53 protein-coding genes and 2 tRNA genes (2 of these 55 cut by a window edge) are annotated in these 56083 nt (G+C 68.6%); 25 read left to right on the forward strand and 30 right to left on the reverse strand.

What is annotated here, in order from left to right; all coding sequences use genetic code 11:
* Window positions 1-853, reverse strand: partial view of a Bug family tripartite tricarboxylate transporter substrate binding protein gene (locus tag BLS34_RS18555; RefSeq protein WP_215906157.1) — the 5' portion only. 143 nt of this gene lie to the left of the window's left edge; 853 of the gene's 996 nt are visible here — the first part of the coding sequence; its start codon is at window positions 851-853; the stop codon falls past the left edge of the window.
* 276 nt (window positions 854-1129) lie between these two features.
* Window positions 1130-1205: transfer RNA gene (locus BLS34_RS18560), tRNA-Ala, on the reverse strand.
* Between the two features lie 232 nt (window positions 1206-1437).
* Here BLS34_RS18560 and BLS34_RS18565 point away from each other — a divergent pair.
* The gene (locus tag BLS34_RS18565) at window positions 1438-1722 is read left to right on the forward strand and encodes a YggT family protein (RefSeq protein WP_028795734.1); all 285 of its coding nucleotides are present in this window, start codon (window positions 1438-1440) and stop codon (window positions 1720-1722) included.
* Between the two features lie 38 nt (window positions 1723-1760).
* Window positions 1761-2102 (forward strand): DUF167 domain-containing protein, encoded by a 342-nt coding sequence (locus BLS34_RS18570; protein ID WP_093152707.1) that lies wholly within the window; start codon window positions 1761-1763, stop codon window positions 2100-2102.
* Window positions 2103-2109: 7 nt separating this feature from the next.
* Here BLS34_RS18570 and cobB read toward each other — a convergent pair whose 3' ends face one another.
* The 3 genes from cobB to BLS34_RS18585 are packed head-to-tail and all read right to left on the reverse strand — an operon-like array spanning window position 2110 to window position 4565.
* Window positions 2110-2847 (reverse strand): Sir2 family NAD+-dependent deacetylase, encoded by a 738-nt coding sequence (gene cobB, locus BLS34_RS18575; RefSeq protein ID WP_093152709.1) that lies wholly within the window; start codon window positions 2845-2847, stop codon window positions 2110-2112.
* Between the two features lie 33 nt (window positions 2848-2880).
* Window positions 2881-3504, reverse strand: a complete 624-nt coding sequence (thpR, locus tag BLS34_RS18580) for an RNA 2',3'-cyclic phosphodiesterase (RefSeq protein WP_051245048.1) — start codon at window positions 3502-3504, stop codon at window positions 2881-2883.
* 17 nt (window positions 3505-3521) lie between these two features.
* A complete protein-coding gene (locus BLS34_RS18585; protein ID WP_093152712.1) occupies window positions 3522-4565 on the reverse strand; it encodes an NADP(H)-dependent aldo-keto reductase in 1044 nt (347 codons plus the stop codon).
* Between the two features lie 320 nt (window positions 4566-4885).
* Here BLS34_RS18585 and BLS34_RS18590 point away from each other — a divergent pair, with 320 nt between their 5' ends.
* Entirely contained in the window at window positions 4886-6028 is a 1143-nt protein-coding gene (locus tag BLS34_RS18590; protein WP_281241217.1) for a 3-deoxy-7-phosphoheptulonate synthase, read from the forward strand.
* A 169-nt stretch (window positions 6029-6197) separates the two neighbouring features.
* Here BLS34_RS18590 and BLS34_RS18595 read toward each other — a convergent pair whose 3' ends face one another.
* Complete coding sequence (locus tag BLS34_RS18595) at window positions 6198-6776, reverse strand: arylesterase (RefSeq protein ID WP_342740318.1); 579 nt, start codon at window positions 6774-6776, stop codon at window positions 6198-6200.
* Window positions 6777-6915: 139 nt separating this feature from the next.
* Between BLS34_RS18595 and BLS34_RS18600 the strand changes: the two genes are divergently transcribed.
* From BLS34_RS18600 to BLS34_RS18625, 6 genes are all read left to right on the forward strand, one after another.
* Window positions 6916-7635, forward strand: coding sequence for an ABC transporter ATP-binding protein (locus BLS34_RS18600; RefSeq protein ID WP_028795728.1), 720 nt, complete (start codon window positions 6916-6918; stop codon window positions 7633-7635).
* 4 nt (window positions 7636-7639) lie between these two features.
* Complete coding sequence (locus tag BLS34_RS18605; RefSeq protein ID WP_093152715.1) at window positions 7640-10165, forward strand: ABC transporter permease; 2526 nt, start codon at window positions 7640-7642, stop codon at window positions 10163-10165.
* Window positions 10166-10338: 173 nt separating this feature from the next.
* A complete protein-coding gene (locus BLS34_RS18610) occupies window positions 10339-12342 on the forward strand; it encodes a PAS domain-containing sensor histidine kinase (RefSeq protein ID WP_093152717.1) in 2004 nt (667 codons plus the stop codon).
* 77 nt (window positions 12343-12419) lie between these two features.
* On the forward strand, window positions 12420-14369 hold the full coding sequence (locus BLS34_RS18615; protein WP_175474299.1) for a sensor histidine kinase: 1950 nt from the start codon (window positions 12420-12422) through the stop codon (window positions 14367-14369).
* Between the two features lie 135 nt (window positions 14370-14504).
* Window positions 14505-15725, forward strand: coding sequence for an argininosuccinate synthase (locus BLS34_RS18620; protein ID WP_028795726.1), 1221 nt, complete (start codon window positions 14505-14507; stop codon window positions 15723-15725).
* Between the two features lie 21 nt (window positions 15726-15746).
* Window positions 15747-16508, forward strand: coding sequence for an SDR family oxidoreductase (locus BLS34_RS18625; RefSeq protein WP_093152723.1), 762 nt, complete (start codon window positions 15747-15749; stop codon window positions 16506-16508).
* Between the two features lie 157 nt (window positions 16509-16665).
* On the opposite strand, the gene BLS34_RS18630 is transcribed toward BLS34_RS18625, so the two are convergent.
* The 3 genes from BLS34_RS18630 to BLS34_RS18640 all read right to left on the reverse strand — a co-directional run bounded on the left by BLS34_RS18630 (window position 16666) and on the right by BLS34_RS18640 (window position 19719).
* Window positions 16666-17835, reverse strand: coding sequence for an NADH:flavin oxidoreductase/NADH oxidase (locus tag BLS34_RS18630; RefSeq protein ID WP_093152725.1), 1170 nt, complete (start codon window positions 17833-17835; stop codon window positions 16666-16668).
* A 37-nt stretch (window positions 17836-17872) separates the two neighbouring features.
* A complete protein-coding gene (locus BLS34_RS18635) occupies window positions 17873-18946 on the reverse strand; it encodes a dipeptidase (RefSeq protein WP_093152727.1) in 1074 nt (357 codons plus the stop codon).
* A 77-nt stretch (window positions 18947-19023) separates the two neighbouring features.
* Window positions 19024-19719, reverse strand: coding sequence for an NnrU family protein (locus BLS34_RS18640; RefSeq protein ID WP_028795722.1), 696 nt, complete (start codon window positions 19717-19719; stop codon window positions 19024-19026).
* Window positions 19720-19758: 39 nt separating this feature from the next.
* Here BLS34_RS18640 and BLS34_RS18645 point away from each other — a divergent pair, with 39 nt between their 5' ends.
* From BLS34_RS18645 to BLS34_RS18660, 4 genes are all read left to right on the forward strand, one after another.
* Window positions 19759-20046: a DUF3253 domain-containing protein gene (locus tag BLS34_RS18645; RefSeq protein ID WP_038015203.1), complete on the forward strand. Its 288-nt coding sequence runs from the start codon at window positions 19759-19761 to the stop codon at window positions 20044-20046.
* 160 nt (window positions 20047-20206) lie between these two features.
* A complete protein-coding gene (locus BLS34_RS18650; RefSeq protein ID WP_215906159.1) occupies window positions 20207-21433 on the forward strand; it encodes an APC family permease in 1227 nt (408 codons plus the stop codon).
* Between the two features lie 66 nt (window positions 21434-21499).
* The gene (locus BLS34_RS25565) at window positions 21500-22192 is read left to right on the forward strand and encodes an ArsR/SmtB family transcription factor (protein ID WP_139189394.1); all 693 of its coding nucleotides are present in this window, start codon (window positions 21500-21502) and stop codon (window positions 22190-22192) included.
* Window positions 22176-22613 carry a YqfO family protein gene (locus BLS34_RS18660; RefSeq protein WP_093152731.1) on the forward strand — a complete coding sequence of 146 codons (438 nt, stop codon included), beginning with the start codon at window positions 22176-22178 and terminating at the stop codon, window positions 22611-22613. Before BLS34_RS25565 ends, BLS34_RS18660 begins: the two co-directional genes overlap by 17 nt.
* Window positions 22614-22626: 13 nt before the next feature.
* On the opposite strand, the gene BLS34_RS18665 is transcribed toward BLS34_RS18660, so the two are convergent.
* The 6 genes from BLS34_RS18665 to BLS34_RS18690 all read right to left on the reverse strand — a co-directional run bounded on the left by BLS34_RS18665 (window position 22627) and on the right by BLS34_RS18690 (window position 29349).
* Window positions 22627-24168 carry a sensor histidine kinase gene (locus BLS34_RS18665; protein ID WP_093152734.1) on the reverse strand — a complete coding sequence of 514 codons (1542 nt, stop codon included), beginning with the start codon at window positions 24166-24168 and terminating at the stop codon, window positions 22627-22629.
* 185 nt (window positions 24169-24353) lie between these two features.
* Entirely contained in the window at window positions 24354-25520 is a 1167-nt protein-coding gene (locus BLS34_RS18670) for an acyl-CoA dehydrogenase family protein (protein WP_093152737.1), read from the reverse strand.
* Between the two features lies 1 nt (window position 25521).
* Window positions 25522-25995, reverse strand: a complete 474-nt coding sequence (locus BLS34_RS18675) for a MaoC family dehydratase (protein ID WP_093152739.1) — start codon at window positions 25993-25995, stop codon at window positions 25522-25524.
* Window positions 25992-27416, reverse strand: a complete 1425-nt coding sequence (locus tag BLS34_RS18680; protein WP_093152742.1) for an MmgE/PrpD family protein — start codon at window positions 27414-27416, stop codon at window positions 25992-25994. The genes BLS34_RS18675 and BLS34_RS18680 overlap by 4 nt, the downstream gene beginning before the upstream one ends.
* Window positions 27417-27498: 82 nt before the next feature.
* Window positions 27499-28530, reverse strand: a complete 1032-nt coding sequence (locus BLS34_RS18685; protein WP_051245045.1) for an AbrB family transcriptional regulator — start codon at window positions 28528-28530, stop codon at window positions 27499-27501.
* Window positions 28531-28572: 42 nt separating this feature from the next.
* Window positions 28573-29349: an SDR family oxidoreductase gene (locus BLS34_RS18690; RefSeq protein ID WP_093152744.1), complete on the reverse strand. Its 777-nt coding sequence runs from the start codon at window positions 29347-29349 to the stop codon at window positions 28573-28575.
* A gap of 116 nt (window positions 29350-29465) precedes the next feature.
* Between BLS34_RS18690 and BLS34_RS18695 the strand changes: the two genes are divergently transcribed.
* From BLS34_RS18695 to BLS34_RS18745, 11 genes are all read left to right on the forward strand, one after another.
* Complete coding sequence (locus BLS34_RS18695; RefSeq protein ID WP_093152747.1) at window positions 29466-30515, forward strand: TauD/TfdA family dioxygenase; 1050 nt, start codon at window positions 29466-29468, stop codon at window positions 30513-30515.
* A 203-nt stretch (window positions 30516-30718) separates the two neighbouring features.
* Entirely contained in the window at window positions 30719-31861 is a 1143-nt protein-coding gene (locus BLS34_RS18700) for a hypothetical protein (RefSeq protein WP_093152749.1), read from the forward strand.
* Window positions 31827-32444 carry a nucleotidyltransferase family protein gene (locus tag BLS34_RS18705; protein ID WP_215906160.1) on the forward strand — a complete coding sequence of 206 codons (618 nt, stop codon included), beginning with the start codon at window positions 31827-31829 and terminating at the stop codon, window positions 32442-32444. The genes BLS34_RS18700 and BLS34_RS18705 overlap by 35 nt, the downstream gene beginning before the upstream one ends.
* Before the next feature lie 176 nt (window positions 32445-32620).
* Window positions 32621-33172, forward strand: a complete 552-nt coding sequence (locus tag BLS34_RS18710; RefSeq protein ID WP_093152752.1) for a F0F1 ATP synthase subunit delta — start codon at window positions 32621-32623, stop codon at window positions 33170-33172.
* The gene (atpA, locus tag BLS34_RS18715; protein WP_028795709.1) at window positions 33172-34707 is read left to right on the forward strand and encodes a F0F1 ATP synthase subunit alpha; all 1536 of its coding nucleotides are present in this window, start codon (window positions 33172-33174) and stop codon (window positions 34705-34707) included. The genes BLS34_RS18710 and atpA overlap by 1 nt, the downstream gene beginning before the upstream one ends.
* Before the next feature lie 47 nt (window positions 34708-34754).
* Window positions 34755-35636, forward strand: a complete 882-nt coding sequence (locus BLS34_RS18720; RefSeq protein WP_028795708.1) for a F0F1 ATP synthase subunit gamma — start codon at window positions 34755-34757, stop codon at window positions 35634-35636.
* Window positions 35637-35681: 45 nt separating this feature from the next.
* Window positions 35682-37106 (forward strand): F0F1 ATP synthase subunit beta, encoded by a 1425-nt coding sequence (gene atpD, locus BLS34_RS18725; protein WP_028795707.1) that lies wholly within the window; start codon window positions 35682-35684, stop codon window positions 37104-37106.
* A 54-nt stretch (window positions 37107-37160) separates the two neighbouring features.
* Window positions 37161-37568, forward strand: coding sequence for a F0F1 ATP synthase subunit epsilon (locus tag BLS34_RS18730; RefSeq protein WP_093152755.1), 408 nt, complete (start codon window positions 37161-37163; stop codon window positions 37566-37568).
* Window positions 37569-37677: 109 nt separating this feature from the next.
* Complete coding sequence (locus BLS34_RS18735; protein WP_139189395.1) at window positions 37678-40836, forward strand: intermembrane phospholipid transport protein YdbH family protein; 3159 nt, start codon at window positions 37678-37680, stop codon at window positions 40834-40836.
* Window positions 40769-41032, forward strand: a complete 264-nt coding sequence (locus BLS34_RS18740; protein ID WP_084619045.1) for a YnbE family lipoprotein — start codon at window positions 40769-40771, stop codon at window positions 41030-41032. The genes BLS34_RS18735 and BLS34_RS18740 overlap by 68 nt, the downstream gene beginning before the upstream one ends.
* Window positions 41029-41388: a YdbL family probable chaperone protein gene (locus tag BLS34_RS18745; protein WP_028795703.1), complete on the forward strand. Its 360-nt coding sequence runs from the start codon at window positions 41029-41031 to the stop codon at window positions 41386-41388. Before BLS34_RS18740 ends, BLS34_RS18745 begins: the two co-directional genes overlap by 4 nt.
* 26 nt (window positions 41389-41414) lie before the next feature.
* Here BLS34_RS18745 and BLS34_RS18750 read toward each other — a convergent pair whose 3' ends face one another.
* From BLS34_RS18750 to rplU, 15 genes are all read right to left on the reverse strand, one after another.
* Complete coding sequence (locus BLS34_RS18750) at window positions 41415-42635, reverse strand: hypothetical protein (RefSeq protein WP_028795702.1); 1221 nt, start codon at window positions 42633-42635, stop codon at window positions 41415-41417.
* A gap of 128 nt (window positions 42636-42763) precedes the next feature.
* On the reverse strand, window positions 42764-43255 hold the full coding sequence (locus BLS34_RS18755) for an RNA pyrophosphohydrolase (protein ID WP_038015199.1): 492 nt from the start codon (window positions 43253-43255) through the stop codon (window positions 42764-42766).
* Window positions 43256-43266: 11 nt separating this feature from the next.
* Window positions 43267-44592 (reverse strand): divergent polysaccharide deacetylase family protein, encoded by a 1326-nt coding sequence (locus BLS34_RS18760; protein ID WP_093152760.1) that lies wholly within the window; start codon window positions 44590-44592, stop codon window positions 43267-43269.
* Window positions 44589-45986, reverse strand: a complete 1398-nt coding sequence (locus tag BLS34_RS18765; RefSeq protein WP_084619044.1) for a S41 family peptidase — start codon at window positions 45984-45986, stop codon at window positions 44589-44591. Before BLS34_RS18765 ends, BLS34_RS18760 begins: the two co-directional genes overlap by 4 nt.
* Window positions 45987-45991: 5 nt before the next feature.
* A complete protein-coding gene (locus tag BLS34_RS18770; protein ID WP_093152762.1) occupies window positions 45992-47305 on the reverse strand; it encodes a murein hydrolase activator EnvC family protein in 1314 nt (437 codons plus the stop codon).
* 8 nt (window positions 47306-47313) lie between these two features.
* Entirely contained in the window at window positions 47314-48873 is a 1560-nt protein-coding gene (gene gpmI, locus BLS34_RS18775) for a 2,3-bisphosphoglycerate-independent phosphoglycerate mutase (RefSeq protein WP_093152765.1), read from the reverse strand.
* Window positions 48874-48936: 63 nt separating this feature from the next.
* On the reverse strand, window positions 48937-49533 hold the full coding sequence (locus BLS34_RS18780) for a LysE family translocator (protein WP_093152767.1): 597 nt from the start codon (window positions 49531-49533) through the stop codon (window positions 48937-48939).
* A gap of 129 nt (window positions 49534-49662) precedes the next feature.
* The gene (gene rlmH, locus BLS34_RS18785; protein WP_093152769.1) at window positions 49663-50121 is read right to left on the reverse strand and encodes a 23S rRNA (pseudouridine(1915)-N(3))-methyltransferase RlmH; all 459 of its coding nucleotides are present in this window, start codon (window positions 50119-50121) and stop codon (window positions 49663-49665) included.
* A 52-nt stretch (window positions 50122-50173) separates the two neighbouring features.
* Entirely contained in the window at window positions 50174-50650 is a 477-nt protein-coding gene (rsfS, locus tag BLS34_RS18790; protein ID WP_084619043.1) for a ribosome silencing factor, read from the reverse strand.
* A gap of 39 nt (window positions 50651-50689) precedes the next feature.
* Complete coding sequence (locus BLS34_RS18795; RefSeq protein ID WP_028795696.1) at window positions 50690-51421, reverse strand: nicotinate-nucleotide adenylyltransferase; 732 nt, start codon at window positions 51419-51421, stop codon at window positions 50690-50692.
* Window positions 51422-51448: 27 nt separating this feature from the next.
* Window positions 51449-52756 carry a glutamate-5-semialdehyde dehydrogenase gene (locus BLS34_RS18800; protein ID WP_093152772.1) on the reverse strand — a complete coding sequence of 436 codons (1308 nt, stop codon included), beginning with the start codon at window positions 52754-52756 and terminating at the stop codon, window positions 51449-51451.
* Window positions 52753-54012, reverse strand: a complete 1260-nt coding sequence (gene proB, locus BLS34_RS18805) for a glutamate 5-kinase (RefSeq protein WP_093152775.1) — start codon at window positions 54010-54012, stop codon at window positions 52753-52755. Before proB ends, BLS34_RS18800 begins: the two co-directional genes overlap by 4 nt.
* A complete protein-coding gene (gene obgE, locus BLS34_RS18810; RefSeq protein WP_093152777.1) occupies window positions 54000-55055 on the reverse strand; it encodes a GTPase ObgE in 1056 nt (351 codons plus the stop codon). The genes proB and obgE overlap by 13 nt, the downstream gene beginning before the upstream one ends.
* A 120-nt stretch (window positions 55056-55175) precedes the next feature.
* Window positions 55176-55442: a 50S ribosomal protein L27 gene (gene rpmA, locus BLS34_RS18815; protein ID WP_028795693.1), complete on the reverse strand. Its 267-nt coding sequence runs from the start codon at window positions 55440-55442 to the stop codon at window positions 55176-55178.
* Window positions 55443-55465: 23 nt separating this feature from the next.
* On the reverse strand, window positions 55466-55783 hold the full coding sequence (gene rplU, locus BLS34_RS18820) for a 50S ribosomal protein L21 (RefSeq protein WP_028795692.1): 318 nt from the start codon (window positions 55781-55783) through the stop codon (window positions 55466-55468).
* Window positions 55784-56038: 255 nt separating this feature from the next.
* Between rplU and BLS34_RS18825 the strand changes: the two genes are divergently transcribed.
* Window positions 56039-56083, forward strand: a tRNA-Ser gene (locus BLS34_RS18825); it runs 45 nt beyond the window's last position.

Consider the following 56083-nt stretch of genomic DNA (forward strand, 5'->3'; position numbering starts at 1 on the left):
TGGCCATCAGGGTCTTGAAGTTCTCGCTCTGCGCCGCGGTGTGGAAGGCGGCTTCCAGCTTGGCCTTCACGTCGTCCGGCGTGTCCTTCTTGACGAAGACGCCATAGAACGGCCCCCAGGGCAGGAACTTGGCCATGTCCGGCAGGGCGTCCGTGATCGGCGGGACATTCGGCAGGGTGTCGACCGGGCCGGTGTCGACCACCGCCAGGGCGCGCATCTTGCCGGCCTTCACCTGCTCGGCGGCGGCCGAGATACCCGACGGCATGAAGTCGACCTCGCCGCCCAGCATGGCGGTCAGGCCCGGACCCTCGCCGTCGAACGGGATCGCGGTCACGTCGAAATCGGTGGCGTTCTTGACGATCGCGCCGACCGTGCTCGGCAGGCCGCCCGGCCCGGTCGAGCCCATCTTCACCGCGCCCGGATTGGCTTTGATGTCGGCCAGCAGGTCCTGCATCGTCCGGTACTTGGACTCGGCCGGCACCACGATGACCGCAACGCCGCGGCCCAGGAGGTTGATCGGATAGAAGTGCGAGTAGTCCAGCGGCGAGACGTCCATCACCGGATGGAGCTGCGGATTCTCGGCCCCGTACAGGAAGGTATAGCCGTCGGCCGGGGCCGCGTTGACATAGGCGGTGGAGATCGCGCCGGCGCCGCCGGACTTGTTCAGCACCACGATCGGCTTGCCGAGCGCCTCTTCCGCCGCCGGATTGACGGCCCGCGCGACGGTGTCGGTCGCCCCGCCGGCGCCCCACATGACCACGCCCAGCAGCTCGCGCTCCGGAAAATTCTGGGCCGACGCGGCGGCGCTGAACATAAGCAGGGCGGCGCCCGCCCCAAGCAGACTCTTCATCATGTTTCTCTCCCTCGGCGGCCACGCCGCGCATTTTTCTTCCGATGCCGCACGGGGCACCGGCGTGCCTGCGTTCGCTTGCAGGCCGACGCGCCTATGTAGAAAGAGCGTGACGCCGCGGTCAATGGACATGAAAGGCCAAATCCCGAGAAACCATACCGTTTTGGGACGAAGGCCCCCGGTACCGTCCGCCTCTCCGCCACACGGGATCGGGGCGTATGGCGCCGCGGCGCGCGATCGATGCCGTTCGAAGAGGGGCGCTGGAATCTAAGGAGATTTTGGTGGAGCCGAGGAGGATCGAACTCCCGACCTTCGCATTGCGAACGCGACGCTCTCCCAGCTGAGCTACGGCCCCACCGATCTGGGACGGAGGGCCAAGCCCCCCGGTGCAGAGTGCGCGGAACATATAAACTTCCCTCGCACAGTTCAAGGACGAGATTGCACCCTGCCCCGGGCGCGTTTCGTCGGGTCCGTGCGCCCGGTTTCCCGGCCGTTCGCCGCAGCGGATCGCCTTCCGCCGCCAGCGGCCTTGTTCCGGGGCGGTCGCGTCGCTACCTTCGGTGCCGGAACAACAGCGGTTTGCGGCAATGAACTCGATAATCTGGCTGATCGGCGCGGTCGTCCACTATCTGACGATCGCGTTGTTCGTCTACATCGTGATCGATCTCCTGGTGAAGTTCGGCGTGCTGAACGCCTACAATCAGGTCGTCCAGGTGGTGATGAACTTCCTGTCCCGGGTCTTCGAGCCGATGCTGCGGCCGATCCGCAGCATCTTGCCCGATCTCGGCGGCATCGACATCTCGCCGGTGATCCTGGTGCTGCTGCTGCAGTTCGCCGTGCGGCTGCTGAACGAGGTTGCCCGCGGGCTCTGACCGTCCCGCCGCCATCCGTAATCGGGGCCGCCTGGGCCATGAGCAGTGATGAGCAGTGCGCCTTCCCCCTGTCGCCGTTCTCGCCGCAGGCGGACCGCCTGCATCTGCGCGTGCGGGTGACGCCGAAGGCCTCGGCCGAGCGTATCGGCGCCGTGGTGGCGGATGAGACCGGGGAGGGATGGCTGCAGGTCGCGGTGACCGCCGTGCCCGAGGGCGGCAAGGCCAACAAGGCGGTGATCGCCCTGCTGGCCAAGCGCTGGAAACTGCCGAAATCGACGCTTGAGGTGGTGCGCGGAAGCACCGACCGGCGCAAGGTGGTGGCGATCGCCGATCCCGATCCGGACGCCCTTCAGGCCCGGCTCGCGGCGCTGATCGCCTGATCCCGCCTCACCCCGCCAGCGCCAGCAGCTCCTCCACATAGGCCGGGACGATCTCGGTGGCCGGTCCGTGCCGCGCCTCGGCGAAGGCGGTGACGCCGGAGGAGGGCTCCAGGTTCAGCTCCACCGTATGGGCGCCGGCCACCATCCGCGCCTCCTGCACGAACCCGGCGGCCGGATAGACGTTGCCCGACGTGCCGATGGAGATGAACAGCGCGCAGCGCGCCAATGCGGCAAAGATCCGCTCCATCTCGTAGGGCATCTCGCCGAACCACACCACATCGGGGCGCAGGCCGCCGGCGCTGCCGCAGCGCGGGCAGATCGCCTCGTCCGACAGGTCCTCATGCCACGGGCTGCTGGCGTCGCAGATCTCGCACAGCGCCTTCAGCATCTCGCCATGCATGTGGATCAGGTTGGTGGAGCCGGCGCGCTCGTGCAGGTCGTCGATGTTCTGGGTGACCAGCAGAACCGGACCGGACCAGGCCTGCTCCAGGCGGGCGAGCGCGGCATGGGCGGCGTTGGGCTGGACGTTCGGGTTCAGCAGGCTCTGGCGCCGGGCGTTGTAGAAGCCCTGCACCGTGACCGGATCGCGGGCGAAGGCCTCGGGTGTGGCGACGTCCTCGATGCGGACCTTAGACCAGATGCCGTCGGCATCGCGGAAGGTCTCGAGCCCGGACTCCTTGGAAATCCCGGCCCCCGTCAGGATGACGATGGGCGCGTCGGGCGTGAGGGTCGCGGGAAGCGGCACGGGGATCTCCGGAAATTGTCGATTCGCCGCACCCTAACAGGCTTCGCCGTGATCGTCCGAGTCCCCGTCTTCATCCTGCGGATATCCGCTCCAGCCGGTGCTGTCCTCGTCCGGCAGCCGGTCCAGCGGAAATCTGTGCTGCGGCTCGTAGCGCGCGCCGTCCGGCTGCCGGCGGCTCCTGTACAGGGTCACCGCGTCCACGGTGAAGGGCGGTATCTGCGGCGGCGGCGCGGTCTCCAGCCAGCGGCCCACCCGCTCCGCCTCGATGCTCTTCGGGAACCGGGCCAGGGTGACATGCGGGGTGAAGCGGCGCGGGTCGGGGGCGACGCCGCAGCCGCGCACCAGGCTCTCCACCCGGCGCTGCAGGGACACCAGCTCCGGCGTCGGTTCGGCGGCGACATAGAGCACCGCCGGCTTGCCCTTGCGCTCGAAATGGCCGTAGCCGAGCGGGGTCACCGTGACCGCCGGGGCGTCGATCAGGTCCAGCGCCTCGACCAGCTCGCCCTCGGTCGCCGGATCCACCTCGCCGATGAAGCGCAGGGTGAGGTGGAAGTCGTCGATGTCGTGCCAGCGGGCCTCCGGCAGACCCACCTGCAGGTCGCCGAGCGCGTCCTTGACGGTCTCGGGAAGATCCAGGGCGACGAACAGGCGGGTCATGGCCGGGATATGGGACCTTACGGGCCCGGGTTGGAGATGCGGCGCTGAACGTCGTCGATCGCCTCCAGCACGGAAGGGGACAGGGTGACGTCGAGGCTGGCGATGTTGGCCTCCAACTGCTCCAGCCGGGTGGCGCCGATGATGTTCGACGTGGTGAAGCGGCGGGTGTTGACGAAGGCCAGGGCCATCTGCGCCGGGTCGAGGCCGTTGTCCCGGGCGATCTGGATGTATTCGGCGTTGGCGGCCTGGGCGGCGTCGTTGGTGTAGCGGCCGAAGTTGTCCGGGAACAGGGTCATGCGTGCGCCTTCCGGACGCGCGCCGCCCTGGTACTTGCCGGTCAGCCACCCGGCCGCCAGCGGGGAGTAGGCGAGCAGGCCGATATCCTCGCGGATCGCCACCTCGGCGCAGCCGACTTCGAAGGCGCGGTTCAGCAGGCTGTAGGGGTTCTGCACCGAGGCCACCCGCGGCAGGCCGTGCTCGTCGGCGAGACGGGCGAAGGTCATCATGCCCCAGGGTGTCTCGTTGGACAGGCCGATATGGCGGATCTTGCCGGCCTTCACCAGGGTGTCGAGGGTGAAGAGCTGCTCGGCGATCGGGGTCGGGGTCTCGTCGTTGTCATGGACGTAGCCAAGCGTGCCGAAGGAGTTCACGGAGCGCTCCGGCCAGTGGAGCTGGTAGAGGTCGATGTAGTCGGTTCGCAGCCGCGTCAGGCTGTCGTCCACCGCCCGGGTGAGGTTCTTGGCGTCGAATTTGGGCGACCCGTCGCGCACATGCTTGAAGCGGTCGCCCGGGCCGACGGCCTTGGTCGCCAGGATCACCTTGTCCCGGTTCCTGCGGGCGGCGAACCAGGTGCCGATGATCTCCTCGGTGCGGCCGTAGGTCTCCGGCTTCGGCGGCACCGAGTACATCTCGGCGGTGTCGAAGAAATTGATCCCGCGCTCCAGCGCCAGATCCATCTGCGCATGGCCCTCGGCCTCGGTGTTCTGTTGGCCGTAGGTCATGGTGCCGAGACAGATCAGGCTGACGTCCAGGCCGGTCCGGCCGAGTGGGCGGTACTGCATGCGGGTTCCTCTCGGGAAGGGCATCGGAAGGTTTCGGCCCGGTTGATAACCGTCCGGGGCCGGTCCGACAATATTCGGCGCGACGGCGAACCGGACGACGAAACAGGATGACAGGGCGCGCACCCGAGATTACGCTTCGCGCCATGACCCACGCGTTCGCCGGCTTCTGGTTTTACTTTTATGGCTATCCGCAGCCGGCGGAGGCAGGGGTGCGCGCGACCTAGAACACACCAAGCGCAGCAATCATCCCGCAAGCCGCCGGCCCTCTCCGGCGGCTTTTTTGATGTCGTCGGCCGGGCCTCCACCTGGAGGACGTCACCGTGAACATCGCACCCATAAAGACCCAGACCGAAACCGATCCCCGCGTCTCCGACGCGCCGGATGCCGATCCGCTCGCCCTCGACCCGTTGAGCCGGTCCGACGACCTGCGCATCGCGTCGATCACCCCGCTCAGCACCCCGGAAGCGGTGATCGCCGAGCATCCGCGCGAGCCGGAGATCATCCGCCGCGTACAGACCGCGCGCGCCGCCGTCGCCGACATCCTGCACGGCCGCGATGACCGGCTGGTGGTGGTGATCGGGCCCTGCTCCGTGCACGACCCCAAGGCGGCGCTGGACTACGCCGCCCGGCTCGCGGTGCAGCGCCGGCGCCACCGCGACACGCTGGAGATCGTGATGCGGGTCTATTTCGAGAAGCCGCGGACCACGGTCGGCTGGAAGGGGATGATCAACGACCCGCATCTGGACGGCAGCTTCGCCGTGGAAACCGGCCTACGCCGGGCGCGCGACCTGCTGCAGCGGATCAACGAGATGGGCCTGCCGGCGGGCTGCGAGTTCCTGGATACGACCACGCCGCAGTATTTCGCGGATCTCGTCTCCTGGGGCGCGATCGGCGCGCGGACGACCGAGAGCCAGATCCACCGCGAGCTGGCCTCGGGCCTGTCCTGCCCGATCGGGTTCAAGAACGGCACCGACGGCAGCGTGACGGTGGCCCTGGATGCGGTGCAGGCGGCCTCCCAGCCGCACCATTTCCTCGCCGTCACCAAGGAAGGTCGGGCGGCGATTGCCGAGACCGCCGGCAATCCGGACTGCCACATCATTCTGCGCGGCGGGCGGTCGGGCACGAACTTCGACGCCGACAGCGTCGAGGCGGTCTGCACCAAGGCCGAAGCGGCCGGCGTACGGCCGCAGGTGATGATCGACGCCAGCCACGCCAACAGCAGCAAGAAGCCGGAGAACCAGCCGAAGGTGATCGACGCCGTCGCCGCCCAGATCGCCGGCGGCGAGCATCGGATCACCGGCGTGATGGTGGAGAGCTTCCTGGAGGCGGGCCGTCAGGACCAGATCCCGGGCGAGCCGTTGGTCTATGGCCGTAGCATCACCGACGGCTGCATCGACTGGCAGACCAGCATGACCGTGCTCGACCGCCTCGCCGACGCTGTGGACGCCCGGCGGCGGGGGTGAGGGTGGGGGCTCTCCCCCATCCCCAAACGCTCACTCCCCGGCCCCGTGCCGGGGCCCACGGATCCTCCGCTCCTGAGGGTCCGAAAGGGGCGGGACCGGTGAAGCGGGTTGACGGGTTTGCCCCGGAACATGTCCGGGGAGTGCCTTTATGTGCGGGAGGGGCAGCGCCTCACTCCGCCTTCGCCCGCGCCACCAGCCTCTCCGCATAGGGCAGGATGCGCTCGACGATGATGTCCACCCCCGCCCGATTGGGGTGGATGCCGTCGGCCTGATTCAGCGAGAGATCGCCGGCCACCCCGTCCAGGAAGAACGGGTAGAAGATCACGTCATGCTCCGCCGACAGGTCCTCGAAGACCCGGGAGAAATCGGCGCCGTATTCCTTGCCCATGTTCGGCGGCGCCAGCATGCCGGCGAACAGCACCGGGATGTCTTTCTCGCCCAGCGCGGTCAGGATGGCGTCGAGGTTGCGGCGGGTATCCTGCGTCGGTATGCCGCGCAGCCCGTCATTCGCGCCGAGCTCGACGATCGCGGCGTCCGGCGCCTCGGACAGCGACCAGGCCAGACGGGACGCACCGCCCGCCGTGGTGTCGCCCGACACACCCGCGTTGATGACTGTTACGTCGTGACCCGCCTCGCGCAGGGCCGCCTCCAGCCGGGTCGGGAAGGAATCCTCGTCGGGCAGTCCGTAGCCGGCCATCAGCGAGTCGCCGAAGCCCAGGATCCGGATGGGCTCGGCCTGAACCGGCAAGGCGAAAGCGGCGATCAGCGCCAGTACGGCGAGGGTCAGGCGCGCGCCCGCATTGATCCGCCTGCCGATAGGACCATATCGGACCCTTGGGGATGGCGTCGGTGCGCCGGTCCTGTGACCAGTCTGGGATAGCGACACGATGACCTCATTGTCCGGTGACCCGATCGTCCGCCTCAAGGGCGTGACCTTGAACCTGAGAAGTGGAGCGGGCGAGGTCAATGTCCTGCGCGGAATAGACCTTAATGTGGCGGCCGGTGAAACCATCGGCATCGTCGGCCCCTCGGGGGCGGGCAAGTCGACCCTGATGATGGTCACCGCCGGGTTGGAGAACCCGAGTTCCGGCAGCGTGCAGGTCGCCGGAACCGAACTGGTCGGCCTGGACGAGGACACGCTCGCCCGGTTCCGCCGCGACAATGTCGGCATCGTCTTCCAGGCCTTCCGGCTGGTGCCGACCATGACCGCCCTGGAGAACGTGGCCGTGCCGCTGGAGCTGGCCGGACGCGGCGATGCCTTCGAGGCCGCCGCCGAGGCGCTGGCCCGGGTCGGCCTGTCGCACCGGGTCGAGCACTATCCCGAGCAGCTTTCCGGCGGCGAGCAGCAGCGCGTTGCCATCGCCCGCGCCATGGTCGCCAAGCCGCGCCTGCTGCTGGCCGACGAGCCGACCGGCAACCTGGACGGCGCCACCGGCGATCAGATCATCGACCTGCTGTTCGCCATGGCCCGCGACGACGGCACCACCCTGATGCTGATCACCCACGACATGGACCTGGCCGACCGCTGCGCCCGCACGGTGAAGGTCGCCGACGGCAAGGTGGTGGAAGACACCGCCGACGGACGTACTGATCAGGCGGCGGAGTAGGGCCATGCGCACCGGTCCGCTCGCCCTGCGCCTCGCCCGACGCGAGCTGCGCACCGGCCTGAAAGGGTTCCGCATCTTCCTGGCCTGCCTCGCCCTCGGGGTCGCGGCGATCGCCGCCGTGGGGTCCGTGTCCTCGGCCATGATGTCGGGGCTGGAGGGCGACGCGCGCCGCATCCTGGGCGGCGACGTGGCGCTGCGTATCGTGCACCGGCCGGCCGAGCCGGAGGCGCTGTCCTATCTGCGGGAGTCCGGCGAGGTCTCGACGGTGGTGTCGATGCGCGCGATGGCCCGATCCGAGGCCGGCGGCGACAACTCCCTGGTCGAACTCAAGGCGGTGGACGATCTGTATCCCCTGGTCGGAACCCTTGCCCTGGACCGGGACGTCACCCTGGAACAGGCCCTGGAACCGCGCGGCGGCGTCTATGGCGCGGTCGCCGATGCCAGCCTGGCCGAGCGCCTCAACATCGCCGTCGGCGACCGGCTGCGCCTGGGCGAGGCGACGCTGGAACTGCGCGCGCTGATTTCCGCGGAGCCGGACCGGCTGGTGAATTTCGCCAGCTTCGGCCCCCGGCTGATGATCTCCGACGCCGCCGTGGCCGAGACCGGGCTGGTGCAGGTCGGCTCCATGGTGCGCCACTACTACCGGATCGTCCTGCCGACGAGCACCGACCGCAATGCCTGGCTCGCGGACCTGGAGCAGCGTTTCCCCGATGCCGGCTGGCGGGTCAGCTCGCTGGAGAACGCCACTCCGGGCTACGACAATTTCGTCAACCGGGTGACCCTGTTCCTCACCCTGGTGGGCATGACCGCGCTGCTGGTGGGCGGCGTCGGCGTCGCCATGGCGGTGCGCAGCTATCTCGACGGCAAGACCGAGACGGTGGCGACTTTGAAGTGCCTCGGCGCGCCGAGCCGGCTGGTGTTCCGCACCTACCTGCTCGTGGTCTGCATGCTGGCGGCCGTCGGCACGGCGATCGGCCTTGTGGTCGGGGCCCTGGGACCGCTGGCGGTCGCCAAGCTGGCCGCCCCGCTGCTGCCGTTCGACGTGCCTGTCGCGATCTATCCGGTCCCGCTGGCCCTGGCGGCCCTGTTCGGGATGCTGACGGCTGTCGCCTTTTCCCTGTGGTCGCTGGGCCGGGCCTGCGACGTGAAGGCCGCCCAGCTCTTCCGCTCCGCCATCTCGCCGCTCGGCGGGCGGCCGCGCCTGCCGTATCTGATCGGGCTGGCGCTGGCGATCGGCACCCTGGTGGCCCTGGCGATCGCCACCGCCACCGATCCGTGGCTGGCCACCTGGTTCATCCTCGGCTCCATCGGGGCGATCGCCCTGTTCCTGGCGGCGTCCTGGGTGATCATGACCGTCGCGCGCAAGGCCGGCCGACCCCGCGATCCGGAACTGCGCATGGCGCTGGCCAATCTGTACCGGCCGGGCGCGCCGACCCCCGGCGTGGTGCTGGCGCTGGGCCTCGGGCTGACGGTGCTGGTCACGATCGCGCTGATCCAGGCGAATCTGTCGCGCCAGGTCGACGAGCGCATCCCGGAGGTGGCGCCGGCCTATTTCTTCATCGACATCCAGCCGCACCAGGAGGCCCGGTTCCTGGAGATCCTGCGCGGCATCAACGGGGTCGGCGAGATCCAGACCACGCCGATGGTCCGCGGCCGCATCACCAAGATCAACGGCGTGCCGGCGGACGAGGTGACGATCGACCCGGACGTGTCCTGGGTGCTGCGCGGCGATCGCGGGCTGACCTACTCGGCCACGCCGCCGGAGAATTCCGAGGTGGTGGCGGGGAGCTGGTGGTCGGCCGATTATGCCGGCCCGCCGCTGGTGTCCTTCGACGTCAACATCGCCAAGGGCATGGGGATCGGCATCGGCGACAGCATCACCCTCAATATCCTCGGCCGGCCGATCACCGTGGAGGTCGGCAATCTGCGCAAGATCGACTGGGGCTCGCTCGGCATGAACTTCACCTTCGTGTTCGCGCCGGGCACGCTGGAGGCCGCCCCCCATTCGGTGATCGCCACCGTGCATGTCGACGATCCGGCCCTGGAGGCCGAGGTGCAGCGGGCGGTGACCGACGCGCTGCCCAACGTCACCGCGATCCGGGTCAAGGACGCCCTGGACGGCGCCAGCCGGATCCTGACGGCGGTGTCGGTCGCGGTGCGGGCGACGGCGGCGGTCACCCTCGTCGCCGGTACCCTGGTCCTCGCCGGCGCCATCGCGGCCGGTCACGCGCGCCGGGTGCGCGATGCGGTGATCCTGAAGGTGCTGGGCGCGACCCGCCGGCGGATCGTGAAGACCTACCTGCTGGAATACGGCCTGCTCGGTCTGGCGACCGCGGCCATCGCCTCGCTGGTCGGGTCGCTCGCCGCGGCGGCGGTCGTGGTGGAGGTGATGCGGGGCGACTTCGTCCTGCCGCCCGGCGTGCTCGCCCTGACCGCGCTGCTGGCGATGGGGATCACGGTGTCCTTCGGCTTCGTGGGGACCTGGCGGGCGCTCGGCCAGCGGCCGGCGCCGATGCTTCGCAACGAATAAGAGAGGGTCGCGCCTGGGCCCACGGCGAAATCGGGCGTCGTAGCCGGATCTTTAACCGGTTCTTAGCTTTCCCGGCGGCACTCTTCCCTCGACCACAGGATGGGCAGATCCGTAACGGTAGGCTGTGAAACGTGAGATCACCGTCTCGACAAGGTGACGACTGGGGAATTTCCATGGTTCAAGCGGTGATCGATCCGCTTGAGCACGCCGTGATCATTCTGTCGGCTTCGCAACGGCATCTGACCTGCGTGGCCGCCAACGGCGCGGCCCGGTTGCTGCTGGCCCCCGACGGACCGGATCCTGTCGGACGCGCGATCGACGGCCTGCTGTCCGGCGACAACAGGACAGCCCTCTCCCACACCCTTGACGTCCTGAGCGACGGCACCGTCCGCTCGGCGGGAATCGCCCTCCAGGGGCCCGACCGCCAGGTCTCGATCGCCACCGTCAGGATCGTCCCCATCGGCGACTATGTCGCGTGGTACCTGTCGCCTCCCTCCGCCGAGCCGGTCGCCGCCGAGCCTCCCTCCGCCGAGCCTCCCTCCGCCGAGCCGCCCTCCGCCGCGCGGCAGACCGCCGTTGCCGAAGCACGATTCCGTACCTGGCTCGATCACGGTGACGACCTGGTGGCGGTTTACGACCCGCAGGACCGGCTCGTCGCCGCCAACGACAAGTGGCTCGATGTCCTGGGCATCGACGCGCTGAGCGATGTTGTCGGGCAGAGCGCCTGGGAGATCGTTCGGGGGCGTTCCGAGAAGGTGGACTACGCCGCCACGGGCTTTCCGAGCAAGGAGGCCTGGATCGAATACTGGTTCGCCCATCGTCAGAACGACACGCTCGACGGCGTGGTCGTCCATCTGAACAACGGACGGGTGCTGCTGTCCCGGTTCCACAGCACAGAGGCCGGCGAGCGGATCTTCGCCGCCCGCGACATCACCGAGGCCGAACGCACCCGGCGGCGGATCGGCGAGGCCTTCGAGGCGATCGGCCAGGCCTTCGCCCTGTTCGATGCCAACCAGCGGCTGACGGTCTGGAACAGCCGGCTGGCCGACCTGGCCTCGGGCCTGGCGCTCACCGCGGGCATGCCCTATGCGGCGGTGATGCGGGCCATCGCCCAGGCAAGCGTCACCATGAAATCCCGCAGCGGCAATTCGCTGAAGGCCGACGATCTGATCTCGCGGCACCCGTCGGTCGGACAGCGGTTCGAGTTCGAGCTGGTGGCGGAGACGGGCCGGACCCTGCGGGTGCACGAGGACGTGACGCACGAGTTGGGGCGGGTGCTGATCGGTCACGACATCACCGCGCTCAAAGGCCATCAGCTCGCCCTGGAATACCGGGTCGAGGATCTGGGGCGGGCCCGCAAGGAAGCGGAACATCACGCCGCGCGCGCGACCGCCATGGCCGAGCTTCTGCATACCGAGAAGGAGCGCGCGGAGTCCGCCAACCGCAGCAAGTCCCAGTTCCTCGCCAATATGAGCCACGAGCTGCGCACGCCGCTGAACGCGATCATCGGGTTCTCGGAGATCCTGAAGAACGAGACCTTCGGCCCGGTCGGCCACGAGCGGTACCGGGGCTATGCCGACGACATTCACGCCAGCGGCCACCACCTCCTCAGCCTGATCAACGACGTGCTCGACATGGCCAAGATCGAGGCCGGCAAGTTCGAGCCCGTGCTGACCACCAATGCCGTCGACGACCTGATCCACGAGGTCCGTCGCATGATCAAGGGACGGGTCGCCGAGGCCGGCCTGATCCTGGTGATCGACATGCCGCCGATCGGCATCTACTGCGACTTCGACCGGCGGGCGATCAAGCAGGTGCTGATCAACCTGCTGGCCAATGCCATCCGCTTCACCGATGCCGGCGGCGAGATCACGATCCGCGTGCGCAGCGACGACGGCGGCTTCACCATGCAGGTCCAGGACACCGGGTCGGGCATTCCGCCGGAACACGTGGACCGGTTGCTGCAACCCTTCGAACAGATGTCCGACATGACCCGGCGCGGCCAGGAGGGGACGGGACTCGGTCTGTCCCTGTCGAAGGCGCTGGTCGAGGCCCATGGCGGCACGCTGTCCATCGACAGCGAGGTCGGGCGGGGGACGGCGGTCACCCTGTGGCTGCCTCCGGCGCCACGATCCGGCGAGTGGAACAAGACTTCAGAGAATTTTAACCGCATGTGACGAGAATGCGCATCAGGCGCGTGTGCGCCGCAGGTGGATTTACAATGTCGGTTCAGTTGGCGGTTGCCGAAAATCCAATGGAAGATCTGCTCAACGCGCTGAGTCCCGCGTCGGATACACTCGACTCCGCCTTCCTCGGCGCGATGCTGCTGTCTCCCCTTCTTGGGGACGACCGGTCATTGTGCGATCTCCTTTGCGCCGACGTGACGCCGGGCGCCCTGTCGCTCCTGGCCCTGGACAAGGAGTCCCTGCTGGGCGCCAGCATGGCGCGGCGCCTGGTGGGTTGGATCGGCCGCGACCCGCTGCGTCTTGCCGATGCGGTGATGCGCGATGGCCGGCCGGTCGACTGCGCCTTCGATGCCACCGTGGCCAGAACCCGGCAGCCCATCCGCGCCCGCTTCGCGCGGCACCGGCTCGGCGTTCTGGTGACGTGGAGCGATGCGGTCTCGCAGACCGAAACCTCTTCCCGCCTGAAGGACGCGGAGCGCCGGGCGGAAGCGGCGGAGGCCCGCCTCGTCGACAGCTTCATCGTCAGCCCGGATCCGTTCGCCCTGTTCGACAGGGACGACAAGCTCATTCTCTGCAACGAGGCCTGGATCGAGGTCTTCGGGCTGCAGGAGATCGATTCCGTGATCGGCCGCGGGTTCGATGACCTGATGGACGCCGCCGGCCGGAGCGAGTCCACGCCGTTGCGCCGCGACTACGCCCGCTGGCGCCGCGAGACCCGGATCTCGGAGCAGGACGACACCTATGAGATCGAGCTCCCCGACGGGCGGAGCTTCCACATGCGCGAACGCCGCACCCGTGAAGGAGGCCAGGTCAGCATCGGCTCGGAGGTGACCGAGATCATCCGGCAGCGCGAGGTGCTCCATCGGGCCCTGGAATCGATCAACATCCGGGTCGCCATCTTCGATCCCGACGACCGGCTGGTCGTCTGGAACCAGGCTTATGCGCAGCTGATCGGCGAGGACCTGCTGCAGCAAGGCATCACCTTCGAGGCCTGCGCGCGAAGTGTTGCCACCAAGACCGACGTCGTCACGACCTTCGACGGGCGCGAGGTCGATATCGACGAGCAGCTGGAGCTGCACCGACAGAAGCGCGAGGAACTGCTGTTCGAGCGCTGGCACGACAGCGGCACCGTCACCCTGATCAGCGAGACCCGGACGCCGGACGGCTGGATCATCATCGCCGGCACCACGATCACCGAGCTGAAGGCCAAGGAGGCCGTGCTGCGCGCCCGGGTGGCCGAGCTGGACAGCGCGCGCGCCGACGCGGAGCGGCACGCCGCCGACCTGGCCGTGGTCACCGAGCAGCTCACCCTGGAGAAGGAGCGGGCCGAGGCGGCGAACCGGACCAAGTCCCGGTTCCTCGCCAACATGAGCCACGAGTTGCGGACCCCCCTGAACGCCATCCTCGGCTTCTCGGAGATCCTCAAGCTGCAGGCATTCGGCCCCTTGGGGGCGGATCGCTACCGGGAATATGCCGAGGACATCCATTCGAGCGGCGGGCACCTGCTCAGCCTGATCAACGACATCCTCGACATGTCCAAGGTCGAGGCCGGCAAGTACAGCCTCGTCATCGAGGAGGTGTCCGTCGGCGACGTGATCGACCGGGCGGTTCGCATGATGCGCGGCCGGGCGACCGAGGGCGATCTGCAGCTGAACGTCATCCCGGTCGACCCGGCCCTGACTCTGCGGATCGATCCCCGGGCGATCAAGCAGGTCCTGATCAACCTGCTGGCCAACGCCATCAAATTCACGCCGGCCGGCGGCCATGTGGAGCTCAGCACCGCCGAGGAGGCGGACGCGGTGGCCATCATCGTGCGGGACACCGGCATCGGGATCGATCCCAAGGAGATTCCCCGCCTCATGCGGCCGTTCGAGCAGGACCGGGCCACCGGCGGCCAGGGCACCGGCCTCGGCCTGCCGCTGAGCAGCGCGCTGGTCGGGCTGCATGGCGGTCGGATGACGGTGGAGAGCCTGCCCGGGGCCGGCACCAGCGTGACGATCCGCCTGCCGCGCGACTGACTGCGCGACCGACCGCACGACGTCAGGTCCCGCCGCCCTCTTGCCGAGTCCCGGCCGCCCCCTTACAACGCCGCGCAGGAATGTCGTGCGTCGCCTTGGTGGCGCCGCGCGCCGAAAGGGAGCCTTGATCAAGCGATGTCCGATACCGAGTCCGTGAAGAAAGTCGTCCTCGCCTATTCCGGTGGCCTGGACACCTCCATCATCCTGCGCTGGCTCCAGGACACCTACCGATGCGAGGTCGTGACGTTCACCGCCGATCTCGGCCAGGGCGAGGAGCTCGAGCCGGCCCGCGAGAAGGCCAAGCTCATGGGCGTGAAGGAGATCTTCATCGAGGACGTGCGCGAGGAGTTCGTGCGCGACTTCGTCTTCCCGATGTTCCGGGCCAATACCGTCTACGAGGGCACCTACCTGCTCGGTACCTCGATCGCCCGTCCGCTGATCGCCAAGCGGCAGATCGAGATCGCCCAGCAGACCGGCGCCGACGCCGTCTGCCACGGCGCCACCGGCAAGGGCAACGACCAGGTCCGCTTCGAGCTGAGCTATTACGCGCTGCAGCCCGACATCAAGATCATCGCCCCGTGGCGCGAATGGAACCTGACCTCGCGCACCGCGCTGATCGACTACGCCGAGAAGCACCAGATCCCGGTGCCGAAGGACAAGCGCGGCGAGGCGCCGTTCTCCGTCGACGCCAACATGCTGCACGTCTCCTCCGAGGGGAAGGTGCTGGAGGATCCGGCGGTCCAGGCGGCCGACTATATCTGGTCGAACACCATCGCGCCGGAAGAGGCGCCCGATAAGCCGACCTTCGTGGAGATCGGCTTCGAGAAGGGCGACCCCGTCTCCATCGACGGCCAGAAGCTGAGCCCGGCCACCATCCTGACCAAGCTGAACGAGCTCGGCCGCGCCAATGGTATCGGTCGCCTCGATCTGGTGGAGAACCGCTTCGTCGGCATGAAGAATCGCGGCCTCTACGAGACCCCGGGCGGCACCATCATGCTGGTCGCCCACCGGGCCATGGAGAGCCTGACGCTGGACCGCGAGATGGGGCATCTGAAGGACGAGCTGATGCCGCGCTACGCCAAGCTCATCTACAATGGCTTCTGGTTCGCGCCGGAGCGCGAGATGCTGCAGGCCGCCATCGACTTCAGCCAGCAGGCGGTCACCGGCACGGTCACGATGAAGCTCTACAAGGGCAACGCCATGGTCGTCGCCCGCAAGGCCGAGAAGAGCCTGTTCTCCGCCGACTGGGTGACCTTCGAGGAGAGCGCGGTCGCCGACTACGACCACAAGGACGCCCAGGGCTTCATCAAGCTGAACGCCCTGCGCCTGCGTCTGAAGAAGATGCTGCAGGGCTAAGAAGGTAGGGCTGAGGCCGTCATGGCCGACAGGGTCGCGCTCGTCACCGCCGGTGCCCAGGGCATCGGCCGGGCGATCGTGCTGGCCCTGTCCGCCGCCGGCTGGCGGGTCGCGGCGATCGACATCGACGCCGAGGCCCTGGCCGAACTGCCTGACGACGTCCTGACCGTCGCCGGCGATGTCGGCGACGAGGCGATGGTGGCCGTCGCCGTCGCCCGTACGGTCGACCGCTTCGGCCGTCTCGACGCCATCGTCAATAATGCCGGCATCAACGCCAACGGCCCGGTCGAGAGCCTCGACCTGGATGCCGTGCGCAGGGTGCTGGACGTGAGCCTGGTCAGCATTCTGGCCACTGCCAAGCATGGTGCCACCCATCTCCGGGCATCCGGAGGCGGAGCCATCGTCAACATCGCCTCCTCCCGCGCCCTGATGAGCGAGCCGGACACCGAAGCCTATTCCGCTGCCAAGGGCGGGGTCGTGGCGGTCACCCACGCGCTGGCGATGTCGCTCGGCACGCGGGAGGACCGCGACGGCCCAGCGATCCGGGTCAACGCGATCTCCCCCGGCTGGATCGAGACCCGGCCGTGGCAGAAGGCCTCGCAGCGCAGTGCGGCCGAGCACAGTGCCGAGGACCGCGAGCAGCATCCGGTCGGCCGGGTCGGACGGCCGGAGGACATCGCCGACGCGGTGCTCTACCTGCTCGACGACAAAGCGGGCTTCATCACCGGCCAGAATCTGGTGATCGACGGCGGCATGACGAAGAAGATGATCTACGCGGAGTAGGGCGGCCCTCTCGGCCATTTCCCAATCCCGTCATCCCGGCGGACTCCGGACCTGATCCGGAGACCGGCCGGGACCCCGGGGGTCGTGCGGCTGGGTCCCGACCCGTTCCCGGGATCGTCCGGGATGACGGTGGTTGGGTGAAAGGCTGCGCCGCCCCCTACCGCTTCCCGCCGCTGGCCGCGATCTCGCTGCGGCGGACCATGGCCCAGCCGTATTGCGTCTCCCACAGCGCGCAGTCCGGATCCGCGCCGAGCGCTTCGGCGGCGTGGACCGCCCAGAACGGGTTGTACATCAGCTCGCGGCCGATCCCGATCAGGTCGGCGCGGCCCTGCTGCAGGATCTCCTCGGCCTGATGCGGATCGGTGATCACGCCCACGGCCATGGTCTTCACCCCGGCCTCGGCCCGCAGGCGTTCGGCGAAGGGCACCTGGAAGCCCGGCCCGCGCGGTGCCCGATCCAGCGGCTTGCCGGCATAGTCGGCGCGGTAGGCCGGCGGTCCGGCAATGCCGCCCGACGAGCAGTCGACCACATCCACGCCCCGCGCACCGAGCTCCGTCGCCAGCGCCACGGAATCCTCGATCGACCAACCTTCCTGCGGACCGTCGATTGCCGAGATGCGGCAGAACAGCGGGAGCTCGTCCGGCCACACCGCGCGCACGGCTTCTGCCACCTCCAGCAGGAAGCGCATCCGCCCGGCCCGGTCGCCGCCATAGGAATCGTTGCGTTGATTGGTCAGCGGCGACAGAAAACTGTGCAGCAGATACCCGTGGGCGGCGTGGATTTCCGCCACCTTGAAGCCGGCCGCCAGCGACCGCCGGGCCGACGCGGCGAAGGCGTCGACCAGGTCGCCGATCTCCGAGGTGGAGAGCGGATGCGGCGTCGGCCAGTCCTCGCCCACCGGCAGGGCGGAGGGTCCGACGGTCTGCCACGGCTCGGCATCGCTCGGCGACTTGGGGCCGAGCGGCTTGCCGCCGGTCCAGGGCTCCGCCACCGAGGCCTTGCGGCCGGCATGGGCGAGCTGCACCGCCGGGATCATGCCGGTGCCGGAGATGAAAGTCGCGATCGGTGCATAGGCCTCGGCCTGGGCGTCGGTCCACAGCCCGCAGCAGCCATGGGTGATCCGCCCCTCGGGCCGCACGGCCGTCGCCTCGGTGAAGACCAGGCCGGTGCCGCCGCGCGCGAACGCGCTCAGATGCGAGAAGTGCCAGTCGTTCGCCAGCCCGTCCCGCGCCGAATACATGCACAGCGGCGACAGCACCACCCGGTTGGGCAGGGTGATGCCGCGGATCGTCAGCGGCTGGAACAGGAGCGGGGTCTCGGTCGCCATGGGGTCTCCCTTTCGGTCGGTACGGTGGCGCCCGGTCTCAGCCGCCCCAGGTCTTCTCCAGCACCCGGACCCAGTTGCCCCAGCACAGCTTCTCCATCAGCGCGTCGTCCACGCCGTGATCGCGCATCGCCTGGCGCATGACCGGCAGGCCGGCAACGTCGCCGATATCGCCCGGGATCGTCGCCCCGTCGAAATCCGATCCGAAGCCGACCCGGTCCTCGCCCACATGCTCGATCAGGTGGTCGAAATGGCGCATCATCACGTCGAGCCCGGTCTGGGCGTTCATCTGGCCGTCCTCGCGCAGGAAGCAGGTGGCGAAGTTGACGCCGACCATGCCGTCGCTCTCGCGGATCGCGGCGAGCTGCCTGTCGGTCAGGTTGCGGGTGCTGGCACTGAGCGCGTGGGCGTTGGAATGGGTGGCCACCAGCGGCGCGTCGCTGAGCTTGGCCACGTCCCAGAACCCGGCCTCGTTCAGGTGCGACAGGTCGACCATCACCCCCATCTCGTTGCAGCGCCGGATCAGCTCCTTGCCGAGATCGGTGAGGCCCGGGCCGGTATCGGGATTGCCGGGGAAGCGGAACGGCACCCCGTGGGCGAAGGCGGTCGGCCGGCTCCATACCGGGCCGATCGAGCGCAGGCCCGCCTGGTACAGCAGTTCCAGCGAGCGGAACTCCGGATCGATGGTCTCCGCCCCTTCGATATGGAGGATGGCGGCGACCGACCCGCGCTCCAGCGCGCCCCGGATGTCGGCGGCGGTGCGGCAGACGGTGAAGGCGCCCTCGCTCTCCTTCTCGATCTGGAACAGCAGTCCCATCATCTCCAGGGCGATCGGCTGGGCGTAGCCGATATCGAGCTCGGCCGGCAGCGGCAGGTCGTAGCTGTCGCCCTGCATGGAGTCGGTGAAGTTGTCGGCGGTCGGGTCCTTCGGCGAGGGCACGAACACGGCGAAGAAGCCGCCGCCGAACCCGCCCTTCTGCATGCGCGGCAGATCGAGATGGCCCCGGCTATCCCCCTGGACGAACTGGGTCGCCGCGTCGGCCGCGTCCTTGCGGTGCAGGCGGAGCAGGACGTCGTTATGGCCGTCGAAGATCGGAGGGGTGGTGGAGGGCATGACGTGCCGCCTGTACCGGTGAGAAAGGTCCCGAGACTAGCAGCAGGACAGCGCGTCTGACGAGGCGGCTTCTGGCCTTATCCCGGATGCGGCCAGACCCCGGCGTAATAGGGGTGCGCGCCGTAGAGCAGGACCCAGACCAGCACGCCCAGGCCCAGCCGCCACCAGCCGATGCCGGCCAGGTCGAGGCTGGTGCGGCCCTGGATCACCGCCAGGAACGGGATGACCGAGGTGGTCATCGCCACCGGACCCCAGGCGCTGTCCACCTTGCGCCGGAGCTTGGCGTCGAGCGCCGGCATGCCGGCGAAGGACAGCACCGCCACGGCGCCGAACAGCAGGATCGAAGCGAGATCCCCGTTGGTCGCCAGATGCCCGAGCGACCACAGGCCCGTGCCCCACAGGAACGGATGCCGGGTGATGGTGAGAATGCCCTTGAGGGTCGTCGGCTCGGCCATCATCGCCTCGCCGCCGACCGAGGTCGGGCTGCGGGTGGTGATGCCGGCGACCAGCAGGATGCAGGCGAGTGGCACCAGGATGTTGGGGATCCACTTGGTCGCCGCAGATGGCAGCCAGACCTCAACATACGGGGCGTCGCGGAACGCCAGGATCAGCCAGACCAGGGCGCCCAGCATGACCAGCGAATACAGGCCGCGGAACTTCTCCTCGCCGATCGCCTCGACCGCCCGGTCCCGGATCGGTGCCGAGGACAGGGCGAAATGCCCTCCGGCGAACGCCAGCGCGCCGATGATGACCGCGTCGATCGTGCCCAGCATTCTTCTGGTCCTTCCCGCCTGTCGGACTATGCTGGCTATATGGCAAGTGAACCGACCGAAGCAACTGTCGAGCGCCTGGAGGCGCTGATCCTGGAACGGTGCGCCGCGAGCGGACCGGGCAAATCCATCAGCCCGGACGAGGTGGCGCGCGCCGCCGGCGGCGATCCGAACGAGACTCCGACCTGGCGGCCGCTCCTGCGCTCCGTGCGGGCTGCGGCGGCGTCCCTGCAGGACCGCGGCGCGATTCAGGTGCTGCGCAAGGGCAAGCCCGTGGACATCCGATCCGCCAAGGGCGTCATCCGCCTGACCCTGCCGGATCCGGCCTGACCGGACTCTGCCTGACGCGGTCCAGCACGGGTGGCCGGACCGCGATCGTCCGCCCATGCTCGACGAACGCCCATGGATTACGAGCGCCACACCGGCGGTCCGACGCGACGGCCTTGATCTGGCGCAAGGCGCGGGCGCGGAAACCGCGTACGCTGCCGCCATGATCGCCGAGCCCGAACTCGCCCGCCGCCTGGGACCCGGACTGCTGACGCTTTACGGTGTCGGCACGACCATCGGTGCGGGCATCTATGTGCTGATCGGCGAGGTCGCGGCCCGGGCGGGGGCCTGGACCCCGTACAGCTTCCTGCTCGCGGCGCTGCTGGCGGGCGTGACCGCCCTGTCCTTCACCGAGCTGTCGGCCCGCATGCCGAAAAGCGCCGGCGAGGCGCTTTATGTGCGCGAAGCCTTCGCTTCGGAGCGGCTCTCCCTGCTGGTCGGCCTGATGGTCGCCGCCGCCGGGATGATCTCCGCTGCCAGCGTGGTGGTCGGCGGCGTCGGCTATCTGCGTACCCTGATCGCGGTGCCGGAAGCGGTGGCGATCGTCGTTCTCTGCGCGACCCTCGGCGGGCTCGCGGTCTGGGGTATCGCGGAATCGACACTGGCCGCCGCCGTTCTCACCCTGGTGGAGATCGGCGGCCTGGTGCTGGTGGTCGCCACCGGCGTGGCGGTCGGTGGGGCAGGGGGACTGCCGGTTGCCGAGATTCTGGCGCCGACGGCGCCGTTCCCGCTGGTCGGCGTCTTCGCCGGGGCGGTTCTCGCCTTCTATGCCTTCATCGGCTTCGAGGACATCGTCAACGTCGCCGAGGAGGTGAAGGCGCCGGCGCGCACCATGCCGATCGCCATCGTCGCCACCCTGGTCATCGCCGGCGGTCTGTATCTGGCGGTTTCGGTGACGGCGTTGGCGGTGCTGCCCCTGGTGGACCTGGCCGGATCCGAGGCGCCGCTGGCGCTGGTCTATGCCGCCGGAGGCGGGGACGCCCGGATCCTCGGCGCGATCGCCGTGCTGGCGACGGTGAACGGGGTGCTGGTGCAGATGGTCATGGCGTCGCGGGTCCTGTTCGGCCTGTCGCGCCAGGGTTCGCTGCCGGTCTTCCTGGGACGGGTGAATCCGATCACCCACACGCCGGTGATCGCCACGGTGCTGGTGGTCGGCGTGATCGTGACGCTTGCCCTGATCTTTCCCATCGCCACCCTGGCCGGCACGACCTCGCTGGTGACGCTGGCGGTCTTCGCGCTCTGCAACCTGGCGCTCTGGCGGCTGAAGCGGCGCGGCCCGACCCCGCCGGAGGCACCGGACCTGCCGATCTGGCTGCCCCTGGCCGGGGCGGTGGTCAGCCTCGCGGTGCTCGCCGTGGAGATCGGCCGCCGGATCTCCGTCCTGCTTTAGGAACGCTTCGGGCATTCGTGAAGCGTTCCGGATTGCCCTACCGGCCCGGCGCGTCATGATCGGGCCATGACCCTGTCCGCGAAATTCGAGCTGATCGGCGCCGCGCTGGCCAATGAGGGCCGGGCCCGGATGCTCTGCGTGCTGATGGACGGCCGCGCCTTCACCAACAAGGAACTGGCCCTGGCCGCCGGGATGGCGGAGCCGACGGCGACCGCCCATCTGCGCCGCCTGGCCGATGCCGGGTTGACCGTGTCGATGCGCTCGGGCCGCTCGATCTATCACCGTCTCGCGTCGGCCGAGGCGGCCGACCTGCTGGAGCGTCTCGGCGGGCTGACCCCGCAACCCTATCTACACCGCGCCCGGCGCAGCCCGGGCAATGCCGACCTGCTCGGCGCGCGAAGCTGCTACAGCCATATTGCCGGGCGTCTTGGTGTGCTGCTGCTGGACGCCCTGATTGTCCAGGGGGTGATCGCCCTGGATGGTGACAGCGTCGCCCTCGCGCGACCGGCGTTCTTCGAGGAGCTCGGCCTTCGGCCACTAAAGGGCTGGGACGCCGCCCGCCTGTGCCTGGACTGGACCGAGCGCCGGCCGCATCTGTCCGGCTCGCTCGGGGCCGACCTGATGGCGCACGCGCTCGAGCGGGACTGGCTCCGCCGCGGCGCGCCGCGCGTGCTGACCGTAACCGACGCAGGCCACGCCGCCTTCACCCGCCATTTCGGCATCGCGCCGCAGGAGATCGATCATGTTCCTAGTCCGTGAGACCCCGCGCTTCACGACGGAAGCCGGCCACACGCTGACCGTGGAGGTTCCCGAAGAGCGGGCCGACGCGGTGGTGGCGGCGATCCTGGAGGTGGTGCCGCTCAATTGGGGCGACTACGAGCGGGTCGCCTTTCGCAGCGCATCCGGTAGCCAGCAGTTCCGCTCCCTGGGGAGCGGCCGCAACGCCGCGACGGCCGACACCACGCGGGTCCCGTGCCAGCGGATCACCTGCTTCCTGCCCAATTCGACCGACCTGACCGCGGTGCTTGAGGCGGTCTACAGCGTCCACCCCTACGAGGAGCCGGTGGTGCTGGTCGCCCCGGCCCTGCGCAGCCTGCATGTGCGCGGTCAGGACGAGGACAATCCGAACCGGTTCTGGAACCGCCCCGTCGCGGACTGGGTGCCGGAGGCGCATCGCTGAGCGCGCGTTCCGGTCAGTCGCCGGCCGGATACGGTCTGTACGGCCGCTCGACCGAGGGCACTCGGACAAGCGCCCGGGTGCCCTTCCCGGGCGCGCTCCACAGGGTCAGGGCGCCGTCCTGCAGCTCGATCAGGCGCCGGGCCAGCGGCAGGCCGAGGCCGAACCCGTCCGGCGCCACCGTCGGATCCGACTGCGCCCGGGCGAACGGCTCCATCAGCATGGACAGGTCGCGCATGTCGAAGCCGATCCCGTCATCCTCGACGACGATCTCCACGTCGTCCTGGTCGGGTTGCGCGAAGGCGATGTGGACATGGCCGCCGTCGCGTCCGTACTTCACCGCGTTGTCGACCAGATTGATCAGCGCCTGGCGCAGCAACCGCTCGTCGATGCGGGCGGAAACCGGGAAATCGGGACGGGCGACGGTGATGTGCTGATGCCGGTCGTGGCTTTTGGTGCGCATCATCGCCGCCACGCCGCCGACGACCCGGCCGATATCGACGATGTCCCGGTTGACGCTGATCGTGTCGGTCTCGATCCGCGACAGGTCGAGTAGGTCGGTCACCAACTCGAGCAGGTGTTCGCCGGACGCCTTGATGTCGCCGGCGTATTCCTTGCGCTTGGCCGGCGTTATCCCGAGGCTGTCGGCCGAGTCCAGCAGTTGCGCGTAGCCGATGATGGCGTTCAGCGGCGTGCGCAGTTCGTGGCTCATCTGCGCCAGGAACCGGGTCTTGGCGTCGTTGGCGAGCCGCAGCTCCTCCTCCGCGCGGCTGCGTTCCGCCAGCGAGAAGGCCATGTGCTGGATCGACCGGACCGTCCGCTCGATATGGCGGACCATCGGGCGGAAGATGAAGATGACCTCCAGTACCAGCAGAATCAGGGTCGCCACCCACATCAGGGTCTTGGTCAGCACCAGCTGCTCGAGATGGGCCTCGCCCTCGCGCTGGATGATCTGGGCGACGCGGTCCAGCCGGCGGGGAAGATCGGTATGGGCGATGTCGAAGATCGCCGCCTGGGTCGCGTCGATCCTCTCGGCCGCCCCCGGCGGAAGCGCGATCAGGGTGCGCAGCAGCCCGATATAGCGGGTGAGCAGCGGATCGACCGGCTGGGGGCCGTCGAAATAGGCGGCGCCGAGGGCAGGCGACATCTCGCCCTGGGGCATCGGCTCCACCGCCCCGGGCAGGCAGTCCGCGCCTTCGGCCGCCGTTGCCTGCAGCGCCTCGGCATTCCGGCTCAGCATGATCCGGTGCGCGCGCTCCAGCAGATCCGTGCAGGCCGAAATCTCGGCGATGAGGTCGGACCGTTCGGCCGGCGTCGCGGCGGGCAGGGACGCCGTCAGGAAAGCGGTCTTCTGAGTCAGCATGCGCTGACGTCCGGCGACATTGATCTCGGCGGCAAGCTGGTCCTGGGTCGAGACCATGAAGATGGTGGTGAGCCAGATCACCGTGGCGATCAGGCCGACCAGCGTCAGGCCGATCGCATAGGCGACCGTCGGTGCGCGTTTGGACCACGCGATCGGTCCCGGATCTGCGCCCTGTGCACCTGAGGCTTCGATCATTCCGCCTCGCCCCGTTCGATCGTCACGCCGGTCGGCGGCGGCCGAGTTCGGTCATCTGACGCCGAGCATCGAATACTCTGAACCTATTGATTGCAGGCATTGCAGAAAAACTACAATGAAAATCAAATTTTCGAAAATTCGATAGCCGCCCCTCCTGCGGGACGGCGCACCTATGCGGAGGCGGTCTAAGCGGGAGAGCGCGCGACCAACTGCTTGGCGATGATGATCCGCTGCAGCTCGTTGGTCCCTTCGCCGATCGCCAGCAGGGGAGCGTCGCGGTAGTAGCGCTCGATGTTGAATTCCTTGGAATAGCCGTAGGCGCCGTGCAGGCGCATCGCCTCCAGGGAGTTGTGAACGGCGGCCTCGGTGGCGAACAGCTTGGCCATGCCGGCCTCCAGGTCGCAGCGCTCGCCCCGGTCATAGGCCTTGGCGGCCTGCTCGACCAGGAGGCGGGCGGCCTCGGCCTGGGTCGCCATGTCTGCCAGCTTGAACTGGATCGCCTGGTGGTCGGCGATCGGCTTGCCGAAGGTCTTGCGCTGTTGGGCGTAGCGCACGCTCTCTTCCAGACAGGCGCGGGCGATGCCGACGCCGCGGGCGGCGACGTTGATCCGGCCGAGCTCCAGCCCGCCGAGGATCTGCTGCAGCCCCCGGCCCTCCTCGCCGCCGATCAGGTTGTCGGCCGGCACGAAACAGTCGTCATAGACCAGCTCGCCGGAATCGATGCCCTTGTAGCCGAGCTTCTCCAGCTTGGAGACGGAGACCCCCTCGCCCTTCTCGATCAGCATCAGGGACATGCCTCTGTGCCGCGGTTCCGCCTGCGGGTCGGTCTTCACCAGCACGGCCAGCAGGTGGCCCTGCACCGAGTTGGAGATCCAGGTCTTGGTGCCGTTGACCCGGTAGCCGTTGCCGTCCTTACGGGCGGTAGTGCGGATGCCCTGAAGGTCGGTGCCGGCATCCGGTTCGGTCAGGGCGATGCCGCCGCGCAGTTCGCCGCTGGCGAACTTGGGCAGCCACTTGCGCTTCTGCTCCTCTGTGCCGGCGCGCTCGACCGCCTGGGCCATGATCAGGTGGCTGTTGAAGATGCCGGAGACCGACATCCAGACCGCCGACACCCGCTCCACGATCTTCGAGTAGGTCGCCGCCGAGAGGCCGAGGCCGCCGTATTCCTCGCCTATGGTGGCGCCGAACAGGCCCAGATCCTTCATCTTCTCCACGATCTTGGCCGGCCATTCGTCGCGGGCCTCCAGGTCGTGGGCGACCGGGCGCACGTCGCGCTCCAGGAAGCGGTCGACCGCGTCGAGAATCAGGGCTTCCTGTTCGTCCAGGGCCGCCTGGTCTTCCGCCACCGCCATCTCACCCCTCCTGCGGGCGTATCGGCACCAGGATGGTGCGTTCGTAGGTCATGACCACGGTGTCGTCCTGCTTGCGGCCGGTGGTGGCGAAGCGGACGATGCCCTGGTGCGGGCGGGATTTGGATTCCCGCTTCTCCAGGATTTCGGAGCTGGCATAGAGCGTGTCGCCGACGAAGACCGGGGCCGGCATCTTGATGTCGGTCCAGCCCAGATTGGCGATCGCCCGCTGCGAGGTGTCTCGCACCGTCATGCCGGTCACGATCGACAGGGTCAGGCAGGAATTCACCAGCAGCCGGCCGAACTCCGTCCCGGCGGCGTATTCCGCATCGAAATGCGCCGGATGGGTGTTCATGGTCAGCAGGGTGAACCAGGTGTTATCGGCCTCGTTGATGGTCCGGCCCGGCCAGTGCTCGTAGACGTCGCCGACGGCGAAGTCGTCGTAGTACCGGCCGTCGCCGTCCCTGGCTCCGCTCATTCCTCACCCGCCGCGCGCAGGGGCTGCGGCGCCGGACGCGACAGGTCGAGCACCCCGGCGATGGCGGTCTGACGGTCCAGGCTCAGGATGGCCTCGGCCAGGGCGGCCGCCCGCTCTGGCGGCAGGCAGGGGCCGACCAGCGCATCGAACTTCGCCCGATGCTCGTCCTCGCTCGGCCAGTTGTCCGGCTCGCCCTTGGGCACCTCGACGAAGGTCTCGAAGCTGCCGCGGGTGGTCTCGATGGTCGCCGATCCGGCCATGTTCGCCGGGAAGGCGGCATCGCAGCGGGCGTCGAGCTCACAGGAAACCTTGTTGGTCAGGTCCAGGGTGGTCTTGTCGGTCAGGTGGGTCTTGTAGTCGTCCCAGCCGAACCCGCCCAGGCGCAGGGCGGCGGCGGCGAGGAACGGCATGGAGAACTGGCCGTCCACCACAGTGACCGGCTTTCGCTTCATCTCGATCGGGCCGCCGATAATGGTCATGCCGTTCGCCGGCAGGCCGATGCGGATGGTGGTGACCTCCTCCGCCTTGATGTCGTTGGCCGCCCGCAGCGCCATCACCGCATCCATCGGCGCGTGGCTGTAGCGGCAGGAGGGGTAGGGTTTCACCGCGACGTTCAGGGTCTCCCACACGCTGCCCAGCCCGGCGGCGGCCTTGGCCGGCGTGGCGTTCGGGGCGTAGAGGGCGAGGAAGCCGCGCTTGCCGTCGATCCCATGCGCCGGCGCCTTGAAGTCCTCGGCGGCAAGGCGGGCGGCGACCACACCGCTCTGCGCCGCCCAGCCGACCTGGAACAGCTTGCTCCACGAGCCTTCGGCCAGGAACTCCAGCGATCCGGCGGACTGGCTGAGCGCGATGCCGAAGCTGGCGGCGATGCGCTCGCCGGAGAGGCCGAGACAGCGCCCGGCGGCGGCCGCCGCGCCGAACACGCCGCAGGTGGCGGTCGGGTGGTAGCCGCGGTTGTAGTGGTCGATCGGGTTGAGGGCGAGCGACAGGCGGATCTGCACCTCGTAGCCGGCGATGATCGCGGCCAGCACCGTCGCGCCGTCGCAGCCCGACATCTCGGCGGCGGCGAAGGCGGCCGGCACGATCGGCGCCGACGGGTGGATCGAGCCGCCGGCATGGGTGTCGTCGAAATCGAGGCTGTGGGCCAGCGCGCCGTTCAGCCAGGCCGCCCCCGGCGGGGTCCAGCCGTCTCGGCTGCCGATCACCCGGGCGGATCCGTTGGCGTAGCCGAGCGCCCGGGCGGCGGCGATCAGGGACGGGGTGGAGGGCGCTTCGTGCTGGGCGCGCACGGCGATGCCCATGGTGTCGAGAATCAGCGTCTTGGCCCGGGATGCCACGTCCTCGGGAATGTCGGAAAGCGTCAGACCGGCGGCGAAATCGCCAAGCGCGCGGGTGACGTCGAGGCTGTCCTGAACGGTCATCGTCTCCTCCCATGGAGCGGCATTTGTTTGTTGGGAGGAAGCGTAGGAGCCGGCACCGGGCCCGTCAAACCGCTAACTTGCGCTAGGCCCGTGGCAGGAACACCCGCTTGTAGACCTGCCCGGTGAAGCCGATCACCAGGAAGATCCGCACCACGTGGAAGGCGACGACGATGGGCACGCCCAGGTGCAGGATCTTGGCGGTGATGCTCATCTCGGCCATGCCGCCGGGGGAGATCGCCAGGGCCATGGTTACCGGCGGCAGACCGACCAACAGGCCGATGACGATGCCCGTCGCCACGTTGAGCCCGACCAGGATCACCGTCGACAGGAAGGCCGGGGCCAGGAACCGGCGCAGGGCGAGGACCCGGTCGCGCTGGTAGCGCAGGCCCAGCGTGGCGCCCATCACCACCTGGGCGAAGTTGACCAGTTCCGTCGGCACGCCGGACAGCACGTTGCCCGAGATCGACACGGCCAGGGCCACGAGCATGGGGCCGAGGAACCAGGCATTGGCGATCTTGCGCCGGCCGCCGAGCCAGCCCAGCGCCGCGCATCCCGCCAGCAGCACGGCGAGCCCGAGGGGCTGAAACGGTAGGACGAGCAGCTCGAACGGGTCGGAGCCGGTCAGGCCGAGAAGGGTGACGATCGGCGGGATCGTGATGACCACCAGCAGGATGCGCAGGGACTGGGCGAGCGAGACCGAGGCGGTGTCGCCCTTATGCTGTTCGGCCAGCACCGACATTTCCACCACCCCGCCGGGCACGCTGGAGAAGAAGGCGGTCGCCGGATCGGTGCCGGACGTCCGCAGCAGGGCGAGGCCAGCCAGGACGCCGTATCCGATGGACAGGAAGGCGGCGCCGATCATCACCGGCAGGAAGCCGGCGACATAGGCGGCGACCTGCGGGGTGAAGGTCAGGCCGATGGCGCAGCCGAGCAGCACCTGCCCGACCTGGCGCCCGCCCGGCGGCATCGCCAGCCTGAAGCCGCACAGGCCGACCGCCGCCACCACCGCCAGGCTGCCCAACAGCCAGGCGAGCGGCACCCCCAGGCGCGAGAACGCGTACCCGCCGAGGCCGCCCAGGGCGAGGGTGAGCAACCAGAGTCCAGCGTGGCGCATTCGGAGACCTTCAGATTGAGAGCCGGGCGGGTGCGGGCTCGCTCAGAGGGCGCGGGTGGCGCCCCCGTCCATGTCGATCACGCTACCTTGCAGAAGGTTGCCGGCCTCCGACACCGCGAAAACGGCGAGGTTGGCGATATCCTCCGGTTTGCCGAGCCGCATCACCCGCCAGTTCGCCTCCATCTTCGCCAGGGCGGCGGCCTCGTCGATGCCCTCCTCGCGCATGATGAACTCGACCCGCTGACGGATGCGCGGGGTGAGCACCGGGCCCGGATGGATGGCGTTGACCCGCACCCCGTCCTGCACGCCGCGGTCGGCCATGGCCTTGGTGAAATTGGTCAGCGCGGAGTTGACCGACCCGCCGATGGCGAAGTTCTTCTCCGACACCCGGGCGCCGACGCCGATGACGTTCAGGATGCAGCCCTTGGTCTTCATCAGATGCGGCCAGGCGGCCCGGGTCATGCGCACGGCCCCGTAATACTTGAGGGCGAATCCGTCCTCGAAATCGGCATCGGTCAGATCGAAGAAGTCGCCGTATTTCGTCGCGCCGGCGCTGTGGGCGAGGATGTCCAGCTTGCCGAACGCCGTGACCGCGGCGTCCACCACCTCGGCCGCGGTGCCGGGCTGCTTCAGGTCCCCGGCGAAGGTCTCCGCCCGGCCACCGGCGGCCCGGATTCCGGAAGCGACGGCATCGAGCTTCTCCTGGCTGCGGGCGGTGATCAGCACCTCCGCGCCCGCCTTCGCATAGGCTTCGGCGATGGCGGCGCCGATGCCCTGGCTGGCGCCGGTGACGATGGCGGACTTTCCATCCAGCCTCATGACATTCCTCCCCTGTGATGATTTAATCGCAACAATAAGCGCCGTCAGAGCTGCATTGCTACCCGTCATGGGGGATCCGTTCCCGTCGGGGGAGCGAGCCTTAAGGAGAGGAAATCATGGCAACCCCAGTGCCCGCCATCGCGATGCCCGACGGTCCCGTGGACGATCCGGCGGTCTGGCTGGCCGAGGATCTGGAGCGCGACGAGCGCTGGATCCACCGCCTGTCCGACGGCGAGATTGCCGAGCTGGACCGGGCCGTGGAGGCGGTGCTCGCCAAGGGCCTGACCGCGCAGCGGTTCATCCGCGACGACTTTCCGCTGACCGCTCTGGCCGACACCATCGCCGGCTGGGCGCATGAGATCGACAACGGGCGCGGCTTCGTGCTGATCCGGGGGCTGGATGCCAAGCGCTACGACGAGGACGCGCTGCTGGCGCTGTATTGGGGCATCGGCGTGCATCTCGGCCTGCCGGTGGCGCAGAACGCCGACGGCCACCTGCTCGGCCATGTGCGCGACCAGGGCCGGGACTACCAGGCCAAGAACGTGCGCGGCTACACCACCAGCGCTCAGCTCAAGGCCCATTGCGACGCCGCCGACGTGGTCGGCCTGCTGTGCCGCCATCCGGCCAAGTCCGGCGGCGAGAGCCTGATCGCCTCGTCCCTGGCGGTGTACAACCACATCGCCAAGGAACATCCGGAGTACCTGCCCTACCTGATGGAAGGCTTCCATTTCGACCTGCGCGGCGAGGGCGCGACCGACAATCCGGACGAGACCACCTTCCACAAGGTGCCGGTGTTCTCCTGGTTCGAGGGTCGGATGTCCTGCCGCTTCAACGAGAAGACCATCGTCGACGGCATGCGCAAGGCCGGCCAGCCACTCGAAGGCAAGGCGCTGGAGGCGGTGAAGGCGGTGGGCGAACTCGCGATGAGCAAGCCGTTCCGCTACGACATGGTGTTCCAGCAGGGCGACATTCAGTTCCTGTCGAACCACACGGTCCTGCACGCCCGCAACGCCTTCGAGGACTGGCCGGAGGAGGAGCGCCGGCGCGACCTGTGGCGGCTCTGGCTGAACCTGCGCGACGGCCGCCCGCTCGACCGCAACTTTGCCGACCGGATGAACACCGGCCCGCGCGGCGGCGTGCGGGTGCGCGCCCAAGCGGCGGAATAAGCCGTCCGAGGATGTCCGGCCGGGCGATTCGGCCGAACATCCTTTGCCGGCACCGACAATCGCGTCGGGTCGTGCAGCCCTGGCAGCGTGGGGATTTTCTATACCCGCCCTTGTGTCCGCGTTTCCCTGGTAAGCTCGCCTCCGACCGAGGCTTCCGAGTGACTGGGCTAAGTGTCCGGGCCGAGTAGCTGGAGGGACGATCCATGGATATCGCGTCGTACAGGCTCTCAGAATCCCTCGGGTATCAGTCCGTCCGCTGCCTGCGCCACATCGCCATCCACGGCACGGGCTCGAAAATGATCGGTCAGGCCTTCCCGTACCGGCTGAACTCCGTCGACGAGTTGATCGTGCTGCTGGATCACATGCATGAGAACCGGTTCGATGCCTTCGTCTCCGAGCTCGGCGGTCTGAGCGACGAAGCGATGGGCGATCTGGTCGCCGCGCTGGTCGAGTACGCGGAGTTCTTCCTGGCCAATTTCGCGCCCAGTGAGGTTCCGATGCCGTTGTCGGGCATGATTTCGCAATATGCGATCGCCCGAAAGCTGAGAGGTATCCCGTCGCGTGGCGACATCCTGGAAATCGGTCCCGGAACCGGCCTGATTTCATTCTTCCTGTCCAAGGACAGCTCCATTCGGCGCTACGATTCCGTCGAGGTCATGGAGTCGTTTTATCTGATGCAGAATTTCGTCAACCGGCATGTCTATGGCTCGGGTTTCAGGGACCAGGCGCAGCTCGATGCCAGCCGGCCGGGGTTCGGCGGCATTGCCTACGACCGGATGCGCGACGTTGCCGGCGGCATTCTCGACAACGACGAGCCGCCCCAGTTCTTGTCTGTGAGCCGGAAGATCCGGGCCGAGCATTTCCCCTGGTGGCAGCTGGAGGCGGTCGCCGAACGCCGCTACGACGTCGTCATGTCCAATGCCAATCTGACCGAGATGAACATCACCGCCCTGAAATACTACGCGGCCCTGGCCGCGACGGTGCTCAAGCCGGATGGCGTGTTCTGGGCGCAGTGCCTCGGCGGCGGAGAGATACCGCCGGCGAAGGCGCTGACGACGGTGATCGGCGCGGGCTTCGCGCCGCTGGCCATGATCCCCACCCAGCTCGATGCCACCGGTTTGGCGGCGGCACCTTTGCCGAACGGCAAGCAGATGGCGCTCTTCAACGCGGTCTTCCTGCCGCGCGGACACCCCAGGTTCGAAGAGGCCGCACGAAACTCGCAGTCCTTCCCGCTGATGGACCCGACCGACGAACTGACCCGCGGCATGTTCGGGCTCGACGACCCGAAGGCGCCTTGGCGGACGCGCGAGGATGTTCTCTCCGCCGTGGCCGAGCGGCTGGCATGAGGCGATGATCCCGCCTGAGCGGTTCATCGCCGATGCCCTGGCCAATCCGGTCAACGGCGCGCTCCTCGACCGGCTGCCGGATCTGGGCATCGACCAGCCCTGGCTGGTGGCGGGGTGTCTGTACCAGGCGGTGTGGAACCGCCTGGCCGGGCGGCCGCCGGCGGAGAACGTCAAGGACTACGACGTGTTCTACTGGGACGAGGAAACGAGCTGGGAGGCCGAGGACGCGGTGATCCGGCGCGGGACGGCCCTGCTGGCCGATCTCGGCGTCGAGGTGGAGTTCAAGAACCAGAAGCGGGTGCCGCTGTGGTACCCGCACCGGTTCGGGGCCGAGTATCCGCCCGTGGCGCGGGCGCGCGACGGCATCGATCTGTTTCAGGTGCTGTGTACCTGTGTCGGCCTGACGCCCGGGCGGGAGCTTTATGCGCCCTATGGGTTGGAGGATCTGTACGCCGGCCGGCTGGCGGCCAATCCGGCCACGCCGACGCCCGGCCGGGCGCTCGAAAAGATGCAAAGCTACCGGGACCGCTGGCCCTGGCTGACGATTGCGCAAAGAGTGGGCACTGGCGCGGGGCCACGCTGAGGCCGTTTTCCGGTGCCTCACCGTCTTGCACCCCCCATACCCCTGTGCTAGAGAGCCTTCGCGCTGGCGAGAGTCATCTTCGCCGGCCGAATATTGTGTTCGATCGGCGCGTCGAGAACTCAGAAATTTCAACGAGTTCGGGCGGGTCGTCAAACGGGACGAAGGGGCGCTTCCAGGTGGCTTCGCAATCAAAAGGCCTCGCCGCTCGCTACGCTTTGGCGTTGTACGAGCTGGCTGACGACCAGAAGGCGTTGGACGACGTCGCGGGGGACCTGACCTCCCTGCGTCAGCTGCTCGCCGAGAGCGAGGAGTTCGTTCGGCTGATCCGCTCGCCGGTTCTGTCGCGCGCCGACCAGACCAAGGGAGTGGCGGCGCTTTGCGACAAGTTCGGCGCCAATCCGCTGACCACCAAGTTCCTGGGCGTGCTGGCGTCCAACCGCCGGTTGTTCGCGCTGCCGGGCATCATCACCGCCTATCTCGAGGAGCTGGCCCGCCGCCGTGGCGAGGTCGCCGCCGAAGTTGCTTCCGCCGTCGCCCTGTCCGAGGACGAGGTTCAGGCGGTTACCGACGCCCTGCGCAAGGTCGTCGGCCAGAAGGTCTCCGTTAATCTGACCGTCGATCCCTCGCTGATCGGTGGTCTGATCGTGCGCGTGGGCTCGCGCATGATCGATAGTTCGCTTCGCACCAAGCTGCAGCGCCTGCAGTTCGCCATGAAAGGGGTTGGCTGATGGAAATCCGCGCCGCCGAGATCTCCTCTATCCTGAAAGATCAGATCGCAAACTTCGGTGCCGAGGCCGAGGTCGCGGAAGTCGGTCAGGTCCTGTCCGTCGGTGACGGTATCGCCCGCGTCTACGGCCTCGACCAGGTCCAGGCCGGTGAGATGGTCGAGTTCCCGAACGGTATTCGGGGCATGGCGCTGAACCTCGAGTCCGACAATGTCGGTATCGTGATTTTCGGCGACGACCGCGACATCAAGGAAGGCGACACGGTCAAGCGGACCGGCGCCATCGTGGACGTGCCGGTCGGCCGGGGTCTGCTCGGCCGCGTGGTCGACGGTCTCGGCAACCCGATCGACGGCAAGGGTCCGCTGGAAAACGTCGAGCGCAAGCGCGTCGAGGTCAAGGCGCCGGGCATCATGCCGCGCAAGTCGGTGCACGAGCCGATGCAGACCGGCCTGAAGGCGATCGACAGCCTGATCCCGGTCGGCCGCGGCCAGCGCGAGCTGATCATCGGTGACCGCCAGACCGGCAAGACCGCCATCGCCATCGACACCTTCATCAATCAGAAGGTCGTCAACGACGCCGCCGGCGACGACGAGAGCAAGAAGCTCTTCTGCGTCTACGTCGCGATCGGCCAGAAGCGCTCCACGGTCGCGCAGATCGTGAAGACGCTCGAGGATTACGGCGCGATGGAATACTCCATCGTCGTCGCCGCGACCGCGTCGGAGCCTGCCCCGCTGCAGTTCCTGGCCCCGTATGCCGGCTGCGCCATGGGCGAGTATTTCCGCGACAACGGCATGCACGCCGTGATCGTGTATGACGATCTGTCCAAGCAGGCCGTCGCCTACCGCCAGATGTCGCTGCTGCTGCGCCGCCCGCCGGGCCGCGAGGCTTATCCGGGCGACGTGTTTTACCTGCACTCCCGTCTGCTCGAGCGTGCGGCGAAGCTGAACGACGCCAACGGCGCCGGCTCGCTGACCGCCCTGCCGGTCATCGAGACCCAGGCCGGTGACGTGTCGGCCTACATCCCGACCAACGTGATTTCGATCACCGACGGGCAGATCTTCCTGGAGACCGAGCTGTTCTATAAGGGCATCCGCCCGGCGGTGAACGTCGGCCTGTCAGTGTCGCGCGTCGGCTCCGCCGCCCAGATCAAGGCGATGAAGCAGGTCGCCGGCTCGATCAAGCTGGAGCTGGCCCAGTATCGCGAGATGGCCGCGTTCGCGCAGTTCGCCTCCGACCTGGATGCCTCGACCCAGCGGCTTCTGGCCCGCGGATCGCGCCTGACCGAGCTGCTCAAGCAGGCTCAGTTCAGCCCGATGCCGGTCGAGGAGCAGGTCGTGTCGATCTTCGCCGGCGTGAAGGGACACCTGGACAAGATCGCGATCGCCGAGATCGGCCGCTTCGAGCAGTCGCTCCTGTCGGAGATCAAGAGCAAGGAGCCGGGGATCCTGGAGACGATCCGCACCGAGAAGGCCCTGTCCGACGATACCTCGGCCAAGCTCTCCTCGTTCATGGAGAACTTCGCCAAGACCTTCGCGTAAGCGAGGGATCGGTCGGCCACGCGATCCAACGATAAGCGGACGGGACGATGCCCAATCTCAAGGACCTGAAAGTCCGGATCAATAGCGTCAAGTCGACGCAAAAGATCACTTCGGCGATGAAGATGGTCGCGGCGGCGAAGCTGAAGCGTGCCCAGGAGGCCGCCGAGGCAGCGCGTCCCTATGCCGTTCGCATGGACCGCATGATCGCCGCGCTGGGGGCCAATGTCTCCGGCGGCGACGGCCCGAAGCTGCTGACCGGCACCGGGCGCGACGACGTTCACCTGATCGTCGTCGCCACCGCGGACCGTGGTCTGTGCGGCGGTTTCAACTCGACGATCGTGCGCGCCGCGCGCCGCAAGATCGACAAGCTGCTCGCCGAAGGTAAGACGGTCAAGGTCATGACCGTCGGCCGCAAGGGCCGCGATCAGCTGCGCCGCGTCCATGGCGACAAGATCATCTCCTCCAAGGAGAACCTTGCCCGCACCGTGGTCGGGTTCACCGTGGCCGACGAGATCGGCCGCGAGTTGATCCGTCGCTTCGAGGACGGCGAATTCGATGTCGCCACGATGTTCTTCAACCGCTTCAAGTCGGCGATGACCCAGGTCGTCACCGAGCAGCAGCTCATTCCGGCGAACCTGCCGGAGGGCGAGCAAGAGGACACCGGCGAGCTGAAGGCGCTGTACGAGTTCGAGCCGGACGAGGAGTCGATCCTGGCGGCTCTCCTGCCGCGCAACGTGGCGACCCAGATCTTCACCGGCCTGCTGGAGAATGCCGCCAGCGAGCACGGCGCGCGGATGACGGCCATGGATAGCGCCACCCGCAACGCCGGCGACATGATCAACAAGCTGACGCTGACCTACAACCGGACGCGTCAGGCCTACATCACTAAAGAACTGATCGAGATCATTTCGGGCGCCGAGGCGCTCTAAGGGCCCTAGAGCCCGCGCCCGCCGCCCAACCGAGGAGCTGAGAGCATGGCGAACAACGCAACCGGCAAAATTCAGCAGGTCATCGGCGCCGTCGTCGACGTGCAGTTCGAAGGCGACCTGCCCGCGATTCTGAACGCCCTGCACACCAAGAACGGCGATAGCACGCTGGTTCTCGAGGTGGCGCAGCACTTGGGCGAGAACACCGTGCGCACGATCGCCATGGACGCGACCGAAGGTTTGGTCCGCGGCTCGCCGGTGACGGATACCGGTGCCCCGATCACCGTGCCGGTCGGCCCGGAGACCCTGGGTCGTATCCTGAACGTCATCGGCGATCCGGTGGACGAGCGCCCGGCGGTCGAGTCGAAGATGCGCTACCCGATCCACCGTCCGGCCCCGGAATACATCGACCAGTCGACCGAAGCCGAGATCCTGGTCACGGGCATCAAGGTCATCGACCTGCTCGCCCCGTACGCCAAGGGCGGTAAGATCGGCCTGTTCGGCGGCGCCGGCGTGGGCAAGACCGTGCTCATCATGGAGCTGATCAACAACGTCGCCAAGGCGCACGGCGGTTATTCCGTGTTCGCCGGCGTGGGCGAGCGTACCCGCGAGGGCAACGACCTCTACCACGAGATGGTCGAGTCCGGCGTTATCGTCGAGGACGGCCCTGGCTCCAAGGCCGCGCTGGTCTACGGCCAGATGAACGAGCCGCCGGGTGCCCGTGCGCGCGTCGGCCTGACCGGTCTGACCCTGGCCGAGTACTTCCGCGACGAGGAAGGCCAGGACGTGCTGTTCTTCGTGGACAACATCTTCCGCTTCACCCAGGCGGGTTCCGAGGTGTCGGCCCTGCTCGGCCGTATCCCCTCCGCGGTGGGCTATCAGCCGACCCTGTCCACGGACATGGGCCAGCTGCAGGAGCGCATCACCACCACCAAGAAGGGCTCGATCACCTCGGTCCAGGCGATTTACGTGCCGGCCGACGATCTGACCGACCCGGCGCCTGCCACGTCGTTCTCGCACCTCGACGCCACCACGGTGTTGAACCGCTCGATCGCCGAGCTGGGCATCTACCCGGCCGTCGATCCGCTCGACTCCACCTCGCGCATGCTCGATCCGCGGATCATCGGCGACGAGCACTACAACGTCGCCCGCCGGGTGCAGGAAGTGCTGCAGCAGTACAAGTCGCTGCAGGACATCATCGCCATTCTCGGCATGGACGAGCTGTCCGAAGAGGACAAGCTGGTCGTGGCCCGCGCCCGCAAGATCCAGCGCTTCCTCAGCCAGCCGTTCCACGTGGCCGAGGTCTTCACCGGCTCGCCGGGCAAGCTGGTCAGCCTTGAAGACACCATCAAGGGCTTCAAGGAGATCGTCGAAGGCGAGCATGACGGCCTGCCGGAATCGGCGTTCTACATGGTCGGCGGCATGGACGAGGCCATCGCGAAGGCCAAGAAGATGGCGGCCGAGGCGGCCTGATCGCCGCCTGAGTTGGGTAAGGCGGCCTGACGGCCGGCAACAAAGAGGGATCCCATGGCGGAGACCACGCAGTTCGAACTCGTCTCCCCGGAGCGGCTGGTTCTCAGCCGTGCCGTCGAGATGGTCGTCGTGCCGGGCACCGAGGGTTATTTCGGTGTCCTGCCGCGCCACGCGCCGATGATCTCGACGCTGGATGCAGGCATCATCGACATCTACGAAGGCGGCTCGGTGGTCGAGCGCATCTTCGTCGCCGGCGGCTTCGCCGAGGTGACCGAGGAGCGATGCACCGTCCTGGCGGAGAACGCCGTGCCGTTGGACGAGATCGATCCGGCCAAGGTCGACAAGGACATCGCCGATACCCGCGATGTGCTGAAGGACGTGTCCGATACCGGCGAGCGCGAGCGGCTCGAGGCGCGGGTCGTCACCCTGCAGGCGATGGCCCGGGCGAAACGCGCCGCCTGACAGGCGTTTACAGCTAATTTCTTCGATGAAGGGTCGTCCGTTGGACGGCCCTTTGTCGTGTTGTCATAATTGACCGGTGATTCGCGGGAAAACCCCGGGAGGTATGACGGTGCGGTGGCTCGCCAGAATTTTGCTGGTCGTGCTCCTGATCCTTGCGATCGGGCTGCCCGTGGCGTGGCTGACCCGCGATACCTGGGCGCCCGGGGCCGCCAAATGGGCCGTCAACCATTGGGCCACGGGCCGCGGTGCCGACGCCCCGGTGATCAGCGACCTCGGCTTCAGGATCGACTCGCTGTCCGCCGACCGGATGGCGTTCAAATCGGTCGAGGTCAACGGCCCCGATGGTTTCGCGGCGGACGAAGTCCTGGTGAGCTATGACTGGCGCGACCTGCTGCGGGGGGAGGTGCGCGCCATCGCCCTCGACCGCCCCCATCTCATTCTGACCGTGGGGGAGGACGGAAGCGTCACCCTCGGCCCGCTGGAACCTCTACGGGCGCTGGGCGAAGGGGGCGACGGCGTGGACGGCGGGGCCCCGCTGCCGGTGGTGCGGTTCTCGGATGCGGTCATCGATGTCCGTGGGGCGGCGCAGGGTCGCCTGTCGGCCAGCGGAACCCTGGGCGAGAGCGACGGCGCAATCGGCCTCGCCGCGGACGGGGCCGGCGCGGTGGAGGGGGATGCCTGGCGGGCCGACGGGGCCGGGCGCTTCCAGGTCTCGCTGGGCGACGACCACACCCGCCTGAACGCCACCCTGACCGATGCCAGGGTCCGCCACGGCGATCTTTCCGCCGCCGGCCTGCGGGGAACCGCCTCGGTAGAGATCGACGAGGGCGGCGAGATCGAGGCCATTGCCGATCTGCGCGCCGACAGCGCGGAGGCCTCCGGTGTGGCGGTGGCGGTGCCGTCCGCCCATCTGCGCATGGACCCGCTCGGCCTTTCCGCGGTCTTCCGTCTGGGCGACCGGGAGCGGCCCGACCTGCGCCTGGCCGTGGCCGCCGATCCGGTGGACGGCGACCGCCGGCACGTGGCGGTGGACCTGAACGCCGAACTGGCGACCGTCGACCGACTGGTCGCCGCCGCCCTGCGGCAGCCGCCGCGCGGCGCCGAGGGCCAGGTGTCGGGCACCCTCCGCGGTGCGGTGCCGGCGGCGCTGAGCGGCGCCGAGCAGGCCTGGGCGGGGACCGTCGCTTCCGGGAGCATCGACCTGACCGCCAGCGCGCCCGACGGCGCGGCCGAGGGCCGGTTCGGCGTGGCCATCGCCGCCGGGACCCTGGCCCTGGAGACCCTGGAGCGGGCCAGCCTCTCTCTGGCGCCCGGCCTCTTGCCCGGGGAACTGGTCGAGGTCCTGGGCGCGGGGACGGTGACCGCGACGCTCGGCCAGGAGGACAAGGCGTTCCGCCTGACCATCCGCGACCCCTTTCACGCGCCGGAAATCGCCCTGGGCGGGCCGATCGCGGCCGAGGTGGAGGGCGGCGCCTCCGCATCCTTCGACGGCGATGCCGGACTGCTGCTGGCCGGAGCCGGACCGAGGCTGACCGCGGCCACCGGCACGATGACCCTGGCCGGGCTTTCCAGCGGCGACCTGCGGCTGCGGACGGCGAGCCTGGTGCTCGATCGGCTCAGCGGGGATGCCGAGGCGATGTCCGGCAAGGGCCTTCTGATCGCCCACCTCGATGCCGGCGACGTCCGCGATATGCGGGTCGCCCTGCCCCTGCGGGTGGTGCATGACGGGAACGGCACCGCCGGGTTCCTCGACCGCCAGGGGTCGGTGACGCTCTCCCGGATTCCGAAGGTCGGCGGCGTGGCGCTGGAGGGTCCGCTCACCGTGCGGGTGCGCGCCGGCGAGCGGCCGGTCCTGCGCTACGGCTTCGATGACCCCGGGGCGCTCCGGCTGGATCTGCCCCTGGTGGTGCCGGCGGTGACCGCCGCCGTGGATGGCGGCATGCCTCTGCGCATCGACCTCGGCGCCACGGTCGGGATGGTGAAGGCCCGGATCGTCGGCGCGCGGGGCGGGGCCGTGGTGCGGGTCTCCACCGAGGCGATCGATATCGCGCCGGCCGACGAGACCGAGGCCGCGCCGGACGGCATCGCCCTGGCGGGCGTGGCCCTGGAACTGCAGGCCTCCACCCACGGGGACGGCGTGCTGCTGGACCGGATCGTGGTGTCCGCCGACCGGATGACCGACCGGGCCAAGGCGGTGCGCTTCTCGCCGCTGCGGGCCGAGGCCATGGCGACGCGCACCGCGAACGGAGACCTGGCCTTCACCGCCAGTTTCGGCGGCGCGAACGGCGCCTTCGTGCTCGATGCCAAGGGCGTCCACAATCTCGCCAAGGGCACCGGCCGGGCCGACATCACCCTCTATCCCCTGGTCTTCGTGCCGGGCGGTCTGCAGCCGGTCGACCTGTCGCCGGCGGCGGCGGCGATCCTGCGCAACGCGTCCGGCAAGGTCGCCCTGGACGGCACGATCGAATGGCCGGGCCGGGGGGTGCCGCCGGACGATCCGCTGACCCTGACTCTGGAAGACCTCGCCTTCACCGGCTCGCTCGGTACGGTCAGCGGCCTGTCCGGTGCGGTCGGCCTGTCCTCGATCGACCCGCTGACCACCCTGGACGGCCAGGTGCTGACCGCGACCGGCATCGATGTGGGGGTGCCCATCGCCGATCCGACCGTGACCTTCCATATCGACCCCGAACTGAACCTGGTGCTGGAGCAGGTGCAGGCGCGCTTCGCCGACGGATCGGTTCATACCCGCGACGTGACCATCCCGCTGACCTCGAACGAGCCGGTGTCGATGGTGCTCGACGTGGACTCGGTGGACGCCGCCAGGCTGGCGGAAGTGACGGAGCTGGAGGGGCTCACGGCGTCGGGCACCCTGACCGGGCGTCTGCCGCTTGTCTGGGATTTCGAGCAGGGCCTGTCGGTGCGCAACGCAGAATTGTCCGCGACCAATCCCGGGGGAACGGTGAAGTACCGACCGGAATCGCCGCCAGCCGCGTTGCAGGATGCAGGAGAGGAGGTTAGCCTCCTGATGCGGGCCGTTCGCAACCTCGTCTACGAGAAGTTCGATCTCGAGGTGAACGGACGGCCCGGCGAACCGTTTGATATCAAACTGCGGGTGCGCGGTGCCAATCCGGATCTGTTCGACGGCTACCCCGTCGCCCTCAACGTAACGCTTACGGGTCGCCTGGATGAGATGTTCCTCAATGCAAGACGTACACTCGGTCTCTCGGACGTCCTCCGCCGCAAGCTCGAAGCGCGCACCGGCGGTTAGGGCGCTGCTGGCGGCGGCCCTTCTGGGGACGCTGGCGGCCGCCTGCACCCCGACGGTGAGGGTCGAGCCGCCGACGGAGCCCATCACCATCAACCTGAACATCAAGATCGAGCAGGAAGTCCGCATCCGGGTGGAGAAGGATCTTGAGGATCTGTTTTCCACCGAAAGCGACCTGTTCGGGGGGAAGAAGCAATGACCGGTCTGCAGCGCGTGATCAGCCGGCGTCTGGTGTTGGGCGCGCTTGTCGGGGCTTTCGTCACGGTCGCCATGCCGCGCCTCGGCTACGCGCTTGATCTCGCCACGGCGAAGGCCAACGGCTGGGTCGGCGAACGGCGCGACGGCTATCTGGGCGTGATCGACGGTGCCCCGGCCGAGGCCCGGACCCTGGTCGACACCATCAATGCGGAGCGGCGCGAGGCCTATAACGGCGTGGCCGCCTCCAACAGCGTGCCGCTGAACCAGGTGGAGGCTCTGGCCGGTCAGAAGCTGATCGACCGCGCCGTACCCGGTACCTACATCATGGATGCCGCCGGGCGCTGGATCCGCAAGTAGGGGGGCGGAACGGCGCAGACCCGTCCCTATTCCTCGTCTTCCGCCTCGCCGGCCAGGCGCTTGTTCGCCCGCTCGACCCGGGCCTTGAGCTCGTAGTCCGGCCGGTCGTTCTCCCAGTTGTGCATCTGCTGCACCATCTTCAGGCCGGCGGTCTCGAACTTCGTCGTCTTGGTCAGGATGCTGTGTTCGGGGTTGAGCTCACGGATCGGGATGCGCGGCGCGTAGCCGGCGATCCGGGTGATCGCCCGCTCCATCGCCCGGTCGCCGCCGATCGCCTCGCGGCCGCGATAGGCCTCGCGCCAGAGCTGGATCATGTCGGCCCAGCCGTCGAGCCCATAGCCGATGTCGCGCCGCAGGACCTCGAGCCGGTCGATGGCGCCCTTGTTGTGGTCGAACATGTCGGCCAGCGATCCCAGCATCTCGTTCAGGTTGCCCAGACGCTCGTTGATATAGCCGATGCACTCGTCCGCCGCGGTCAGGATGATGGCCACCTGCGGCAGCAGCTCCTCACGGACCTGGGACTGATAGTCGTCGATCTCCTGGCGGAACTGGATGAGATCGGTGTGCTGGAGATAGAGGAACCCGTTCTCCTTGGGCTCGCCCGGCGCGGTGACGTTGCCGAAGGGGGTCAGCATGCCGACCAGCGGGTCCAGGTAGCTCTTCACGTCCGCCACGGTCGAGTTCGTGCGCTCGGCGGCGAAGATCATGACCCGCTCGATCAGCAGGTCGAGGTCGATCTTCGAGCGCCCGGACTGCCCGCCCATGAGCCCCATGAGGGTCTTGGTATTGGTGCGCATCATCAGCGGGTCGCCTCGTTCGATCCCGCATTCGCGGGTGAGCTCGGCAATGAAGGACAGGCGGACCATCGCCTTGTCCTCGTCGTCCCTGGCCACGATCCGGCGCGCTTCCGCTACGGCATCGTCGTCGATGCCGTGCTCGGCATCGCAGCGCAGGCAGACCTCGCGCATCCTGATCGGGTCGAGGTCGCGGATGTTCTTGGTATGCGCAACGGACTCGATAATGGCGAGGTCGCGCGGATTGAGCGCCCCCAGCGTGCCGATCTGCTCCCACGGCAGCACAAGCAGCTCTCCGCGGCGCGTTCCCGAGTAATTCGGGATCACGGCTTCCAACTGGCGCACAGGCCCGTGGAAATACTCGCGAACGCGGGTATGGGCGAGGTCTCGGTTGTGAAACGTGACGGTCGTGCCCCGACGCTCGAAAGTCTGAGGTTTGTTCTCCGCGCGCATCCCCTCTCCTCCGGCGCAGCAGCGCCGGACACCTCAACTCCATTTGGTCACAAGAGCATGAGGGTCTTAAGGAAGATTTTACGCGCTCTCGAAAAATTCACAAACAATGCGTGCGGCGGAAAAAGATTTCAGCGGTCGGGTGTTGCCGTCGCCGCTGCGATCGCCGGTCCCAACTCGGCCACCACCGCCTCGTAGGTCGCGCGTTTGAACGGTACGATCAGCTCCACCACCACGCCGAGATCGACCCATTTCCAGTCATCGAACTCCGGGTGTTCGGTCTGCAGGTCGATATCGGTCGCCGTGCCGGTGAACCGGCAGGCGAGCCATTTCTGCGTCTGGCCGCGCCAGGATTCGCGGATCTTGCCCGGCAGATCGGCTGGAAACTCGTAGGTGACCCAGCCGGCGGTCTCGGCCACCACCTCGACCGAACTGGTGCCGATCTCCTCCTCCAGCTCGCGCAGGCCGGCCTGGCGCGGCGTCTCGCCCTCGTCGATTCCGCCCTGGGGCATCTGCCAGGCGTCGGCGATGCCGATACGCTTGCCGACGAAGACCTGACCCGTATCGTTGAACAGGACGATGCCGACACAGGGCCGGAGGGGAAGCGCGCTACGGTCGGTCATGGGATATCGGCTCAGCGTAAACGTTGGCGGTCGGCGATGGCGGAGACCGGGGCGAGGATGAGGCCCTTGCGTTCCAGCGTGCCGGCCCAGCGCTGGATGCGGTCGATGGATACCGGCAGGGACCTGGCGATGCCGATGGCGACGCGCTGTTCCTGGGCGACCGTCTCCAGGTCGGCCAGCGCCCGGTCGATCGAGGAGATCGACGGCGTGGAATCCAGGAAGCGGTTGTTGAAGGCGCGCGGGAGCTGGATCGAGGACGCGAGCTCGGTGGCGATGCTGCGCGACGAGCCCCGGCTGTCGACGATCATGAGCCCGCGCTCCTTCAGCCCTTCCAGGACCGGCATCATGGCGTCTTCCACGGTGGTGAACTGCGACCCCATCCAGGTCGTCACGCCGACATAGCCGGGGGCCCGGCCCAGCACCCATTCCAGGCGGTTCAGGTTGTCGGCCGTCGACAGGCTGGTCAGCAGGGTCGACGGGCCGGGGTCGTCGCGCGGAAAGTCGAGAGGCTCCAGCGGCAGGTCGATGAAGACCTCGTGCCCGGCCGATCGGGCGGCCTCCAGCCAGGCTTCGAGATCCTCGGCATAGGGCGAGAAGCTGAGCGTGACCGCGCCGGGCAGGAGCTGGATCGCGGCGTCGGTCTCGCGCTGGCTGAGCCCGAGATTGGTCACCAGCACGGCGACCCAGGGACGGGTATCGTCCACATTGAACGGTCGGGCATAGGTCGACCAGGGCTGCCGGCCGTCCACCGCGATGATCGGCAGCCGGCCCTCGTCGCGGACCTCCATCAGGGCCGGGTCGACCGGGGTCAGGGTGACGCCGTCGGCGGGAGCGCCATCGGCGACCGCGCTCGGGCCCTCGCCCTCGCCGTCCTTGGCCGGCGACCCGTCACCGCCGCTCTCCTTGTCGGCGGGTCCCTGGCCTTCGCCGTCCGCCGCCGCTCCATCCGCTTCGGCCTTGGACCGGGGTGCTGCGGCCGAGCTGTTTGGTTCCGGCTCCTCGCCCTCGTCAAGGATGTCGACGGTGAGCTGCGGACGCTGGATCTCGCGCAGGGACTCGGTGTGCTCGGCATTGACCATGAGCCACCCGACCAGGCCGCCGGCGCCGCCGATCACGGCGACGGCGAGCAGGGTGGTCAGCGCCGCCGAGGCAACACGTTTCCAGCGCCCCTTCTTGCGAGGAGCGGGCTCGTCGTCCAGACCGCGTTCCAGATCGTCGGGCGGCGGGCCACCCGACTCCGCCTCATTCAGCGGATCGTCCGGATCTCCACCCTCCCGCCGCTTCTTGAACAGCTGGGGGAGGCGGGGCAGACGGATATTCGGCTTAGGTAGCCTCAATTCACCACGCGGTTCTGGAACAGATGGAAGCCGCGCAGCAGATCGACCGCGCGGGCGAGCTGGTAGTCCTCAAGCGGATCCTCGTTCTCCGCCGATGCGGCCTCACCCGGCGTGGGCACCTCCGCCGGCGGCTGGGCGGCCGGGGCGTCGCTCTCGTCCGGATTGACCAGGGCACCGCGCAGATCGGCCTCGCGGCGCCGGCGGCCCTCCTCGATCTTCTCGATCTTGGCGAGCTCGACCTTGATGTCCGGCTCGATGCCCTTGGCCTGGATCGAGCGGCCCGACGGGGTGTAGTAGCGCGCCGTGGTCAGGCGCATGGCCGCGTTGCCCTGCAGCGGCAGGATGGTCTGCACGGACCCCTTGCCGAAGGACTGGGTGCCGAGAACGATCGCCCGGCGGTGATCCTGCAGCGCGCCTGCGACGATCTCCGAGGCCGAGGCGGAGCCGCCGTTGATCAGCACGACCACCGGCTTGCCATCGGTGATGTCGCCCGGCGTGGCGTTGACCCGGCTGGCGTTCGCCTCTTCCCGGCCACGGGTCGAGACGATCTCGCCGCGCTCCAGGAAGGCGTCGGTGACGGAGATCGCCTGGTCGAGCAAGCCGCCCGGATTGTTGCGCAGGTCGATGACGAAGCCGTGCAGCCTGTCGCCGAGCTCTTCCTTGATCTCGGAGACGGACTCCTGAAGGCCCACCGTCGTCTGTTCGTTGAAGGTGGTGATGCGGATATAGCCGATATCCTGGATCACCCGGTTGCGCACCGACTTGATGGTGATGATCGCCCGGGTGATCTCGACGTCGAACGGCTCTTCCTCGGCGCGGCGGATGGTCAGCGTGATCGGCGTGCCGACCTTGCCGCGCATCTTCTCCACCGCGTCGGACAGGGTCAGGCCGAGCACCGCCTCGCCGTCGAGATGGGTGATGTAGTCGCCGGGCTGCAGCCCGACCTCCGACGCCGGGGTGTCGTCGATCGGCGAGACCACCTTCACGAAGCCGTTCTCCATGGTGACCTCGATGCCGAGGCCGCCGAACTCGCCCTTGGTCTGCACCCGCATGTCCTGGAAGCTCTTCGCGCTGAGATAGCTCGAATGCGGGTCGAGGGAGGTGAGCATGCCGTTGATGGCCGCCTCAACGAGCTTCTCGTCGCTGACCTCTTCCACGTACTGGGCGCGGACCTTCTCGAACACGTCGCCGAGCAGGCTGAGCTGACGGTAGGTGTCGGTCGAGTTGGTCTGGCTCTGGCCGCCGCCCGTGGCGCCGAGCAGGACGCCGCCGCCAACGGCGAACGCCAGTGCCGCGGACACCGCGACACGGCGGATCGCCCGGCTGCGTGCCTTATCAGGGCGGGTCGGGGCGCCAGAATCGGCGGCGGTGTCATCAAGACGGGAATTGTTCATCCGACTCATCCTTTGGCCTTTTCGGTAAGTCCCGCAAACCACGGTAACGGGTCGATCGGGTCACCATTGTGGCGAAGTTCCAGATACAGCTCGGGTGCGGCGTCTCCGGCCGCCGCCATCGCACCCACCGGCTCGCCGGCGAGCACATGGCTCCCGACACTCAAATCGACCCGTGCGAGCCCGGCAAGAAGGGTATGATATCCGTCGCCGTGTTCAATGATCAAAATCCGACCGAATCCTTCGAACGGCCCAGCATACAACACGATTCCGTCATGCGGGGCGATCGCGAGCGCGCCGGGACGCGTGCGCAGCAGCAGCCCCTGTCTGGTCAGGTCGCCCGACTTGCCCTTGCCGAACCGCTGGACGACCGTGCCGGCGACCGGGGCGAAGAGATGGCCCCGGGCGCTTGTCAGCGGCGGTCCGGGGGGCAGCGCGGCGGTCCGGACCGGGTCCGCCGCCGGCCCGACGGTGGCGGCAGGGGCCGGCGGTTCGCCGCCGTCCACCTCGGGCGGCGACGGACGCGTCGGCCGCAGCTTCGGCGTCACCAGGGCCGCCAGCTTGCGCTGTTCCTCCGCCTCGGCGGCCTCGCGCTTCTCCAGGCTGTCGATCAACTCGCGCAGGGAGCGGGCCGACTGGCTGAGCGCCCGGATCTCTTCCGCCGCGTTGCTCGCCCGGTTGCGCGTGCCGGCCAGCAGTTCCGCCTTCTCCGCCGCCAGGGCGGCGAGCTGGGCGCGCTCGGCGTCCAGCTCCTGGGCGGCCAGGGTCAGCCGGTCGCGCTGGGCTCGGATATCGGCTTCCAGCGTCGCCAGCGTGTCGAGCTCGCGGCGCAGCGCCCTGGCATTCCCGTTGAGCCGCGGGATCGCGGATTCCAGCAGGATGCCGGTATGGACGGTGTCCAAGGGCGCGCGGCCCACCAGCAGCAGGGTCTCCGGCGGATGGCGGGCGAGCCGCTGCAGCGCGCCGGTGAGATGGGAGAGCTCCTGGCGGCGCTCGAGCAGGCGGCTGCGCTTGTCCTTGACCTCCTGGCGCAGGGTGTCGAGGGTCTGTTCGGCGTCGAACATGTCGGTCTCGGTGCGCTGCGCCCGGGTGGCCGCCACGGCCATGCGCTCGCGCAGCCGGTCGATCTCGCCGGCCAGCGCGCCGGCCAGCCGGTCCAGCTTGGTGCCCGCCTTGCGCTCGCCCTCCAGCGCCTTCTCGATGCGCCGGAGCTCCGCGGTGGGGTCCTTCGGCGCCGGATCCTCCGCGGTCTGAGCCCGCGCGTTTCCGCCCACCGCCGCGGCGAGCATCGCCAGAACCAGGACGGGGGCGAGGGAACGCACCGCGGCGCTTACTCCGCCGCCCGGCGGTCGCGCACCAGCATGCAGTCGCCGGTCATCGCCGCCGGCGGCTCTATGCCCATGAGCGAGAGCAGGGTGGGCGCGACATCGGCCAGCTTGCCGGTCTTCAGGGAGGTGACGTCCTCCGGCGCGCCGACCAGGATCGTCGGGACCAGGTTGGTCGTATGGGCGGTGTGCGGGCCGCCGGTCTCCGGGTCGAGCATGACCTCGCAATTGCCGTGGTCGGCGGTCAGGAACATCGCGCCGCCGGCCCTCAGCACCGCCTCGGCGACCCGGCCGACACAGGTATCGACCGTTTCCACCGCCTTGATCGCCGCCTCCAGGCTGCCGGTATGGCCGACCATGTCCGGGTTGGCGAAATTGGCGACGATCAGGTCGTAGGTGCCGCTGTCGATGGCCGCGACCAGCTTGTCGCAGAGTTCCGGCGCGGACATTTCCGGCTGCAGGTCGTAGGTCTTCACCTTGGGCGAGGGGACCATGATCCGGTCTTCGCCGTCGAACACCGCCTCGCGGCCGCCGTTCAGGAAGAAGGTGACGTGCGGATACTTCTCGGTTTCGGCGATGCGGAGCTGGGTCTTGCCGGCCTTGGCGACGACCTCGCCGATCGGGTCGCTCAGATCCTCCGGCGGGAAGATCGTGACCATCTTCGGCGCCAGCACCGACGAGTATTCGACCATGCCCGCGACGATGCCGGGCTTCGGGGTCCGGGCGCGCGCGAACCCGTCGAAGTCGTCGTCCACGAACGGGGCCAGGATCTCGCGCGCCCGGTCGGCGCGGAAGTTCGCCATGACGATGGCGTCCCCGTCCTGCACCGGCGCGCCGCCGGCGATCACGGTCGGGGTGACGAACTCGTCGGTCTCGTCGCGGGCATAGGCGGCGTCCACCGCGGCGACCGCGTCGTCGGCGCTGTGCTCGGCCTCGGCTAGGCAGACCGCCTTCCAGGCCTGCTCCACCCGTTCCCAGCGCTTGTCCCGGTCCATGGCGAAGAACCGGCCGCTGACCGACGCGATGGTCGCCGCACCGTCCAGGTCCTCGATGAAGGCGCGGAGCTGGTCGGCGGCACTCTTCGGCGGGCAGTCGCGGCCGTCGGTGAAGACATGCACCACGACCCGGGCGCCGCCGGCGGCCAGGACCTTGGCCAGCGCGGCCACGTGGCGCTGGTGGCTGTGCACCCCGCCGGTGGAGACCAGGCCCATGAGGTGGCAGGTGCCGCCGCTCTGCTTCAGGGCGTCGAGCACCTGGGCGATGGCCGGCTGTCTGGCCAGGCTGCCGTCGGCGATGGCGGCGTTGATCTTCGGCAGCTCCTGCATGACGACCCGGCCGGCACCGAGATTCATGTGGCCGACCTCGGAATTGCCCATCTGGCCGTCCGGAAGCCCGACGAACTCGCCCGACGCGTTCATCAGCCCGCCCGGCCAGCGGGCAGCGAGCGCGTCCACATTCGGCGTGTTCGCCAGGGCGACGGCGTTGTCGGTGCGGTCGGTGCGGTGGCCCCAGCCGTCCATGATGCACAGGACGACTGGGCGGGGGGTATCGGATGTCTTGCTCATGGGACGGTTATATATCCTTCCCGGGGGCAAGGTCACGGGCTGCGCGCGTACTCGTTTGGCGGATCAGAACACGGCGGCCGCGACGGAGAGCACCAGCAGCACGGCGAAGACGACGTTGACCGCCCGACCGAGAACCGGATGGCCGAGCCAACGGGCGAACAGCGAGCCGAAGGCGAGCCAGGTCAGGTTCACCAGCACGATCACCGGTGCAAGGGCGGCGATCTTGGCGACGGCGTCGAACACCGGGTCGCCAGGCACAACCGCGTGGGTGGAATAGACCGCACCGATGGCGGCGAAGGCCTTCGGATTGGCGATGGCCAGCAGGTAGCCGCCGACGAAGCCTGCCGGGCGGGCGCCCGGATCCCGGTTGAGGCCGCCGACCGGGGCGGTGGCGATCTTCCAGGCGAGATAGAGGATGTAGGCGGCGGCAAGCGCGGTGACGACGGGCACCGCGCCGGGTACCACGAAGATCAGCCCGGAGACCCCGGTGGCGATCAGCAGCAGCACCGTGGCCGTGCCCAGGCAGATGCCGGCGACATAGGGCAGGCTCGCCCGCAGGCCGAACGCGGTGCCCATGGCGGCGGAACTGAGCGTCGCGGGGCCGGGACTGCCCATCAGCGGCAGCGCGGCAAGCCAGAGGGGGATGAGGGCGTCGAACATGGCGCTACATGAGCGTGGACCGGGGCGTCGGTCTTGGACGTTTGTGCGCGCTCCGCATTCTATGTCACGTCGCCATCCCTGGGGCGCCGGGATGACGGAAAAACGATCGAGGCCGGGTGGAGGGGAGAGCTACGCCCGATGATACGGATGCCCGGCCAGAATGCGCTCCGCCCGGTAGATCTGTTCCACCAGCATCACCCGGGCCAGCATGTGCGGCCAGGTCTGGGGGCCGAAGGCGAGGGTGAGGTCGGCGCGGTCGCGGATGCTCTGGTCCAACCCGTCGGCGCCGCCGATCACGAAACAGATTTCGCCGCGCCCCTGGTCGCGCCAGGCGCCGATCCGGTTCGCCAGGTCTTCGCTGGAGAGCCCCCTGCCGCGTTCGTCCATCGCCACCAGCACCGCACCGTCGGGAATGCGGGCGGCGATCAGGGCAGCTTCCTCTGCCTTGAGGACGTCGCCCTCAAGGCGCTTCTTGACTTCGACCTCCTGGATCGCCAGCGACCAGGGGAGGCGGTCGCCGTAATCCCGGCACAACGCCTCCATCGGGCCGCGTTTCATGCGGCCCACCGCCACGATCGTGATCTTCACGCGTCCTCCTGTCCGGGCCTTGGATCCGGGTCTACCCGGGGCCCGGCGCTAGTCAGGCATGCGCGAAGGTCGGCTCGGCCCCGATATCCGCGCCGGACTCGCCGCCGATGCGGACGGTGCGGCTCGGCGGCGGGGTGGCGCCCCACATCTTCTCCAGCCCGTAGAACTCCCGGACCTCGGGGCGGAACAGGTGGACGATGACGTCGCCCCCGTCGATCAGCACCCAGTCGCCGCGGGACTGTCCTTCCACGGTGACGCCGTCGACGCCCTGATCCTTGAGTTTTCTGCAGATGTGGTCGGCCATGGCCGAAACCTGCCGCGATGAGCGGCCCGTGGCGATGATCATGTAATCGCCAATGGCGGACTTTCCGGCCAGATCAATGGCCACAATGTCCTCGGCCTTGTCGTCGTCCAGTGAGGTCATCACCAGCTTCTTCAGGCCGTCCCCCAGATTGGGAGCAAGTGTGTCGAGTATGGTCGCACTCCTTTCGTCAGCGAAAGCGGACCCCGGCGTGCCCCGGCGGTCCATGGTTGCTCTGGTAGTTCCGATTATCGGACTGGGTGCTTTCTAGCCGGACCCTCCACCCTTGCGTTGCGCCCGTATCCGGGTCGCCGACGCGGCATGGTGGCGGGTGTGCAGAAACACCCAGGCCGGAGGCCGCCGATCCGCCAGTCCCCGGGCGTTCCTTTCGGGCACCCGGACCCTCGCGAACCGTTTGGCGGCTCGGCTCGCCAAAGCCCTTAAAGAATAGGTAGGCCGGTCGAAAACCGCAATGACGGCTGTGTGACAGATCAGCAGCCACCGTTCCCAGCGATGGAAACTGGCCAGATTGTCCGCCCCCATGATCCAGACGAACGACATGTAGGGGCAGCGCCGGCGCAGGGCGACGAGCGTGTCGGCGGTGTAATGGGTGCCGAGATGCAGCTCGAAGTCCTTCACCTTGATCCGCGGGTGGCGCGCGACGGCCCTGGCGGAGGCCAGGCGCTCGGCGAAGGGGGCCATGTCGTCGCGCGGCTTCAGCGGATTCTGCGGGCTGACCAGCCACCAGACCTCGTCCAGGCCGAGCCGCTTCATGGCCGTCTCGGCCACATGGCGGTGGCCGTCATGGGCCGGATTGAAGGAGCCGCCCATCAGCCCGACCTTGAGTCGCCGCCGGTCGGCGCCGGCGCGGGGCAGGGCCGCCGCCTCGCTCGCCGGCATCCGCAGGGCGTGCGGCCGCACCCGGGCGAACAGGGCGGACCCTGCATCGGGGGGGAGCCGGTCCCTGTGCGGTCCGCGAATCGGGGTGAAGAGGGTCATCGGCGGTATCGGGTCAGGGCCGGGCCATCATGGCCGGGTCTGGCCGGTTCCGCGCACCAGATACTTGAAGCTGGTCAGCTGTTCCGCGCCGACCGGGCCGCGGGCGTGCATCCGGCCAGTGGAGATGCCGATCTCCGCGCCGAAACCGAACTCGCCGCCATCGGCGAACTGGGTGGAGGCGTTATGCAGGACGATGGCGCTGTCGACCTCGGACAGGAACCGCTCCGCCGCGGCGGCGTCCTCGGTGACGATGCTGTCGGTGTGGTGCGAGCCGTGGCGGTTGATGTGCTCGATCGCCCCGGCCACGCCGTCGACCACGGCGACGGACAGGATGGCGTCGAGATACTCCGTGTCCCAGTCCGCCTCGCTCGCCGGATCCATGCCGGTCGCGATGGCCCGCGCCGCCGCGTCGCCGCGCAGGATACAGCCAGCCGCCCGCAGCGCCTCGGCCACCGGCGGCAGCAGTTCGGCGGCGACGGCCCGGTCGACCAGCAGGGTCTCGGCGGCCCCGCAGACCGAGGTGCGCCGCATCTTGGCGTTGACCGCGATGGCGACGGCCTTGTCCCGGTCGGCGCCGGCGTCGAGATAGACGTGGCACAGCCCGTCCAGATGGGCGAAGACCGGCACCCGGCTCTCGTTCTGCACCCGCTCGATCAGCGAGCGGCCGCCGCGCGGCACGATCACGTCGACATATTGCGGCATGGTCAGCAGCTTGCCGACGGCGGCCCGGTCGGTGGTCGGCACCGACTGGATCGCGTCCTCCGGCAGGCCGGCCTCGCGCAGCCCCTTATGCAGGGCGGCGACGATGGCGGTGGAGGAGTGGTAGCTCTCCGAGCCGCCGCGCAGGATCGCCGCATTGCCGGCCTTCAGGCACAGGCTGCCGGCATCGGCGGTCACGTTCGGGCGGCTCTCGTAGATGATGCCGATCACGCCCAGCGGCACCCGGCGGCGCTCGAATTTCAGGCCGTTGGGACGTTCCCACGCGGCCATGGTGGCGCCGACCGGATCGGGCAGGCCGGCCACGACCTCCAGGCCGGCGGCGATGCCTTCCAGCCGACCCGCATCCAGCAGCAGCCGGTCGACCAGGGAGTCCCGCAGGCCCTTCTCGCGGGCGGCGGCGATGTCCTTGGCGTTGGCGGCGAGGATCGCCGGCGTGTCGGCGCGCAGGGCGGCGGCGGCGGCATGCAGCGCCTTGTCCTTCTGCTCGGAGGAGGCCAGGGCCAGCACCGCCGCGGCGGCGCGGGCGCGGCGACCGATCTCCAGCATCATCGCGTCGATATCGGTCTGTGCCGCGGGCGCGCGGGAAAGTCCGGGCTTATCGTCGACAAGGCTCATCGGGGCGTGTCCTCCTCGGCGGCGCGGCCGTCGGCCAGCACCAGATCGTCTCTGTGGACGATTTCGTCCCGGCCACGGTAGCCGAGCGCCGTCTCGATTTCACGGGATTTGAGCCCGGCGATCAGCCGCGCATCGTCGGACGCATAGGCGACCAGCCCGCGTCCCCGGATCACCCGGTCCGGCCCGTGCAGGGTGACGAGGTCGCCGCGCTCGAAGGTGCCGACCACCTCGGACACCCCGGCGGGCAGCAGGCTCTTGCCCGCGTTCAGCGCCCGGATGGCGCCGGCGTCGACGATAAGCTGGCCGCGCGGGGCGAGCGAGCTGGCGATCCAGCGCTTGCGGGCGGTCAGCGGCGAGGCGCCGGCATGAAACCAGGTGCAGCGGCCGCCCCCCTGATCCGGGCCGGCGTCGATGCGGCGGATCGGGTGGGTCTCGCGGCCGTTGGCGATGACCATGCGGCAGCCGGCCGCCCCGGCGATCTTGGCGGCGGCCAGCTTGGTCACCATGCCGCCCGAGGCATAGCCGCTGCCGGCGGCCCCGGCCATCGCCTCGATCTCCGCGGTCACGCCTTCCACGTCGGAGATGTGGCGGGCGTCAGGATTGCGACGCGGGTCGGCGGTGTACAGGCCGTCGATATCGGACAGCAGGACCAGGGTGTCGGCGCTGGCCATCTGGGCGACCCGGGCGCCGAGCCGGTCGTTGTCGCCGAACCGGATTTCTGCCGTCGCGACCGTGTCGTTCTCGTTGATCACCGGCACAGCACCCAGGGCCAGCAGGGTGTTGATGGTGGCGCGGGCGTTCAGGTGGCGGCGGCGCTGTTCGGTGTCGTCGGGCGACAGCAGGATCTGCGCCACGGTCAGGTGGTGGCGGGCCAGGGCCTCCTGATAAGCATGGGCCAGCAGGATCTGGCCGGTGGCGGCGGCGGCCTGCTTCTCCTCCAGCTTCGGGCGGACCTGGTCGATGCCGAGATGCCGTCGGCCCAGCGCGATGGCGCCGGAAGAGACGACCAGCACCTCGACCCCGGCCCGGCGCAACTCGGCGATGTCGTCGGCCAGTGCGTCCAGCCAGGCCCGGCGGACCGACCCGGTCTCCTCGTCGACCAGCAGGGCCGAGCCGATCTTGATGACCAGCCGGCGGGACTCGTCGATGCGGTGGGGCGCGCTGCCCTCCGCGCCGCTATCTGCGCCGCCCCTCGCACCGTTGCCCGGGCCCTTGGCAGCAGCCCGGGTGCCGGTCTTGGCGGTCAGGGTGTCCATACGGGCTCCCCTTCCTCCCGCTCGGCGTCCTCCTCTTCGGCCTGACGCGCGTCGGTGGCGGCATGGATGTGGTCGTTGAGGCGGCCCAGCGCCTGGCGCACGTTCAGGCCGGAGGCGGCGGACAGGGCCATGGGCCGCTGGCCGGTCTCTTCCTCGAACAGGTCCTGCAGGGCTTCCACATCCTCCTCGGTCATGGCGTCGACCTTGCTCAGCGCCAGCACCTCGGGCTTGGTCTCCAGCGCGCCGCCATAGGCCTCCAGCTCGCCGCGCACGGTCTCCCAGGCGGCCATGGGGTCTTCGCCGGTGGCGTCGACCAGATGGAGCAGGGCGCCGCAGCGCTCGATATGGCCGAGGAACCGGTCGCCGAGCCCGGCACCCTCATGGGCGCCCTCGATCAGGCCGGGGATGTCGGCCAGCACGAATTCCTCGTCGCCGATGCTGACCACGCCGAGGCCCGGATGCAGGGTGGTGAAGGGATAGTCGGCGACCTTCGGCTTGGCGGCGGTGACGGCCGACAGGAAGGTGGACTTGCCGGCGTTGGGCAGGCCGACCAGCCCGGCATCGGCGATCAGCTTGAGCCGCAGCCAGATCCACATCTCCTGGCCGGGCCAGCCCGGCGTGGTCTTGCGCGGCGCCCGGTTGGTCGAGGACTTGAAGCGGGCGTTGCCGAAGCCGCCGTCGCCGCCATTGGCCAGGGTCACGCGCTGGCCGACCTCGGTCATGTCCGCGAGCAGCGTGTCGTAGTCCTCGTCCCAGATCTGGGTGCCCAGCGGCACGCGCAGCACGATGTCCTTGCCGCCGGGGCCGCTCATGTCGCGGCCCATGCCGGGGCGGCCGTTCTCGGCCTTGAAATGCTGCTGGTAGCGGAAATCGATCAGCGTGTTCAGCGCGGCCACGCATTCGACAATCACGTCGCCGCCGCGCCCGCCGTCGCCGCCGTTCGGTCCGCCGAACTCGATGAAGGCTTCCCGGCGGAAGCTCAGACAGCCGTTGCCGCCGCTGCCGCTGCGGATGAAGACCTTGGCCTGATCGAGGAACTTCACGTCACGTCCTCCGCGAACCCCCGCGGGGCAGACATCCTGACAGACATCCTGCGCGCGGGTACGAAAAAAGGGAACGGCGAACCGTTCCCTTCGATGCCGCTCCCGGTTGTCGGGGCGGCTTTACTCGGCCGGCGCCTCGGCTGCGGCGACGCCGATATAGGTGCGGCCGCGCGTCTCGCGGAACTCCACCTTGCCCTCGACCTTGGCGAAGATCGTGTGATCCTTGCCCATGCCGACATTGGCGCCCGGGTGGAACTTGGTGCCGCGCTGGCGGACCAGGATGTTGCCCGGAATGACGGACTCGCCGCCGAACTTCTTCACGCCCAGGCGGCGACCTTCGGAGTCGCGGCCGTTACGGGAGCTACCACCTGCCTTTTTATGGGCCATGGATCTACTCTCCTCTAGCTCGGTTAGGCGCCGGCACTGATGCCGGTCACGCGCAGAACGGTGAGGTTCTGGCGATGACCGCGCGTGCGGCGATGGTTCTTGCGGCGCTTCTTCTTGAAGATCGTGATCTTCGGACCCTTACGCTGGTCCAGCACCTCGAAGGCAACGGAAGCACCGGCCACCAGGGGGGCGCCGACGGTCAGATTGGCGTCGTCGCCGACCATCAGAACCTGGTCGATCTCGACCGTGGCACCCGCCTCGGCGTCGAGCTTCTCGACCTTGATCACGTCCCCGGAGGCGACCTTGTACTGCTTGCCGCCGGTTTTAACGACTGCGAACATCGGCTCGATCCTGGCAAAACTAGTGGGCGCGCCGCCTGTCGGCACGCAACGGAGCGCGCACTATACGTATGGCGCTTTGCATGTCAACACGAACTCGGCCGACTGTCGCCGGCCGGGCAATCGGCCGGCTCGGAGCATGGTGTTTTCGAGGCCGAGACTAGCCCGAGCCTCCCGGCTCCGAAAGACGTGCATCATGCGCTTGCATCGTGGTGCGGCTTTGACTAGGTTCCCGGCCTGCTCCTGAACGAGCCTTATGGAGAGGTGCCGGAGTGGTTGAACGGGGCGGTCTCGAAAACCGCT

This window comes from Thalassobaculum litoreum DSM 18839 (assembly GCF_900102465.1).
Taxonomy (GTDB): domain Bacteria; phylum Pseudomonadota; class Alphaproteobacteria; order Thalassobaculales; family Thalassobaculaceae; genus Thalassobaculum; species Thalassobaculum litoreum.

Coding starts and splice junctions, on each gene's coding strand:
- BLS34_RS18565 (WP_028795734.1), top strand. CDS start 1,438: ATGAACTCGATAATCTGGCTGATCGGCGCGGTCGTCCACTATCTGACG.
- BLS34_RS18570 (WP_093152707.1), top strand. CDS start 1,761: ATGAGCAGTGATGAGCAGTGCGCCTTCCCCCTGTCGCCGTTCTCGCCG.
- thpR (WP_051245048.1), bottom strand. CDS start 3,504: ATGACCCGCCTGTTCGTCGCCCTGGATCTTCCCGAGACCGTCAAGGAC.
- BLS34_RS18585 (WP_093152712.1), bottom strand. CDS start 4,565: ATGCAGTACCGCCCACTCGGCCGGACCGGCCTGGACGTCAGCCTGATC.
- BLS34_RS18600 (WP_028795728.1), top strand. CDS start 6,916: ATGACCTCATTGTCCGGTGACCCGATCGTCCGCCTCAAGGGCGTGACC.
- BLS34_RS18605 (WP_093152715.1), top strand. CDS start 7,640: ATGCGCACCGGTCCGCTCGCCCTGCGCCTCGCCCGACGCGAGCTGCGC.
- BLS34_RS18610 (WP_093152717.1), top strand. CDS start 10,339: ATGGTTCAAGCGGTGATCGATCCGCTTGAGCACGCCGTGATCATTCTG.
- BLS34_RS18615 (WP_175474299.1), top strand. CDS start 12,420: ATGGAAGATCTGCTCAACGCGCTGAGTCCCGCGTCGGATACACTCGAC.
- BLS34_RS18620 (WP_028795726.1), top strand. CDS start 14,505: ATGTCCGATACCGAGTCCGTGAAGAAAGTCGTCCTCGCCTATTCCGGT.
- BLS34_RS18625 (WP_093152723.1), top strand. CDS start 15,747: ATGGCCGACAGGGTCGCGCTCGTCACCGCCGGTGCCCAGGGCATCGGC.
- BLS34_RS18630 (WP_093152725.1), bottom strand. CDS start 17,835: ATGGCGACCGAGACCCCGCTCCTGTTCCAGCCGCTGACGATCCGCGGC.
- BLS34_RS18635 (WP_093152727.1), bottom strand. CDS start 18,946: ATGCCCTCCACCACCCCTCCGATCTTCGACGGCCATAACGACGTCCTG.
- BLS34_RS18640 (WP_028795722.1), bottom strand. CDS start 19,719: ATGCTGGGCACGATCGACGCGGTCATCATCGGCGCGCTGGCGTTCGCC.
- BLS34_RS18645 (WP_038015203.1), top strand. CDS start 19,759: ATGGCAAGTGAACCGACCGAAGCAACTGTCGAGCGCCTGGAGGCGCTG.
- BLS34_RS18650 (WP_215906159.1), top strand. CDS start 20,207: ATGATCGCCGAGCCCGAACTCGCCCGCCGCCTGGGACCCGGACTGCTG.
- BLS34_RS25565 (WP_139189394.1), top strand. CDS start 21,500: ATGACCCTGTCCGCGAAATTCGAGCTGATCGGCGCCGCGCTGGCCAAT.
- BLS34_RS18660 (WP_093152731.1), top strand. CDS start 22,176: ATGTTCCTAGTCCGTGAGACCCCGCGCTTCACGACGGAAGCCGGCCAC.
- BLS34_RS18665 (WP_093152734.1), bottom strand. CDS start 24,168: ATGATCGAAGCCTCAGGTGCACAGGGCGCAGATCCGGGACCGATCGCG.
- BLS34_RS18670 (WP_093152737.1), bottom strand. CDS start 25,520: ATGGCGGTGGCGGAAGACCAGGCGGCCCTGGACGAACAGGAAGCCCTG.
- BLS34_RS18675 (WP_093152739.1), bottom strand. CDS start 25,995: ATGAGCGGAGCCAGGGACGGCGACGGCCGGTACTACGACGACTTCGCC.
- BLS34_RS18680 (WP_093152742.1), bottom strand. CDS start 27,416: ATGACCGTTCAGGACAGCCTCGACGTCACCCGCGCGCTTGGCGATTTC.
- BLS34_RS18685 (WP_051245045.1), bottom strand. CDS start 28,530: ATGCGCCACGCTGGACTCTGGTTGCTCACCCTCGCCCTGGGCGGCCTC.
- BLS34_RS18690 (WP_093152744.1), bottom strand. CDS start 29,349: ATGAGGCTGGATGGAAAGTCCGCCATCGTCACCGGCGCCAGCCAGGGC.
- BLS34_RS18695 (WP_093152747.1), top strand. CDS start 29,466: ATGGCAACCCCAGTGCCCGCCATCGCGATGCCCGACGGTCCCGTGGAC.
- BLS34_RS18700 (WP_093152749.1), top strand. CDS start 30,719: ATGGATATCGCGTCGTACAGGCTCTCAGAATCCCTCGGGTATCAGTCC.
- BLS34_RS18705 (WP_215906160.1), top strand. CDS start 31,827: ATGTTCTCTCCGCCGTGGCCGAGCGGCTGGCATGAGGCGATGATCCCG.
- atpA (WP_028795709.1), top strand. CDS start 33,172: ATGGAAATCCGCGCCGCCGAGATCTCCTCTATCCTGAAAGATCAGATC.
- BLS34_RS18720 (WP_028795708.1), top strand. CDS start 34,755: ATGCCCAATCTCAAGGACCTGAAAGTCCGGATCAATAGCGTCAAGTCG.
- atpD (WP_028795707.1), top strand. CDS start 35,682: ATGGCGAACAACGCAACCGGCAAAATTCAGCAGGTCATCGGCGCCGTC.
- BLS34_RS18730 (WP_093152755.1), top strand. CDS start 37,161: ATGGCGGAGACCACGCAGTTCGAACTCGTCTCCCCGGAGCGGCTGGTT.
- BLS34_RS18740 (WP_084619045.1), top strand. CDS start 40,769: ATGCAAGACGTACACTCGGTCTCTCGGACGTCCTCCGCCGCAAGCTCG.
- BLS34_RS18745 (WP_028795703.1), top strand. CDS start 41,029: ATGACCGGTCTGCAGCGCGTGATCAGCCGGCGTCTGGTGTTGGGCGCG.
- BLS34_RS18750 (WP_028795702.1), bottom strand. CDS start 42,635: ATGCGCGCGGAGAACAAACCTCAGACTTTCGAGCGTCGGGGCACGACC.
- BLS34_RS18755 (WP_038015199.1), bottom strand. CDS start 43,255: ATGACCGACCGTAGCGCGCTTCCCCTCCGGCCCTGTGTCGGCATCGTC.
- BLS34_RS18765 (WP_084619044.1), bottom strand. CDS start 45,986: ATGAACAATTCCCGTCTTGATGACACCGCCGCCGATTCTGGCGCCCCG.
- gpmI (WP_093152765.1), bottom strand. CDS start 48,873: ATGAGCAAGACATCCGATACCCCCCGCCCAGTCGTCCTGTGCATCATG.
- BLS34_RS18780 (WP_093152767.1), bottom strand. CDS start 49,533: ATGTTCGACGCCCTCATCCCCCTCTGGCTTGCCGCGCTGCCGCTGATG.
- rsfS (WP_084619043.1), bottom strand. CDS start 50,650: ATGGACCGCCGGGGCACGCCGGGGTCCGCTTTCGCTGACGAAAGGAGT.
- BLS34_RS18795 (WP_028795696.1), bottom strand. CDS start 51,421: ATGACCCTCTTCACCCCGATTCGCGGACCGCACAGGGACCGGCTCCCC.
- BLS34_RS18800 (WP_093152772.1), bottom strand. CDS start 52,756: ATGAGCCTTGTCGACGATAAGCCCGGACTTTCCCGCGCGCCCGCGGCA.
- proB (WP_093152775.1), bottom strand. CDS start 54,012: ATGGACACCCTGACCGCCAAGACCGGCACCCGGGCTGCTGCCAAGGGC.
- rpmA (WP_028795693.1), bottom strand. CDS start 55,442: ATGGCCCATAAAAAGGCAGGTGGTAGCTCCCGTAACGGCCGCGACTCC.
- rplU (WP_028795692.1), bottom strand. CDS start 55,783: ATGTTCGCAGTCGTTAAAACCGGCGGCAAGCAGTACAAGGTCGCCTCC.